Here is a 53,566-nt window from a genome sequence, read left to right on the forward strand (position 1 = left end):
TGAGTGTTGGCAAGTGGTTTTTTGTATATTTTTGGGCCGGATTTGACCAACATGAATTAACTGCCGTAAACTACATTTCAATTATGCCATATACAATTTGCATAGTTCTCACTATAACCTGCTTCTATCGCTGATTTGTAAGCATTTCCTGTGATGATATATTCATCAGCAAATTTCTGTTGTTTTATACTCAATTTCTTACCGATGGCATACCACCACCTTTTTCAAGAAATAAAAGACACCTCATTGAGATGTCTTTTTATTACTATTGCACTTAGATATATAATACACACTTCCTACTAACTCTTTCCCACGAACATGATTAGTAAGATCAATACTATCTTTGTGAATAATTAAAACCGCATTTTTTCTTAGACTACAATCAAAATTCTCTTCTTCAAAAGTACCTTGAGAAATCACTGCTTTATAAACCTCTTTTCCTGAAAAGAAAAATAACGGACAGACGCTGATAGCGTCTGTTTTCACATAAATGTTAATTACGTATAAAATGATTAATATGGATATAAAAAGATTAACCACAGATGAGTGATCTAATGAAATTAATGGCAACAATAAAGTTAATAAGAAAAAAGAATAATCATTTGCACTGAATTTAGCTATATCTCTAATATAATAATTTTCTCCTTCTTCTCCAGGTTTTATTATATCATCATACTTGCTCAAGTATAAATATATTGTTATTTTATACAATGCGTAGCTAAATAAAATTATCCCCATAATAAAACAAAGTTCTAAAGTCATCCTATTAACTATTTTATAACTGTTGGACAAATTAATTAAATGCGTTTTTAGACCTAAATAAATATTATTGCTAATGAGAAATCGGAAAACCATTAATATAATGAGTGGTGTATAAGTTACAGACCACAATACTATTTGTTCAGTTTTCCCCCACATTTATTCACCACCCTTAATTACTTCTAAATTTTTTAGTTAAAAATGACTCAACTATTTTATCTGAGAAAAAATGCAACAAAGGCGTAACTGATTGTTCTTCATTAAACCTAACTTTATAATTATCAAGATCTAAATAATCATATAAAGGCCAAATAGCCTTGTATTTATCAAGATATTCTGATTTACTATTCTTATCTTTAGGAACATGTTTTTTTATTTCTTTTAAATCTTCACATCTTTCTTCAAATTTTTCTTCCAAAACCTCTAAGGTATCTTTTTTAATCGAAGCTAGACTCCTTGACAAAATATACTGACTGGATTTTTCAGTGAATTTTCCAACATTAGAGCATTCATCAAAAAAACCCATTTGAGTTATCCTATTTAAATTTTCATCCCTTTTTTCAGATATATGATCTGTATAATCAAAAGTATACTCCAAAGTTCTCGGACTAACCACTAGTAACTCATCATTGATTATTATTAATTCAATTTTCCCTCCAAATTCTAATATATCCTTATCATGAATGACTAATTGATCTCCATTTCGAAGTGATGGTATTCTACCAGAATGTTTTTTCCTTAGACTGTGTTCTTTTATTCCTCGATAGTAAATTAAATATACACTATTATTCTTTATATTTGCTTTAATTACTTGGAATTTAACTTTATTAGCATTATTATCAATTCCAGGTGATTTTGAATTCAAAGAAGAGATGAGTTTTGTTTTCTTATCTAGCAACTGCTTATCTGTTTTACAATCTAACTTCGCTATATAGTCCCTTTTTATTATTTCATGACTATAAGATTCAACATGAAATTTCTTTTGTCCATCTTCATCTTCTTTTTTTAATTTTTTTAGTTCTAATTGAATGTTTTGTTTTATCCAATCTCTCAGTTTACGGTCTAAAGATGTAGGTTGTGAGATAAACTTTTTATCTAAAGTCTTTGCTTTACTAATCAGATAAATATCTATATCTAGTTCTTCTAAATTCTCTAAGTCACAAATTTGATTAATAATACTTTTTTCACTATTGATGTCCATTAAAAGTCTCTCCCTTTTTTAATCATATAAAATCTATTTCGACACCAAAGTATAATATTCCTGCTAAATTGGCAGGATTTATAGTAATTTTGTCGAATAATGTATAATAAGGAGATGATAATTACACCTGAAATATTGAAATTAAAATTGATTGATTACGTCTTTTGACATGAACCCTTGCGCAATTTATCGCACCCCCTGTATGATCTAACATAACGATTCGTTCGGTCAGCTTTATTCATAATTAATAGCGGAATTATTTGTTCTCCGTTATCCATCCTTAAACACAAGGGCAGGATAAACGTCCTGCCCTTTCCATAAGTAAAAATTTGATGATACTTTAGAAAGTACAAATAAAAAAATAGAGCCGCTCATTGCAGCTCCGGGTTATCGCATAAAAAAATGTGCGTACATCTAAATATTATTTAATCCTTCTTAATCCACTTTGTTTTAAGTCCTTTTTTTCTATATGATTGATTCCGTAATTAAAATTAGTGAGTATTTCTTTTTCAGAAAGTCCAGTTTTAAAGGTTATTTCATCTAAACTAACTTTCATATTATTTTGTATGAATTCTAAAGCTTGATTGATTAGTACAGGTTCTTCAAAAATAATTTCATCATCAAACGGTTCTGATTTTCGCCATTTTTTCCTACTTATTTGTTGCCTTAAATACAGTGCGTAATCTTCGGTAAAAACCCCTAAATACTCCGCCCTAAAAACCATAGCTTGAATAGATACTTTCCAGTGTTTCTTAAGCATCAATAAATAATCTAGGCCAAGCCCGTTTATATCTTGAACAAAAGATTCTTCTGGCATTAGTAAAAATGAAGCAAATAAATTAGCCTCTTTTTCTATTTGTTTACTGTTAACAGTGCTATTTATATGTTTTTTATCAAGACCTGAATGGAGCAAAATATGACCTAGTTCATGCGCTAAAGTAAATCGCATTCTCACTGAAGAAAACCCTTGCTTATTCAAAACTATATAAGGACGATCCTCATAAAACGTTGAACATCCATCAATGGTGGTTTTACCTAAATCAGAAAAAACCACTATAATCCCTAATTTTTCACACAGTCGAGTAATATTGTCTATTGGACCCATTCCTAACTGTAGAGACCGTCTAACATCAAACGAAACTTGTTCAATTTTTTCATCAGACAACGGTTCATAGACTGTCTCATCTTTTCTTTTTAGAACAAGATCACGATTAAACTTTGGCAATTTCACATAAGATTCCAAATTTTGTTCAAATGATAGTATAAGCGCCATTTTCTCTATCATTTGATCTTTATATTTTTTTGCAACACCAGCTTTTTTTCTAAAAATAAACGTATTTTCGTAAAAACTCTCAGGAGCAGGACTTGTGTAAAAGAAACTAATTTCAAAATTTAAAACATTGGAAATTTCTTTTAATACATCCAAACTTGGAGTCATCTTATCATTTTCATACTTAGATATAGATTGATGGGTTACATTAATTTTTTTCGAAAGATCACTAATAGTTAAATTTCGAATCGTTCTGGCTTGCTTAAGTTTCTTTCCATAAAATCTATTTAACATTTCCCTCTTCATTTTGTTCATCCCCCTCAGCATACCGCTGAAAAGCATCTAGAAAATCACCGTCAATTTTTTCAATTTTTGACTTCGGTAGATGTCCTTCTATTGCTGTATATTCTTCTAATATAGGAATACTAGCATCAAATTTATAAGAATTATTTGGTATCCCTAGTGTAACAAATTCCGGCGTACTTGTTTGATATCCGTGATTTAGTTGAAAGTACCGTTTTTCATGATAACTTATTTCATCTAATTCTTCAAATTCAATATAACTTTGGATGGGTTTAAACAATACATCTCTACAAATCGCTTTACGAGCACACATGTTTTTTCTCGAAACTTGATTCACATGAATAATCGTATCGTCATTGTATAACTCTAAATACGGATGTGACCCTCGCACATTGTTTGCAAACCTATACTTAAAAGGTAACTCGTTATTTTTCATAGCTTGAATTAAGAAAAATTCTATCGATACATTTTTAATTTCCGGTAACAATCGTTTTTTTCCACGTATTGTTTTTAATTGTAAAGTGTTCTCTTGGAGCAAAGAAGACCACTTATAAGCGTCTGTAACCAATTGTCCTAACTTTTTTCTTGTACTAAAATCTATGTAGCCATTAATAAGTGTTCTAGGTTCATCTTTAATTACGTACATCCAATCACCTCTCATAGCGTTTGCAACCATTTTACAATAAGTACCCGTTTTTTGCAACAGAAAATATATTCGTTTTTTATTAATTATTCTATAAGATACTTATCGATCAAGATATTCTTAATCCTCAAAACCGGAAGCTCTATCTATAATTAAAATAACAATAAAAAATATTTCAAAAACGGATTTTTGTGTGCGCTTGACTGGGGCTACGCTCTACGGTACCAAGGCCTAAAAAACTTACCCCGGGGGTATCTGCTTATGAATCGCATTGTGACAACGATGACAAAGGCTTTCCAAGTTAGATAATTCCAACCGCTTGTTCCAATCAAGCTAAGCCGATAATAACTTATAAACCAAGTCGAATTAAATTCTATCTTTTTGATAAAGTTCTCTTAAAGCCTGCAAACAATTATGTTAAGATCAATCAAATCGGAAATTATAGAAATTCACTTTAGAATGCTCACATATATAGAAATACCAATATAATTCCTATGTTCTATCATTAAACATTATAGTCATTTGATTGATGGTTTCTCCAATGACTATCCTTAGGTCATTGCTATTATAATTTTGTTTCAGACCCTTTAATGCTAATCGGGAAAGTGTGCTATCAATAACCTTTAACAGGTCCTCGTTAGAAAGTATTTCTTCTAAGCGTTCTATTTCATATTCTCGCTTCAGTTCAGCTTTAACTAATGCTTTATAGAATTTCACTTCATTATTCTTTCTTAGCTCCCTATAATCATTCACTGGCTTGTTATATTGCTCGGCTAGTTCCTTATCCGGTACCGCTTTACCATCAAACGTACGGTACTTATCTGCAAGTAGTTGCCTTTCTTCTGGCTCTAACTGTTTTAGTCCTGCATATAGCAATTTCATTTTCTTCTTGTCAATCTCTGTTAAGTAGCTTAAATTCTCATCATAATAACCCCAGTGTCTTAAGAAATGCTTAGCCCTTTGAAAGTTCATTACTCTACCTCCAACATATTAAATATTTCTAAAAAGTCGTTCTCAAGGTTTATATTGTTATTCTCTAACTTATCTGTTGTCTTGTCCGGTTCAATACCTTGCATAAAGTTAACCGCTTCATCAATCTCTAATATTTCTTGGTAAACAGTCGTTTCAATCTCGGTGAGCGGTTTATCTGATATCACCATGTTAATGATCGCCATCCGTTCGCTATCACTTAAACTTTCCATGAATGATTGAATGTACTTCTTCTTGGTCTTTAACATTGTTATCTTTTTCTCAAATGATTCTATATCGCCTATGTGGTTAACAATAGATTTTTCCACGTTAAAACCTTTATATACTAGATCACCGGCAAACTCACAAGTTACCCCTACAAATGATTGGTTATAAAACTCTTTATCAATCCATTTAATTCTTTGTTCTGCCTGTTGGATTTTTCTACTGATATTTAGATATGATTTTATTCGCCCACGTTTACACTGGTTTAAGTAACTATCTTCCACAAGCACTGACACCCTTTCATATCTAAATCTATTACATATCTAGTTTAATCATAAAATGGAGATAGATTGCTGTTGTATATACTGCGTTACGATCTGTAGTGTTGATACTGATTTAAACGTATTTTTCAAATTAATATGTTACATAATATAACTTATAATTTATATATGGTAACAATTAAGGGAGGCTATTTGTTAATACCTCCCTTAACATTGATTCTTCTATGCGTAACTGGGATTTTTATAACGTCTATTTAGCCGAGATGACAGCTGACCGTTTTTCTATAGCATTTTTAATTGATCATTCAATTCCTTAATTGAGCGTTCAACTTCTGCTTTTTCTCTTGCCGCTTTCCTTTTCAAATACTCTTGATTGCTTTTCCGGCTGTACATCATAGATAAACTTTTATTACTTTTTCTTCTTACTATTTTTCTGCTTGACTTTTTCTTCATCTCAATATAATCAGTTTTCAACTTGTGTAAAATAGTGTTAATTGGTATCTCTTCAATAACAGTGGTTTTATAAAAATTTCGAAAAGATCGTTTCATTATTGAATCGCCATCTCACCATAAATTAATTGTGTTGTATTTGGTATAACCTTAATATCAAAGTGTTCAATACCTCTTAATAAAGATAACCTGCTTCTAATACCGAAAGGATACTTTACAAATAAAACTTCCGTTTTCTCTAAGTCAAATAATTTAACACTTCGCTTAAGTGAACCATAAATCAATGGGATTGTACCATCAGTAGAGGTTAGCTCATCATTTCCGTATACTTCCACTGGATATTTACCTAAGTATGGTTTAGGATTAACTTCTCCCTCTACTTTGTAATAATCAACCTCAGCTGTTAAATACTTAAAGCCATCTTGATTGGTGATTACTACCATTTCTTTTTCTAGCATCGGCTTAAAATCATCATTTAAGGAATCTTTTAAAGCCGTTACATCTGCCAAAATTTTCGTTGTTAAAGCGGTCTTGATTTCACTAAAAGTAAGCTTATTTTCTGTTTTGGTTGCTTTTTCACTGTGATTGTTGTTAAATATCTCAAACAGATTTACTTCCGTATCTTCTAGCAATGCTTGGTGGATGGGTATAAATGACCATCTAGATTTAACGTTATACTCTACACCGTTAAATTTAAAATTCCCCTCTTGTATATTCGTTTGTCCGCTTTCAAAATCATGCAGTTCATCGTTTGAATTCTCTTCTGCTTCTGTTGCATAAGTTCCTTTTACTTTTTCAACCGGTACCACATCAACATAACTTCGAATCGATTTATTTTGTTTTTTTATACTATTCAAATCATGGACCAATTCTTTCGGAATTAAAGCAGCACCATCTTCTCCAACAAGATTATAAACAAGAGTTGAATCATAAATTTTGTCTAATTCCCCTTTTATAACATGGTTAAGTGCATATACTACTGATGATTTACTTTTTTCTTCTAATTGTGCTGGATTTTTAGCCGCACGCATTTTTATTACATCTACAGACATTTGTCAGTCTCCTCTTTTTTTTGTATTTTTAAAAAATCACATGGCTATGAGGTGATCATAGAATAATTCATAATCTAATTTCGCTTATGATACTGTTCAACTTCTTCACGCGTATACGCAGCATGTTTAACTGTATACGTATGAATTGTGGCACCACCTGAAGCACGATACGGTTGATATGTGACATCGAGTATGTCAGTACCTTCTCTATCACAAATGTGCAAATAATCATTTACATCATTCGTTAACTGTTCAGCATCTGTTGATCGAAAAAGTTTAACCCTGAAACTATTTACGTTCATTCTCTCACCCCCTTTAAAGTGACTAATATACTTTCATGCTGATGACGGTGAATCACATGGCTAAGTACTTTTAATCCCACACTTCTTTCAGTTTCTTTTTATCTCACGGTACCCAAAGTACTCAATTGTTTTTTTATTGGGTACCGACCAACCCCTTGTGGCTGTAAGTGTTAGCTGACGGTACCCAAAGTACCCATTTTTTTATAACAATATATATATGAGTCACGTATTACTTTTAAGCCCCATTCATATTTTAAATACATACGTATACTATTTATTTGGGTACTTTGGGTACTTTGGGTACTATCACCTTAAAACCCTTGTCAATACTGGTTTTGTAACGGTACCCAATTCTATTACTCATCCAATATTTTGGGTACCGTAAGCCTATTTTGGGTACCCCTGTGATATTTCCTCGTGAAAATCAAAGCCTAATTCATTTACAACTTCCATGTTTAGTGGGATTGCTCTAAACTTTTCTCCTTTATGTTTGAATTGAACTCCATCTGTTTCTTTTCCATTTCTCATACTCGCAACAGTAATACCTCTTCTAAGCCACTCGCCTCGAATCTGACTTGTTTCAGTTTTTAAAAACTCCTTTAAATATTGGGGCATTAGATAAAGCTGTTTAGTATCATTCACATAAATAGCTTTCATTCGATTGTTATGTACCAATCGCAAGCCCCTAATAGCGTTTCGATCACTATCCAAATCCATAAGAATATCTTCTAAAAATTGCATTGCCTTGTCTGTGTTTTTATTTTCTTCTGCCATTTCATCAAATAAGGTGGAGATAGCTTTCAGGTCAATATCTAATCCTAACTTCTCCTTCAAAACACTGCCGGTGAAGTGGATAGATGCGTAATAATTGGCTATCCTGGCCAGTACATCATTATCTTTGGCCTTCTTGACGTAATAGCTTTTGAACTTGTGATACTCTGGAATGAAGTCATCCTTGCACTGATTCCAAACGTTTAGAAAATCTATTCCAATGGCTCCGTGGTATTCTTCAATGGCCCTTTCTAACTTATCTACATTGTCAAAGTCTCTTTTTAAAGGTTGGCCACTTAAGGGGATAATTCTTGCAGCAGCCCCACCATGATTTCTAACATATTCATTGAGCGATACCTCACCAGTACTTAGCATAATGTTTTGCCATGTATACTCTCTTTGACTGCCTTTTAAGCTTCCACGACCTTTTGAACGTCCCGTACTAAATTGATAGATTGCGCTTTTTAGAATTTTCTCATCTGCCGCGTTTTTTGTGTCGTCAATTATAAAAGGAAAGCTATTCAAAAAGGCGGATTTCCGTTCAATACCAACATTGGTTGAGTGCCAATAGTTTAGAAAATCTCTGCTATTCCCCCACACAGTGCAGATGATTCTTAATACGGTCGTTTTCCCTTGTGAAGTGCCACTATATAGTTCAACTATAAAAGGCGGAACCTTTAGATCACTTATGATTACACTAGCGAAACTGGCCAATAACATAAAAACTGCTTTTGGACTATCTTTAATACGTTCAAAGACCTCGCGTTTCCACTCTTCAGATGTCCCTTTTACTTGAAAGGCTTCTAGTAGTTGTTTCTCCCCATGATCTATTGAAATTATTTCAACGTTATCATTCATAAGTGGGTGAATAACCTTTCCTTTTATTTTGCCTATTCTCTCCACCGCATGGAATTTTTCAACAGAATTGTAAGCTTGATAAGTGTCTAGATACTGAATCAAGTGTTTAACATTATTGTCATTAACCGAAAAACCTTTATTACTTAACTCTAGTAACTCTCTTCTTGATGAAATTGTGGAAGCTGGCACGACTTCTCTAACGGTTCCATACGGTTCCTCCCATTCGATTTCATAAAAGAGTTGATTATATTCAACGTTATGAAATTCTTTCGTTAGGAATGGTGTTTTTCGTGAAACAAAAACAGGCACCTCCATATCCATCCCATCAACTTTTTTTGTTTTAATCTCGTAAAGCATGCCGTTTTTTCCTACACTATAAGGCTTAGGAATGGTTATACCTTTTGTCTGTAATTGAGAATCGTTGGAACTACTTGTCTTTTGATAAGTGGTTGTAAGACTATTAACTGCCTTTTGAATTGTCCAGGTCTTATAGTCCTCACGATCCCATTTTTCTCGATATAATCCGCTACTTGAGAAGATACGGTCAATTTGTTCCATGTCTTGTGTGTAAAAAGCAATGATATTACACAAGGCTATGTCCGCTTCTGACTGACTTCCATATGCACTATACTCACCCGAATATAGTGCCTTAAAGTGGTCACCATTTTTAGCTTTACTTGCTATATTGATTACGTCTTGATCTGATAATTTGGGGCTACTTAATTTTGAATTATCACTTGAGTCCATTTTTGGACCAGGTTTAACGTTTTCACTTGTGGTACCGAAATAACTGTCATAAATGTAATCAAGTATATCTTGGCGATCAATTATTTCTAGTGGTGTACCTTCTACATGGTTGCCGGTCATAATGATAAATCGCTTATTATCATATATTTCTATGCCTTTTTTTGAGTTTTTTGACCGTGTTCCAGGCTTTTTACCTTTCACCCATATATGAAGTCCATTACCTGATTGACTGTACTCTGTATACGAATCTATCGTATCTACAAGTGCTTTAACTTCTGATGTAATAACCCCATCTTGAATACAGTTATCTAGATCAATGCAAGTAAAGGGGTCATTATCTGTTAAAACAAAACCAATCCCATTCGTTTTACCAAGCTCGAAATTATTTAAAGCTTTATCGTAACTTGTCCATGTTTTTAAATTTGTAGCATTAGCTTTTTTCCCGTTGATTTGATAAGGTACTTTTGTTTGTTTGCTTTTTACTTCCTCAAGTTTCCACACTACCCACTGTTTAAAGGCGGTAAGCTCTTGAGGGATAGCGCTGTTTTCTGGTATAATATGATCACCTACTTTATTTTTAAGCTTTTATTTGCTAGAATAGTATTGTTGAGGTACTATTCAAGACAGGCCAATATAACAGGTATTAAAAGTGTAGCAACGATGGGAACATAGAACAGAAGCATGTCCAAATGAAATTCTTCTGTGTCAAAAAAGTAACCATTGATTCGCTTCATTTGACAACCTGTAAATGGCCTGTTTTCTTTTGCTCTTCAATAGCTACAGGCTTACCGTGACAAACATACATAGTTTGTCCCCGACTGTTTTTAAAGGTATTAGGTGTTTCTATACCATGAGCAGCCATAAACTCCTCAGACAGCCCCAATTGTCCTTGCGCTTGTTTTAAATTGCTAATTATCTTCAATAATTTAATATTAAAACGATGAACGTCCCAGTTATGATACTCGAACATAAATGACAAAGGATTTATTTGATTAGCGATAGGTTCATCGAGGTCTAGCTTTTTCACTTCTTCCATAGTGCTAAAATAGTCTTTCACCTCATATTTGTGTCCATCATAAACTTTCTCCGGTGGAAAAATGTTCATAAATTCAATAGGTGTAAGGTAACCAACTGTATGCTTTACCGCCTCTGCTATATGAAACAAATCGAGATCACCTTGATAGGATGTTGACTTTGGAGCATGACAAAACATTTTAACCCCGTTGAATAGTGTCTTGTGAAAAAGGCTCTTATTTTCTTCATTAGCAATCGCTTCTCTTGTTGCATTGAAAAATGCTCTCTTATAAATCGGAAATAAGTTTTTCGTTGTTCTCATTGCGTAATAATCTCCCTTTTTTTCTGATAGATTAATAGATTTTATAAATAAACGTATGCCCACGCTTTTTATTATTTTTTAAAACTTTTCATAAACAATTTCTTTAATAACCGGTATGACTTCATCGTAGAAGTACAATCTCTTTCTTGACTTACGTCTTTCAATAGCTTTCATTCGTATGTCTGAAAGGAATTCATCTTCTAGAAAGCGTTTGGATATACACATCTTCTTCGCTAATGTGTCTACATCAATGAGAATGAGTGATTCACGTATCATTTCATCCAAGCGATCGTAAACGTGCTGCTTAATTTCTTCTTCATTCACGGACACTTCTATGTTTGCTAATGGCATCAATCTCACCTCTTTCCGTTTCACCATCATTATTATTATTGCTAAGCTTATCCTCTGTGGTGTCCACAGTTTTCACTTCTTCAACTTCTTCAATTTCTTCAACTACCGGTTGAACGTCACGAATGATTTCCATTTCTTCATTGCTAGACATTTCTTGATAGCCTTGACCAATTTCGTATGTTACCGGCTTGTTATTCAAGTAGTAGATGGTTCTATACTTAACCCCTTGCTTGCGAAACTGATTTTCTAATTTTGAAACCTGGTGAATATTAAAAATGAAATACGTTTCTTCTTTTGTGAATATGATCCACTTTTCATCTGCCTTTTTTTCATTCATCTTTGTTCACCTCTTATTAATTTTCATACATTTTATTGACTTCCTTTATCTGATAATCAAATAACTCTAGCACATCACATTCAAGTGCTTCGGCTATTTTATTAGCTGTTTTAGGTGTTATAGATCTATTTCTTTTTTCATTTAAAAATAATGATATGGTAGCTTTGTTTACTTTCGCTCGTACACCTAATTCTTTTTGATTTAATCCTTTTCTTGCCATAGCAACTAAAATATTTATGCGCTTAGGTTGATATTTTATAACCATATTTTTCATCACCTCACTTTTGTTTATGAACTTATTTTAGTTCATAAACTAATCATATAAAAATAACCTTTGTTTGTCAACAATAAAAATTTAGTTTATAAACTTTTAAGATTGTGTTATATTATGAATAAATATAAACACGAGGTGAGAGCATGGAATATAACGATTTTGCATTACTTATTAAGAAATATCGTTCTTTCAGAAAGAAAACTGTTTATGAAGTTGCTGACTTTGTAGACGTATCGCCAACGTATATAAGCCAAATTGAAAACGGTAAAAAACTTCCTTCTAAGAAAGTGTTATTTCCATTGGTTAGATTTCTTGGTTTAAAGAATGATAAAGGTTATTGGAAAAAAGTTGAGAACGAGGAGTTTGATGGACTTGATTTATTGGAAGTATACGCAGAATACAAAAAAATAAATTCGAAAGAGTTGTTTCATGAATATTTTAATTATGTTAGTGATGAAATAAAAACAAACTTCAATGAATTGCAAGATCTCGAAAGAAGAAAAAATAATAAATTTTCAGTTAATAAAAAAAATGGAGATATTGAACCAACAAAAAAACCCTACTTTGATTTAGAATGGTTATTAACACAAGATCAATATCATGTTTTTTACGGAAGAAACTATAACATTCAAAAAATCAATAAAGACAACGTCTCTTTATCGGAATTTTCTCTTTATAATATCCTAAACGATATAGACATTAAAATTATCAAAGGGTTAATTGATGCGTATATATCTAACAAATATATGGAGTTGACTGAAGAAAATCATATAAAATATTTTAGTAAAGAGTAATTACTTTTAAGTAATCCTTATACTAGGCTGATATAAAGTACTTGTTTTAATTTAAGGACTAACTTTCCTTTTCAAACGTATGCCCACGCTGTGAAAGGAAAATTAACATGAAGTTACACAAGACACGAAAAGATTCAGAACTTTACTATTACTATACTAAGTCGAATGAGAAACGATGGCTTTATCGCCACAATTACAAAGATACGAATGGTAAGTGGAAAGAAAAGAAGAAACAAGGCTTTAAGTCTGAAAAAGAAGCCTACCGATCTCTCTTAGAAATTAAAGCTAAGACGGTGAATGGTCAATCTAGGGAAGTAAAGAATTCTAATCTAACGGTAAGTCAATGGTTTGATATGTGGTATGAATCACACAAGAGTGATTGGAAAGTAACGTCCGCTAATCAACGTGAGATGGTCATAAGATTGACAATCAAACCCCTATTAGGCCATTACAAGCTACAAGAACTAGATAGAACCACATACAAGCGTGTATTCATCAATGAATTACGTAAAAGATACAGTCCTAGCACCGCAAAGATGCACCATATTATTTTCAAGATTGGTATTAATTCAGCGGTTGAAGATGAGATTCTTCACAGAAACCGCTTCAATAAAATTCCGATGGAAGATAAGAATTTGAAAGCCGATAGGTTAAAGGGTAATTTTTATAATGCCGAAGAACTTAATCTATTGCTTGATGATGCTAAGAAGAATGAGAATGAAACAGTGTACACAACACTGTATGTTCTCGGCTATACGGGGTTAAGACGTGGGGAATTGTTGGGGTTACATTGGAATGACATTGATTTTGAGAACCGCACATTGACCGTTAAACGTACTAGGGATAAAGACGGTGTGAGAAGTCCTAAAACGAATAACAGTTATAGAACAATTCCTATCGACGATCAACTCACAGACCATCTAAGAAATTATAAAACCTGGTGCAAGAAATTAAAGTTATCATTCGGGCAGAAACTAAAAGAAAATGATTATGTGATACTGTCCTATCAAACGTGTAAACCCTTTGCGGAAAACTCACTCTTTTACGGTCTTAGACGTTGTTATGAACGCACCGGCTTACATCATGTTACGATTCACGGACTAAGACACACACACGCTACTATTCTCATGAATAAAGGTGTGAATGTGAAGTATGTGGCCGAACGATTAGGCAATACCCCGGCTATGATTTTAGACATTTATGGTCACACGTATAAAACGCTTGAACGTGACGTCGCTAATACGTTTAGCGACACGATGAACGGAGTTTCCGGCGGTTTTTCCGGCGGGTTGAAAAAGTCGACCCTCTAGAAACCGCTATATCAAGACTTTATTCGATTGTTGAGTGGTACTCACGTTAATAAGTTTGTAAATAATTCAACAACAAACCCCTTAGAAGCACTGTTATATCAGTGTTTTCTAAGGGGTTTTTATTCTTCAAAAAAGATCAGGGTGCAACTAATTCGACCTTAATTCGATCTGGATCTTCAAAGTAAACAGCATAATGTGTGCCTCCACCTGCATATGGATGTCGATCTTGATATAGAATTGGTACCTCTCGCTCTTCTAAGATGCGTGTTACTTCATCAACATGGTCACGAGACCTTGCCTGGAATGCTAAGTGATTAAGACCAACGCCACATCGGTGATAGGGTTTATCTTTAAACCGGTCTTCTACTTGCACAAACACAAGATACGTCTCTCCTAACTTAAAGCTACGGCCGTTTTCCCATGATTGAAAACGTATATAACCTAATCCTTCCAAAAACCACTCCCAAAAGTTCATTGATACGTTTAAGTCTGACACATATAATTCAATGTGATGAATCATGCCTGTTGACAATTGACACCCTCCCTTACACATATATATTCTCTATCCTATCAGAAATTAAACAACAGTAAATAAGAAAGATCATTTCTTGTTGGATAATCGTACTTATTAACTTTTTGATTTCAGTATTAAATTACGGTATCTTTTTGTTGCTAAGAAAGTTGATTATGCGAAGCAATGATTTTAGTAAAATACAAAACTTAAGCATGTTTATCATTGTTATAACGTAGAATCGACTCGGTATTTTCTCAAACAATCATTGGTACATATTTACGGGATTTATCACGTTACACATAACTAAACAGTTTTTCACTGTTCATAATCAAAAGAAATAAATAGACCAATGATTGTTATTTACTCCACCTGCCAATTTGTCATATAATATGAACGCAGAGGTGATTGGTTTTTCACTCAAATACTTTTAACACACGGGAGACATGTATATGTATCAACAGTTAAGTCATGAACGCCATTTATTACGCATATCCGTCTACGGTGCATTGTTTTTTGCGATTACAGGGATTATTTTAGGTATCGTTTCTGGCGCACAAATGATCGTCTTCGACGGGCTATACTCATTGATTAGTCTTATTTTATCCATGATTTCGCTATTTGCTTCCCACTACATGCGTAAAACCGATGTCAAAAACTTTCCTTTTGGAAAAGACAAAATCGAACCGCTTGTCGTGATTGTGAAGTATCTAGTCATTTTAGTCCTTGTTGTTACTTCATTTGCAGAGGCCATCATGACGATCATCACAGGAGGCAGAGAAGTTGATATCAATCTAGCTTTACTCTATTCCTTTTTTGGCACCCTTTTATGTATTGGTATTACGGTATATATTAAACATCACGCCAAAAAAGTCAGGTCCGGCCTGTTACATGCTGAAGCAAACCAATGGTTAATGGATTCCCTTGTAAGTGTCGGGGTACTTGCCGGCTTTTTACTTTCCGTCCTTTTACAACGCCTACCTACATTTAGTAATATCATCCCTTATATTGATCCATTTATGGTCGTCATTGTTTCTGCCTATTTCATTCGTGTACCCATCAGTGAGATTGGATCAAGTCTAAGAGAACTTCTTAACATGCCGCCTAAAGGCAAGGTGCCCGACCAAATCAAACAGTACGTAAAAACGATACGCATTCAACACGAATTTATCGAAGCCTTCACCCGCGTGAGTAAAGTCGGGCAAACCTTATGGGTCGAAGTTGATTTTGTCGCTAAAGCAGGCAGTAACATTATTGAAACGATTTCTGAACAAGATGAGATACGGAAACAAGTTCATAGCTACCTCTCACAATACCCTTATGAAATATGGCTCACAGTCTCCTTCACCGAAGACCGTAAATGGGCAATTTAAACAAAGAACCAGCCGGTACAACAAATACGTTTACCCGCTGGTTCTTCTTTATAGTCGCTACAAACTTTTTATACTAGCTTGTACTACTTTTTAATATTTAATAAGAAATACTTCTTCTTACCACGACGAATAATGGTAAATGCACCGTCAATTAAATCATCTGACTGCAATGTGTAATTAAGCTCTTGATTACGTTCGCCGTTAATATAAATTGCGCCGTTTTGCACATCTTCTCGTGCCTGACGTTTTGATGACGCAATCTTCGCTTCGACAAGTAAATCAACGAGCGTTTGATCTTTTAAGGTAATGTCACTTGATGGAACATCTTTAAATCCTTGTTTAATTTCCTCACCATTTAATTGTTTAATCTCACCACTAAAGAGTGCTTCAGTAATATGTTTTGCTTGTGCGAGTGCTTCTTTTCCGTGCACCAAATCAGTAATTTCTTCTGCCAGCTTGATGTGCGCTTCTCGCTTTTCTGGTGCATCTCTTAGAGATTGTTCAAGTGCATTAATTTCTTCCATTGATAAGAAGGTAAAGTATTTTAAGAATTTCACCACATCACGGTCATCAGTATTAATCCAGAACTGGTAGAATTCATACGGACTCGTTTTGTCCTTATCAAGCCAAACCGCTCCACCAGCCGTCTTACCAAATTTCGTTCCATCTGCTTTTGTGATAAGCGGTACCGTTAAACCAAAGACTTTTGCTTCCTCATCTTCTTTTCGGGTCCGACGAATCAGTTCCATACCAGCGGTAATATTCCCCCACTGATCACTCCCTCCGATTTGTAGGGTACAGTTTTCTTTATCGAATAAATTCATAAAGTCATATGATTGTAAAATCATGTAGGTGAATTCCGTAAAACTAATTCCGTTCTCAAGACGTGATTGAACGGAATCTTTCGCTAACATGTAGTTAATACCAAAGTGTTTACCTGTGTCACGCAAAAACTCGATTAGCGTTAAAGAGCCTAACCATTCTTTGTTGTTACGGACAACCGCACCATTGTCTGACCCGTCAAATTTTAAAATTGTTGCAAGTTGTTGTTTGATTTGTTCACTAAAGTGGTCTACTGTTTGTTCATCATTCAGTTGACGCTCATCGGTACGACCACTCGGGTCACCAATCATACCCGTTCCCCCACCAATTAAAGCAATTGGACGGTGTCCTGCCTTTTGGAAACGTTTAAGCATAAGCGCTGGCACTAGGTGACCAATATGTAATGAATCCGCCGTCGGATCAAAGCCACAGTAGAGCGTAACGATGTTATCTGTTAAATGTTGTTTAAGCCCTGCTTCATCCGTAAATTGTTGAATGAGTCCACGTTGTTCTAAATCTTGAATAATGTTCATCTTTTTTCTCCTCTATTCTATATATTAATGGGATGCTATCTCTCATTAGAAAGATAGGTAAAAAATTTTAAAAAATAAAAAAACAGTGCGTTCAAAAAGGGACGAATTTCTTCGCGATACCACCCTCATTGCATTCACTGCCACTTCGTTCGTTAACGATATCACTACCGTCTTTTTGTGTCTCACAAAAAGAAGCTCAAGCACGTAATTCATCATGTCACTGTTTACTGACTTCCACCAACCGTCAGCTCTCTATAAAAGGAAGTGTATGACTACTGCAAACTCTCATCGCCGTTAAAATATGATATTGTCTTTATTTTAAACATAGAAGTGGCTTGGAAGCAAGCTTTTTTTAATTAAAATCTGATTTTTTCGTCCCTCAAGCACCATTTGTGTTATAATTAATTTTGGAATTTTAGGAGGTATAAACAATGAATCAACCTAATAAAGATACACTAAAACAACTATGGGAAAAACTTAGTCAAAAACTCCCTAAAATATTTCGCATTAGTTATGATGTAACGTGGAATATACTGCTCTTCTTCATTATTTTATTTGTCGTCGGTGGCTTTTTTGTCGGCGGTCTAGGCGCTGGTTATTTTGCCGCCTTAGTCAAAGATGAACCGCTGCGAAGTGAAAAAGATATGACCGCCGCCATCTATAACTATGAAGCGACGTCAGAAATATACTTTGCCAACGACATCTTTATGGGTGAAGTCGGTTCTGATATTTACCGCGAAGAAACGACGATCGATCATGTATCACAAAATATTATTAATGGCGTTATTGCTACAGAAGATGAGTACTTCAATGAACACAATGGGATTGTTCCTAAGGCGATTATGCGTGCTGTATTCCAAGAACTAACTGGTGCAGCAACACAAACTGGCGGAAGTACTCTTACGCAACAAATTATTAAAAATCAAATCCTTACCAACGAAGTGTCTTTTGACCGAAAAGCAAAGGAAATCTTACTTGCCTTACGTGTTGAAAACTTCATGGAAAAAGATGATATTTTAGAAGCCTATCTCAATATAGTGCCTTTTGGACGTGATGCAAATGGTCGCAACATCTCAGGCGTTCAAACCGCATCAGAAGGTATTTTTGGTGTTGACGCTGATGAAGTTAATCTCGCGCAAGCCGCTTTCATTGCCGGTCTTCCTCAGAGCCCAATCATGTATAGTCCTTTTACCAATGGTGGTCAGTTAAAAAGTGATGAAGGTTTAGCACCAGGACTTGAACGGATGCAAACCGTGCTTGAACGGATGGTGCGTAATGAATATATTACCCAAGCACAATATGAGGAAGCACTTGAATTTGATTTAGTGGAAAGCTTTACCGAAGGAGCTCCCTCTACGTTTGAACGGTATCCTTACTTGACACAACAAATCACGAACGATGCGGCTGATATTATTAAAGAAAGACTTGCTATTGAAGATGGTTACACACTTGAAGAGCTGAATTCTAATGAGTCATTAATTGAACAGTATGAAATCTTAGCTAATCGTGAAATTTCACAAGGTGGCTACAAAATTCATACAACCATTGTCAAAGACATTCATGACGTCTTCCAAGAAGTCAAAAATAATTTCAGTAATTACGGACCAAACAAAATTGCAACAATCAAAAAAGAAGACGGAACTACAAAGACCATTATGACTGAAGACCCAGAAACAGGTGAGCTGATTCCTTATGATGCGCCTGTTCAGGTCGGTAGTTTCTTAAGAGATAACGAAACCGGAGCGATTTTAGCTTTTGTTGGGGGACGTGATTTTGATCTTCAAAACCGTAACTTTGCGATGAATGCTCCGCGCCAAATGGGGTCAACGGCTAAGCCGTTACTTGTCTATGCGCCATCATTCGAAGAAGGTATTTTACAACCGGGCTCGATTATTGCTGATGCGGAATTCCGTTACTCAGATGCTAGTGGTCCATGGACGCCATCAAACTACAGCTCTTCTCGTTATTACGGACTCACGACAGTGAGAAATGCGTTAAAACGTTCATACAACGTAACGGCCGCAAGAGCGTATATTGATTTACTCGCTGTTGCGAACCCGGTACCTGACTACTTACTAAAGATGGGCTTCACCAATTTCCCTGAGAGTAATTATCGCTTTCCTTCAATGGCACTTGGTAGTCATAATGCGACTGTTGAGGAAAACACCAATGGTTATTCAACGTTTGGTAATGATGGACAGTATACCGATAGCTTTATGATTAGTAAGATTGAAAACGTTGATGGCGAAGAAATATATGCGCATGAATCAACAACAGAGCGCGTGTTTAGTACTGAAACCAATTATTTAGTGATTGACATGATGCGCGACGTGCTCTCAAGCGGAACAGGAAATACAGCCCGCCGAAACCTTACTAACCCGGGGGTCGATTGGGCCGGTAAGACGGGTACATCTAATGACTTTAAAGACACCTGGTTTATTGCGACAAACCCGAACGTCACACTCGGTAGTTGGATGGGCTATGAATATGAACAACAACTGAACACTGGCTACAGTGGTCGAAATCAAGTGTTCTGGGCGCAATTAGTTAATGCGGCTACTGAAGTAGCGCCAGAAATTATGGCGCCATCTGAAAACTTTACACGACCAAATAATGTTGTATCCCGTTCATTTAGTTTAGTTTCAGGTATGTCACCGTCTAGTCTTACAAGTGAGTTAGGACTCGTCGGTTCAGACATATTTAACTCAAAATATGTACCAAAAAAACAAGATTATAGTATTATTTCTGCAAATGTTGTTAACGTAGGTGATAACGCCGTCCTTGTTGATGACCAGACACCAAATGAGTTCACATCTAACTCGGGATATATGTTTAATCCGGATTGGCTAAAGGATAAAGGTTATGATGAACTGATAGATATAACCGACCTTTACCCTTCTCGAGAGGGTGGCTGGGGACGTTTGTTACTTCCGGATTTAAGTGATGAAGATATTCAAGATAACGGAGAACGCCCCCTTACGCCAACTGGCGTATCAAAATCAGGCAATGTGCTCACATGGCAACAATCACGCAGTGAAAATGTGATCGGTTATCGCATCTACCGTGCGAATGATCCTGAGAGTAACTTCAGCTTACTTGACTCAACGACAAACAATCAATACAATGTTGGAAATTCTCCAGCTGTTTACCAAATTCGTGCCGTTGATTATTTTGGACGAGAATCACAGCCATCGAATCCATTTGTAGATGGTGACTTCACAGAAGAAGAACCCGAAGCGCCAGAACAACCGGAAGCACCGGATGATGAAGATACTGGTGACACTGACGACACACCTACACCACCAGATGAGAATCAAGAGGATGATGATCAAACAGATGACGATACGGTGGATGATGGTCAAAGTGACGACGAAACGCCAGAAGAACCAACCGATGAGAATCCAAATACACCAACACCTTAATAATATCGAACCTAAAAAGCGACTCATTACTGAGTCGCTTTTGTCTTATCTATTAAAAACAAGCATGCTGCAGGTGAGCTGTAGCATGCTTGTTAGACGTTACTATTCTGAGGTTAGCTCTTGGCCAAGTTCAAGAATGACAATCTCTACTCGACGGTTTTTCCGCCAGTTCTCAACGGAATCGTTTGGTGCAATCGGACGTGTATCACCATATCCTACTGAGATAAAACGTTCTTGGTCTAAATCATGTTGTTCTAAAATCAATCGAATCACTGAACTTGCTCTTGCACCTGATAATTCCCAATTCGAGGGATATACAGATGTTGAAATAGGACGATTATCCGTATGGCCTTCTACTCTGACTTCATTTGGAATATTTTCGAGTAATAATGCGACTTTTTCTAAGAATGGTTCTCCTTCAGCTTTAACATCTGCTTCTGCTGTTTCAAATAACACACGTTCTTGTAAGACTAGCACAACGCCTTGATCGGTTCGGTTCGCACTAATCACATTCTCTAGGTCATTTTGTTCAAGGTAACCTTCTACTTCTTCGAGTAATTCATCTAACTCTTCTTCATTTCCTTCTGTTGATTCGTCTATATCTTCAACGTCTTCATCAAACAAATTATTTTTAAAGTCTGTTGCCCCTTCATCATTTTGATTTGGATTTGAATTTTCAGTTGGGTTATCCATATCTAGATTGGAAGGAAAACCAGTAAAAATCATTCGATTGCGAAATGACTCCGCTACTGCATTAAAGCGAGCGGCATCAATTTGAGACATAGAAAACAACAAAATAAAGAACACTAGAATCAAGGTCATCATGTCACTAAACGTTGTCATCCAAGCCGGTGCGCCTTTTTTAACCTTTTTATTAGGACGCTTCATTTCGGACATCCTCCGTCTCGGTGTCTCCCTGTTCTTCACGACGTTTTCTCATATCATCTGATAAGAAAGCACTTAATTTCTCTTTCAAGATTCTTGGATTCTGTCCGGATTGCACACCGATGACACCTTCTACAACGATTTGTTTCATAAAGACTTCTTGTTCTGTTTTACTTTCTAGTTTACCTGCCATTGGAATAAAAACCAAGTTGGCCATAACTGCTCCATAAAAGGTAGTAAGTAAGGCAACAGCCATCTGTGGCCCTAACGTTGCTGGGTCATTCAAATCATTTAACATCAGAACTAAACCAATCAATGTACCAATCATTCCCCATGCTGGCGCATACTCTCCTGCTTTTTCAAGAATTAAGCGGCCTTTAGTGTGACGATCTTCCATTGCTGTAATTTCAGCATTCATAATGTCATGAATCACTTCTGGTTCAATTCCATCAATAGCTAAAAGAATGCCCTTTTTGATAAATGGGTCTTCTACATTTTCAAGTTCTGTCTCTAATGCGAGCAAACCTTCACGTCTTGCTCGTTCAGATAAACGTTCAAAAAGTGAGATAAGACCTTCTAAATCCGTTTCATTTTGACTAAACGATTCTTTTACGACACGTCCCATTGACTTTATTTGATCAATATTAAAATTAATCAATAATGCCGCCATAAGACCACCTATTACGATAATGATTGATGCGACCTGTATGAATGCAACAAAGCCACCGACACCTGCACTTGAAATAATACCGAATGAAATCATGATGAGACCTAAAGTAATCCCAATCGGCGTTAAGATATCTGTCTTTTTCATAAACTCTCCCCTTAGCTTCGAGAAATAAAATAAATTTTGTGTGCAAAGCGCACACAAAATTTATATCGGCATATTTGTTATTTTGTTGAGTTTCTTTCTATAATTTGGTGCGGAAGTACGACAGTGTTATCTGATACTTCTTCCTTATTCATGTACTTCGTTAAAAGACGCATAGCGACAGCACCGATGTCATACATTGGCTGAACAACAGTAGAAAGCGTCGGACGAACCATTTGAGCTAGCCTCGTGTTGTCAAAGCCAACCACTTCAATGTCATTAGGTACCGATAGACCGCGATCTTGAATACCATGAATCACACCCAAGGCAATTTCATCTGAGGTGACAAAAATAGCTGATAGTCTCTCATTAAGTTCAAGTAATGTTTCAACAGCCTGAATACCTGACTGGTAGCTTAAATCGCCACGAATTAAATAATCATCTTGAACGTCTATTTCAGCATCTTTAAGCGCACGCTTATAGCCTTCAAATTTCAATGCGTTTGCAGTTGTTTCTTCTAATCCTGTCACAAAAGCTACACTGTCATTGTCATTGTCTAGCAACAATTGAACCGCTTCAAATGCTGCTTGTTCATAATCAATATTTACAGATGGTGTTTTTTCACTTGGGTCAACTGTTGCCGCAAGAACGATAGGAACAGGTGATGTTTTAAACTGATTAATATGTTCTTCTGTAATTTTACCACCCATATAAACGATTCCATCCACTTGCTTTTCAAGCATCGAGTTAATCAGTTTTATCTCTTTATCAATGTTTTGATCAGAGTTGCTTAGAATAATATTGTACTTATACATATTCGCAATATCATCAATCCCACGCGCAAGTTCTGAGAAGAAAATACTTGAAATATCAGGAATAATCACCCCAACCGTCGTTGTCTTCTTACTTGCCAAACCACGTGCTACTGCATTTGGGCGATAACCCAATCGTTCAATTGTTTCTAATACTTTCTTTCTTGTCGCTGGTTTCACATTTGGATTTCCATTAACAACACGTGAGACCGTTGCCATCGATACATTTGCTTCACGTGCAACATCGTATATTGTAATTGTCATTTTATTACATCCTCCTCTATCATTTTCACTGTCTAATTCATATGTATATAGTATAGACTAGCTTACATAAATTTATCAAGAAAATCTCTTGTCTAGTATATCAAATTTATCTAGCCTTCGCCTTAAATTCACTGGTTTTTTTGAAAGAAAATGAAAACAGACATAAAAAAGCCTAATGGACAGGTCAACCTGTACCATTAGGCTTATATGAATATTATTTTCTTACAGCTTCCATGAATGCATCAAATTGTTCGAAATTCATTTGTTGTTGTTGATCGGATAAGGCAACAGCTGGGTCTGGGTGTACTTCTGCCATGATGGCATCTGCCCCAATCGCAATCGCTGCTTTGGCTGCCGGAATAAGTAAATCACGACGTCCAGTTGAGTGCGTCACATCTACCATGACTGGTAAATGCGTTTCTTGTTTAAGGATTGGCACGGCAGTGATATCGAGTGTGTTACGTGTCGATGTTTCATACGTTCTGATACCACGTTCACAAAGAATAATGTTCCCGTTGCCTTTTGAGTGAATGTATTCAGCCGCATTAATAAAATCAGAGACGGTGGCTGACATACCACGTTTCAAGATAATAGGTTTGTCAACTTCACCGGCGGCTTTAAGTAACTCAAAGTTTTGCATATTTCGTGCACCGATTTGAATCATATCCAAATATTCAGCTGCTTGTTCCATATCTTGTGGACGAACAATCTCACTTACAACAGCGAGATCAAACTCATCACCAATTCGACGCAAGATTTCTAGCCCTTCAAAACCTAGTCCTTGGAAATCATATGGACTTGTTCTCGGTTTAAACGCACCCCCGCGAATCATATTCAGGCCATGCTTTTTAATTTGTTCAGCGACTTTTTTAACTTGTTCATAAGATTCCACTGCACACGGACCACAAACAAAGTGAGGTTGGCCATCACCTATCTTTTCACCTTTAATATCAATAATCGTGTCTTCATTTTTACGCTTACGCGAAACAAGCATTTCTTTGTGGTAATCTTTCTCTTGTAGTTCTAAGCCAGCTTTAAAGATTTCTTTAAATAAATGAATGATGGTCGCATCTTGGAACGGACCTTCATTTTGATTTTTTAATTTCTCTAACATTTGGTGTTCACGCACGGGATCATATTTTTTGTCTGCACCTTGATTAGGCTTAAATTTAGCTACTTCCTTAACCAAGTCACCACGCTTATTAATCAAGTTAAGCAAGTCCACGTTTAGCTCATCTAACTGCTTTCTTAGTAAATCTAACTGTTCATTTGACATGTTGATTCCCCCTGTAATTGGTTTGTCTTTTTCATATTCTTTAAACATGTAGTGACATGTTTCTAAAACGAAAGAATGGATAATTAGCATTCATTATAGCTAAAATTAACCGAATTGTCACTACATTGTTTAAATATTTAGTATTTTCTTTAAACTTTTCTGAGAAAAAAGACGATACGAGACAGAGAAAATCTGTTAAACTATAGATTAGAAAGCGTTTAAGATCGTTTAATAAGGAGTTTTTAACTATGAAGGATATTATTTTCGCATTGGATATTGGTACGCGGTCCGTTAACGGCTTGCTGCTAAACGTCTCAGAAGACACCTATACATTAATTGATTACGAAAGCATTGAACATACAGAACGATCTATGTTAGACGGGCAAATTCACGATGTCGTAGCCGTATCGAAAATCATTCACAAGGTCAAAGAACGCTTAGAAGAACGGCACGAGATCACCCTTAACAAAGTGTGCGTCGCCGCGGCTGGGCGCGCACTAAAAACTAGACGAACCATCGTATCAACAGATATTGGAAAACAACCCCTTATGGACCAAGAGGCAATCTCATTCCTTGAACTGAGTGCTGTTCAAAAAGCACAGTACGAATTAGCAGAAGAAGAAAAAGACCAAGACCAACTTACCCACTATTACTGTGTCGGTTATTCTGTCTTACAGTATAAATTAGATGATGACATTATAGGCTCACTTATAGATCAACAAGGAACGGTGGCTGAAGTTGAAATTATTGCAACATTTCTTCCTAAAGTCGTCGTTGAATCACTTATTTCAGCACTAAATCGTGCGGATTTAGACATGGAAGCTCTAACTCTCGAACCAATTGCTGCCATTAACGTTTTAATACCAGAGTCTATGAGGCGTTTAAATGTAGCTCTTGCTGATATTGGCGCTGGGACAAGTGATATTGCCTTAACAGATGCCGGCACGATTACCGCATACGGAATGGTGTCTAAAGCCGGGGATGAAATTACAGAAGCGATTAGTGATCACTATTTACTTGATTTTAATGAAGCCGAACGTGTCAAACGAGAAATTACTGAACATGGTGAAGCCACCTTACAAGATATTTTGGGCTTTGAAACCGTTGTATCAAAAAAAGAATTGGCAATGGACATTAAAGAAGCCATTGATGATTTAGCAATAGCTATAGCTACTGAAATTATGACTTTAAACAAACGTGCACCTAAGGCAGTCATGTTAGTCGGTGGTGGGAGTTTAACGCCAATGTTGACACATGTATTAGCTGAAAAACTGCAATTGCCAACGAATCGAGTAGCAACGCGTGGCACAGATGCGATTAAGAATTTACAAGCAGTCATCGATGTTCCACAAGGTCCAGAATTTATTACACCGATTGGTATTGCGATTGCCGCTAAACAAAATCCGGTGCACTATATAAGCGTGACCGTCAACGACCGTGCCGTTCGCTTATTTGATATGAAGCAACTGACAGTTGGCGATTGTTTACTTGCTGCTGGCATTGAAGTGAAAAAAATGTACGGAAGACCTGGTATGGCTTATATGATTTCAGTTAATAATCAGACCATTACATTACCTGGGACGCACGGGACGCCCCCAAAGCTGCAGCTAAACGGAGAAAATATCCATGTAGATGCTTTAATTCAACATAATGACAGGATGCTCGTTCAAAAAGGGGATGACGGCCAAGAGCCTAACGTGACACTATTCGAGGTTGTTGGTGATATTCAGCCTTTTAATATTTATTTTAATGATCAACCTTATAAAGTCTTGCCAATTATCAAAGTAAATGATACCTCAACCTCGCTCGATCATATACTTAAAGATGGGGATAGGGTAGAACTCATCGATCAAATTAATTTAGAGATGTGGCTTAATCAATCTGAGTTTCATTACTTGGCTCATGAGCCTGAAATATTTGCGATTTATCTTGATGATAAATTCATACCTTTTGAAGCTGTTTCAGAACGTTTACTCATTAACAATAAACCAGCTACGCTTAAGACAAAATTAAAAGCACAAGATAAAATCAGTTATAGTCCGCTTCAAAAAGTAGCAAAAGAAAGACTGGTTGATTTACTCAACTTAGATCTTACCACTTGCATCACTGTGACTTTTAACGGAGAGACAGTCATCATTGAAAAAGCTAAACGTGCCCTATATCATCACGACCGTCAAATACAAGATGACGACATTATCGAACCACTATCTAAGTTGACCTTAAAACCATTACCTGACACGACATTTGTTTTCCAAGATGTGTTCAGATATGTTCACTTTGATTTAATGAAACAACGCGGGCACATTAGTATTTTAAAAAATAATATCCCTACCACTTTTTTAGAACCGATTCAAGACGGGGACTCACTTGAGATTAAGTACGAGTCAAAATCCTAACACAAATAATTACTGCAAAGTTACTCAAATAATGTCTAACTTATCAATAAGAAAGAACCCTTATGACACCGTTGAAGTGTCATAAGGGTTCTTATGTTTTATACTTATTTTTCCTTTATATCTTCTGCGCCTTCTTTTACAGCTTCTGTTACCTTTTCAGCTGCATCTTTAGCTGCATCAGCTTTTCTTTCAGCTGTTTCTTTAGCTTCGTCTGCTTTTTCTTTTACTTCTTCAGCTTTCTCTTCAATTGCATCTTCTACATCTGCTTGAGCGCAGTCAGCATCAGCTTTCATTGCTGCTTTTTTCTTTTTCAACTCTTCTGTTGTTTCATTAATTTTTGCTTGGACAGTCTGTTTCGTTTCATTAAATTTCGACTGGAAATCTTGTGATTTTTCATTAACTGTTTGTTGAAGATCAGCTGTTTTATCTTTTGCATAAGATTTAAATTCATCAGATTTTTCTAATGCTTTATCTTTGTACACAAGTGCTTTTTCCTTTACATCTGTTGCACCTTTATTAATATCTTCTCTTACTTCTTTACCTGATTTAGGTGCGAATAATAAGGCCACTGATGCCCCTACAATACTACCAACTAGTGAGCCAATCAGAAAGTCTTTTGCATTAATATTGTCGTTTGTTTTATTTTCTTGGTTTGTCATGAATAATTCCTCCTTAAAATTTTACTAAGTAGTTATATATAGTTTATCACTTAGTGCGCTTTTTATCTTTCTTTTTCTTAAAAACTTCCATAGCGACATTGCCCCATTTAATGGCTTGTGCCGTTTCTTCTTTGTTTTCAACAGCTATTTTTGAAATAGTCTCAGACACTTCGTTAACAGAAGCACTAAACGTGGTAAATGTTGAACTTAGACCACTTATACTATCGACAAGTCCATTCAATTTATCTGCTTTCTGATTAATATCCTCCGCTAATGCATTGGTTCGATTAAGCAATAGTGTTGTTTCTGTTGTAATACCTTCCATTTGTTTCTCTAAGCCTTCTAAAGTATTTGCTACACTCGTCATCGTACGCTCGGACTCTTTTAGTAAGCGCACAAGATAAATGACAAGCACTGCGAAAGCAATCGCCGCAATTAATGCCGAGATATAGAGAAGATTATCCATACCAATCACTCCTTTATCATTTATTTATTTTTATAAAAATGTTCTAGTGGTGTTTACCCCATTTTAAAATTTTGTAAACTTAAAAATTAAAAAACTGACCACTCATTACTATATTCGTTAGATTGATCAGTTTTTCCTTCTTAGTTGTTCAAATATTTTTCATAAGCTGTTTGGAACGATTGAATATCACCGGCACCCATAAACACAATGATATCTGCCTCTTCTTTGGTTAATGTCTTGATATTGTCTAATGTGACATAATGACAATTATCAATCAGATTTCCTAGGTTTTCAATCGATAACTTTCCAACTAACTCTCTTGCTGATCCAAAAATGTCTGTTAAATAGACGTGATCAGCCAACATTAAACTATCCGCAAAATCTTGTAAGAACATTTTTGTTCGCGAATACGTGTGTGGTTGAAAGACCGCTGTTACTTTTTTATTTGGATATTTTCTTCTAATTGAATCGAGCGTGGCTTCAATTTCTTTCGGATGATGGGCATAATCATCAATCAGCACTTGATTCCCTACGCGTTTTTCAGAAAAACGCCGCTTAACACCACCATAAGTTTCTAGGTGCTTCATTTGATTGCTTTCAAAACCTTCATAGTGACAAAGCGCAATTACAGCTAATGCGTTTAGAACATTATGTTTTCCGAAAAGTGGAATGGTAAATGTATCGTAAAAATCATGCCTTACATACACTTCAAACATTGTACCTGCTTCGGTTTCGCGCATATCTTTCGCTTGAAAATCGTTATCCTCATTAAAACCATAATAGACAACAGGTACTTTTGCTTGAATTTTATGCAAGTACTCATCATCGCCACAAGCAATAATCCCTTTTTTCACTTGTTCCGCCATCGACTGAAAAGCAGAAAAAACATCATCAATGCTCGAAAAATAATCTGGATGATCAAAATCAATATTCGTCATAATTGCATAGTCTGGTTCATAACTCAAGAAATGACGGCGATATTCGCATGCTTCAAAAGCAAAATAACGGCTGTCGACATGACCAACACCGGTACCGTCCCCAATTAAATAAGATATCGGTTCAATATTTTTCAACACGTGACTGAGTAAGCCCGTTGTTGAAGTTTTCCCGTGTGCGCCCGTCACTGCGATACTCGTATATTGATTAAGCCACTTACCTAAAAACTCATGATATTTATAAATCGTTAAGCCTAAAGCTTGTGCTCGTTCTACCTCTGCATGATCATCTCCAAAAGCATTTCCTTGAATGATAGTCAAACCTGGGTGAATGTTATCTTTAGAAAAAGGGACTACTTTAATCCCTTTATCGAACAATGCTTGATCTGTAAAAAATGTTTTTTTAACATCTGATCCTTGAACGGTTTCACCCTCATCATGAAGGATATGTGCCAGTGCGCTCATACCTGTTCCTTTGATACCAATAAAATGATAAATTGTCATAAATCTTACCCCCGTAAGTGTCTAACGCTGTTCTCATTCTGTCCAAACGTTACTATTTTTTAACGCTTAAACAGCACAATTATGCATTATAGCATAGAATATATAAAAACTAAATCAATAGGAAGGACTACTTATGAAAGTGAACCTTTTCAAGACGTGGGTTCGGACGATATCGACGACCAAATTTAGATTCTGGCTCCCCATTTAAAATGACACTATCCCCTGTAAATCCAATTTTATTATCAAGCAAACTACGTCCAACACCATAAATATCAACCGGCACGTTTTGCTTTTCAAATTGCTTGATTTTTTCTTCGGTAAAGCCACCTGTCGCAATAATCTTTACATGCTCAAATCCTTCATCATCTAACGCAAGGCGTAAGGCAAAAATAAGCTCTGGATTGACCCCACGTGGATCAAACGGTCCCATGATGTGTTCGTTGCGTAAGAAATATTTATCTACAACGTTATTCGATGTATCGAGTCGCACCCCTTTCAGTTCATTTTTGAACGCATGCGCGACTTTTAATGAATCAGTGATGACATCATTATTGTAATCAACAAGCACCATCAGTTCATCATCTGGGTACACTTCTTTATAGGCTTTTGAAGCTGCCACGGCATCACCTTCAAATAATTGAATCAAGGCGTGTGGCATCGTACCCATACCGGTTTTTCCCCACCATTCGTTCATCGCATGTGTCGCTTGAGCTGTTGATCCACCAATAAATGCCGCATAGCCATCACCAGCTTGTTGTGTATAATGATCATCTCTATCTCCCATAAACATGACCGGTTTTTGTGTACCGGATGTCCGGCCGGCTTTTACGACGTTATATACATTCGTCGCCACAGACGTACGACGTGCTAAAATACCGTCAATGATACCTTCTAAATAACCAAATGATTGATAAGGACCTTTGATAGTTAAAACCGTTTCAAATGGGCTGACTTTATCGCCATCTTTTAATGAATGAATCTCTAAGTTTTCAGGATCATCACTAAACGTATGTAAAAGCGCAATTACTTCGTCTGTTCCGCAAAGTACCGCATGATTCTTTTGAAAAAACTGCATAATCACTTCATTATTCGGACGTTTTTTCTGGGCAATTTCTTTCGTTTTCAAGAAATATACAGCTGAAAACCAACCATCTTTGATACGTTCATCGAACTTAAATGTTTTATTGGTCAAACGATCAATCTCACCATTTAATTTTAAACTGATTTCTTTTTTCATTAGTTTTAACCCCTTATTTTCATTTATTTATTTATTTTTTATAGCTTTGACTGACGTAAATGATATAATTCTTCCCTAGAAACAAGGATTGTACGTGGCTTAGATCCATTTTGTCCAGAGACAATACCTTGGTGTTCTAAAGTATCAATAATCCTCGCTGCTCTATTATAGCCTATTTTAAAGCGACGTTGAAGTAAAGAGGTACTAATTGTCTCATTTTCTGAGACAAAATCTAACGCTTCATCATATAATTCATCCGTCATTTCTTCTTGTTCAATAGACTGTAGTAATTCCTCTTGTTCAAATAAATAGTTTGGCTCACTTTGTTGTTTTAAATATCTCGTCACGCGTTCAATCTCATCATCGGAAACAAATGCCCCCTGAATTCTAACCGGATGTCTTGCACCGTTTTCAACAAACAACATGTCACCTTTACCTAATAACCGCTCAGCTCCTGCTGTATCAATCATCGTACGTGAATCAACTTGAGAGGCCACACTAAAAGCGATACGTGAAGGGATATTAGACTTAATCAGCCCTGTCACAACATCAACAGACGGTCGTTGAGTCGCAAGTAACAAATGAATGCCAGCAGCACGTGCTTTTTGAGCAATGCGACAGATCGCATCTTCAACATCTTGTGGAGCCGCCATCATTAGATCGGCTAACTCATCGATGACAATGACAATCATCGGTAACGTATTCTGATTACTTTGACGCATTTTCTCATTATAGCGAGATAAATCTCGGGCGCCGTTTTCTACAAATTGTTGATAGCGTCGTTCCATCTCTTCAACTGCCCATTTAAGTGCTTGCGTGGCAGCTTTTACGTCTGTGATAACCGGACTAACTAAGTGCGGTAGCGCATTATACGGTTGAAGTTCAACCATTTTCGGATCAATTAATAGCAACCGTACGTCTTCTGGTGACGCCTTATAAAGTAAAGATAACAGAATGGTATTTATGCAGACACTTTTCCCCGAACCCGTAGCACCGGCAATTAATCCGTGCGGCATTTTTTTAAGATCTGTCACAATCGCTTCTCCTGATATATCAAGGCCGAGTCCAACCGTTAGCGGTGATGATGCCTGTTGGAACGTCGCGGAAGCGAGAATTTCACTTAACATGACTGGACGAGTTGCATCATTTGGTACTTCAATTCCAATGGCATGCTTACCTGGAATAGGAGCCTCGATTCGAATATCTTTAGCCGCTAGACTCAATTTCAAATCATCGCTTAGATTTTTAACTTTACTTACCTTTACGCCTGTCTCCGGTTTAATCTCAAATCGAGTGACACTTGGCCCTTGCATTACATTAACCACTTCTGCCTTCACATTAAACTGACTAAGCGCCTCAATTAAACGTGTCGACTGTTCATGAATAAACGTATCATCCTCATTTACTGAGCCAACCGGATCATTGAGTAAATGCAGAGGCAGTGCGTCAGTTAAAGATTTGTCAGGGCGTGTAGTCGGTGATGAACTAGATTCAACTGAACGCGACAGGTTTTCTTTAACGTCTTCACTAGAAGCAACGGGTTTACTTTGCATTTGATTTTTTGTTTGCGTTTCACTTTTTGATTGTTGCTCTTTTAACCGGTCATAGTACCTCTTCTTATCACTCGGACGCATCCTTACGTTGAAAGGTGTTTGACTCTTGTTAAGTTCGCGCTTAGCCGGTTCGTGTACTGGCGACCGCTTTAACAATGTTTCCTGGTTCTCACTGTCAATTTCTTCTTGAGTTATTAATGGCGACTGTGTCACGCTTGAGTTTGGCTCTTTATTTAGTGCTGGTTCATCATTAACTTCCTGACTTGTGTTTGATTCATTAGCTCGTGCAGTGTTATGTGACGATGTTTGTTTTTCTCCTGTGAACTCATCGTCATCCGCTATCGTTAGCTTTTTCTTTTTTTCAACAAACGATTGTGTCACATCTTCAGCTTCAGCTTCGGCGTTTGGATTAGGCGGTTCAACCAGTGACTGTCTTTTTTGCCCGATTCGATCATAAGCATAATCCGACATTTCTCCTCGTATTCGTCTCACTTCGTTTAAAATATTTGATACATATGCTGTTGTCACAGTATCAGCTGATTGACGTGTGATTCGATTGGTTTCTGGTGTGACCTCTTTATTTTGGAGCCGTTTTTTAAAACCATAGACCGGCGAAGGGATTTCAGTCACTTTAAATGGTTTGTGCGTGTTTGATGTTTCCTTAGGTTGCTCTTGGACTTCTTTTTTATCTAGCGTCGCTTCTTTTTGATGAGGTTCTCTATTTTTTCCTACTTCATCAATTGAAACAGGAAATTTAAACTCACGTTCTTTCGGATAATAGTAAGTCATTTTCGTATCAATTTTGCGATAGGGTTGTCTTTTTATATTTTTTTGCGCTTCATCTTTATGTATAACGTCATTCTCTTCATCAGCACCTTGGTCTTGGTCAGGATGGAAGAGATGACTAAAGTGTTGTTTGAATTTATCCCACATATGATTCACTCTCTCTATAAAGTCATTAGTTTTATTTTAACAAAGTTTTCGTTAAAATAGTTTATTTCTACATTATTTTTTCATCCTGAAAAAAATGCGCAAAAGAACAAGGTCTTTTGCGCATCTCATCATTAAAATGTAAATTCATCGCCGGTTGTTACGTCATCACCTAAAATATAGATGCCTTTTTCCTCTGGTGCATTTGGTAAGCCCAATTCACGTTGTGAACAAATCATTCCAAAAGAATCTTCGCCACGTAAGTTTGCTTCTTTAATTTCCATACCACCCGGCATAATCGCACCGACTTTTGCGACAACAACATGTTGGTCCTTATCGACATTTGGCGCACCGCAGACGATTTGAACAATTTCGGTTCCTAAATCAACTTGGCAGACATTGAGTTTATCTGCGTTCTCATGTTTACGAATATCTTTGACAAAGCCAACCACAAACTTAGGTGAAAGATCAACTTTAAGTGGCTTGTCTAGACCGTTATTTTTTAAAACGTTGTTAAACTTGTCTAAGAACGCCTCATCCATTCTAAACTGACCGTCTTCTACTGAAAAATACTTAGACGCGTTAAAAATATTATACCCAAGAAGTGTTTCATCTGTCGTATCAAAAATTTCTACCACGTCTCCAAAACGACGGAAGCTTGTTTCGTAACGATTTCCTGTTTTAATTGGAAGTATTAGCACATCACCAATACCTGTCTGATTGTAATACACGTTCATGTTTGACTCATTCCTTTTCTAATTAATCTGTTGGTTTTTTCTTTGCCATAATGAAAATTGGCGTAAGCGTATCATCTTCATATAAAAATGACAAAGCAGTAATTGGCACTTGCCCTTCTGAGAAGAATTGCATAGCCATCTGTTGTAGTATATCATATCCTTTCGGATTGTGAATATCTGCGACAATAAAAGCATCTTGATGAGGCACACAAAAAGATAATTCGCCTGTTGCATGTACTTTTTGATCAGACAAAAATTCATCATGAAGAATTCGACTCGCCGTATAGCCGTCTTGATTTTTAACAAAGTAAAAGTCATTTTCCGCGACGGTTTGTTTATTTAAATCGATGGGCAAAGCTTTAAGATTCATCATCGCATAGTCATGTAATTGTGCCTTCGTCCAGCCACTTTCTTGGAGCATTGTTTCATCTATTAGTTGATAACTCGTCTCTAAGTCAAGCGCATAAAAAACCGTTGTCTCAGCTGTATGCGGCGTTGAGATGAGTTGTTTATCCGAGCCATGAGTGGTAGTAAAACTTTCCGCGCGAATCACAGGAAAGACACGATTTTCATTGTCTATTAACTGATGATTAGTTTTTAATTTATTTAGAGATTGTGTTACTTTTTCTATAAGCGGAGCGAGTGCTTTATCTCCATCTTTTTCGTATTTTTCAATAACTTTTGTTAGGTGAATGGTGACGCCTTGATTCGTCTCTTGGTCAACAACACGATATTGATCCGTTTCCCGGTCAAACTGTGTTTGATACGTCGTTTCTCCGAAGGCTTGATCAAGCTTTCTTTTTATTTCAAAACTTTTTTGTGACATTCTATTCATCCTTTCAGCGCGTGGCCACTTTTATTGTATCATGACTCAAAAGACAAACAAAAAGAAAGTACTTAGTACTTTCCCTGTTGTCTTTCTTATTTAATGACCTGACCACTTAGATCCGGTCAAGAAATGCCTCAATCTGTTCACGCGTCTTTCGGTCCTTACTGACAAAACGTTCAACTTCTTCTCCATTTTTATATGCTAGAAAACTTGGAATACCAAAAATATTATGTGCGATACAAATATCAATAAACTCATCCCGGTCGACATGGGTGAAGTTTATGTCTTCATATTTGCTCTCTAATTCAGGAATGAATGGTTCAATCACACGGCAATCTGGGCACCAATTTGCTGTAAATAAAAAGACTTGTTTTCCTTGTTGTTTTAATTCGTGAAACTGTGCTTCTGTTTGTAGTTTTTCCACAGATAATCCCTCCGACTTACTCGTAATTAATTTTCATATCACCAAACTGAATCCAACCTTTCTTCCGCATCCATTCGGATAACAAGAATGAAATCACCATTGGTCCGATGATATGAACAAAGAGTACCATAAAGAGGACCGACATTTCAAATCCCATGGTTTGAAAACTCATAATTTGACCGACAAGCCCACTTGTACCCATACCAGCACCTGATGCATTATTGGTCATATTAAAGACAACTGTTCCAAAAGGAGCCATCAAGATGCCCGCGACTGTTGGCGGTATTAAAATGAGTGGTTTTTTTAATATGTTCGCAATTTGCAACATCGACGTCCCGATACCTTGCGCAATAAAACCACCAAACCCATTCTCTCGATAACTACTGACCGCAAAGCCAACCATTTGAGCAGAACAGCCAATAACACTTGCACCCGCTGCTAACCCGTCTAGCGATAACATTAACGCAATCGCGACACTAGAAATTGGAGCGGTTAGTGCCCAGCCCATCACAACCGCCACGATAATTCCCATAATAAATGGTTGCTGTGCCGTTGACCAGTTAATAATCTCACCCAAACCTGTCATCATCCGGTCAACAGGTGGACCGATAAAACTCCCCACAATAAATCCTACTAGAATCGTGACAAAAGGGGTTAAAATAATATCAATTTTTGTTTCTTTATAAATAAGTTTTCCAAACTCACTGGCAAATAGAGCACTAATATAAGCACCAACTGGTCCTGCTAATTGATAGCCAAACGCACCTGCAAATAAAGTTGAAAATAATACGAGCGGAGGTGCTTGTAAGCTGTAACTAATGGCAATCCCAATCGCCCCACCTACAACCTTCCCGTCCATCGCAAACGTCCCCATCTCCATTAGACTATCACTAACAACCGATGCACCTGCAAATGTTGCTAACTGTTGACCTATTGTATTTAAAATAAGTCCAATGATCAGAGAACTAAATAAACCTAAGGCCATAAAACTAAGTGCTTTAATAAAATATTGATGAAATGAGATCTCAATCTGTTTTCTTTGTAAAAAATTTTGCATCTAACTACCTCCCCAAATCTTACTTTATTTTATAATCTTTACAGACTATCTTACCTTAAGTTTATACAGTTGACAAGACACTTGTTAGGTGTGATAAGTGATTATTTTACGACTATCTAAAAAAGGTTAATACTGTTGCAATCATAAAATTAGATCAAAAGGGGTAGGGATAAGAACGTTAGTCAGGTAAAAAGCTAAAACAAAAACGACAGCTGTTAGTCTGTCGTTTTTGTTTCAGTTGATGTATTTGTTTCATTTAAATCAAGCGACGTTAAGATTGTAATTAGTTGGCTAGCTTCTGATTGGACTTGATCTAATGTTGTTTGTGTCGTTATTTTTGTACCACCAATGCCAACATGTAACTCATAATCCGTCTCTAATGGTCGCAAGTAAATATAACCAAAGTAGTCTTCACCCTCAAATGATTGTAAATACGTTGTGTCCTCTAACATCTCCAGTGATTCATAATATGTTTGACTTTGTTTATCTTCAAATGGATTATGAAATAACAAATACAACTGATCCGTTTGTCGAATCACAACATTTGTTTCATCATTGCTATCAATTTTATAACCTTCCGGTAAATAGAGTGAAAAATGTGTCAATGTTTGATTTGGTTCCTGTGTTTGTTGGTCAAATTGAGCTTTTGCTTCTTGTTCCAGTTCAGTGATGACTTCTGTTTCTGACGGGCCACAAGCAGCTAGTATTAACGAAAGCCCAATCAAAACAATATATAACATGCGTTTCATAAAATATATCTCCTCGTATAATAAATATTGTAGTTAAGCACTTAATATTCGTCATATAAAGACTAACCATAGTCTACTATACCGTGAATTTTATCGAGGTCAAGTGAACGAGCAGTATTTACACACATTTGTTATCGATTTGTCATATTTACAGAATCACCCGTCAATATTCTTATTTGATTAATTGCGCTAAATATTGCCCTTTCAATTGAAGCAGCACATGTTCAAACATAGTATCACGTGTGATAAGACCATGAGTAAAAATTCCAATCGCTCCTTGATGATGGCGAATGTGTTTATCTTTTGTAAAGTCTGCCATCACATCGCCTAATTCTATGCCAGGTTTTAATTCTTTGGCAATGGCTTTAGGAAGCGGGATGCGTGCACCACCAGCCACATAAGTATGGTGCGACTCATCTGTTAAAGCACCCCAGTTCGTTAAAAATAATTGATCACCTATTTCCATTACGCCCCCCTCTAAACCAATTCCAATGCCGTTTTCAAGCGTGTTACGGGCATACATTGATCGATTGATGGCTCCGGCTAATGTTTCTTGGTCTGAAAAAGGTTGTGCACTTACATCAGAAGGTGCATCGATTGTGTAAATCATGCTATCCTTAAAAACATCATTGACGGCCTGCTGTTTTGCTTTGTTTTTTGATCCTAAGACAATGTCCATGTAATTACTCCCCACTATGAATAATTTTTATCAAGCAAAAAGAGTAGGGCTACCTACTCTTTAAAGGTTAATATGTGGTTAACGTATCAATAGTTGTTTGATCCGTATTTTTCACTAAAGTCGTAATCAATTCTTTGGCTGCCGCATAATCGTCCACATGAATAATAGAACCATGAGTATGAATATAACGTGAGCAAATACCTACAACCGCTGATGGAACACCTTTATTCGCTAAATGTACCCGTCCTGCATCCGTTCCACCTTGTGAAATAAAGTACTGGTAAGGAATATCATTTGATTCAGCTGTATCCAATACAAAGTCCCGTAATCCGTGATGGGTAATCATGCTCTTATCAAAGATACGTAAGAGTGCCCCTTTACCTAATTGACCAAATTCCTTATCGTCACCCGACATGTCGTTCGCAGGTGATGCGTCTAGGGCATAGAAAATATCGGGGTCAATCATGTTAGCGGCAACTTGTGCTCCGCGTAAACCAACTTCTTCTTGAACAGTTGCACCAGAGTATAAAGTATTGGGCAATGTTTCATTTTTTAACTCTTTTAATAAGTCAATTGCGAGTCCACAGCCATAACGGTTATCCCATGCTTTGGCTAAGATTTTCTTCTCATTCGCCATTGGCGTAAAAGGCATTACCGGCAAAATTGATTGACCTGGTTTAATTCCAATGTTTTTCGCATCAGCTTCATCATCAGCCCCAATATCAATCAACATATTTTTCATTTCCATTGGCTTTTGACGTTGTTCCGGTGTTAAGTTATGCGGAGGAATAGAACCAATCACACCGATGATCGGTCCTTGTTCTGTCAGTATTTGTACGCGCTGGGCGAGCATCACTTGGTCCCACCAACCGCCTAATGGTTGAAATCGAATCATCCCGTTTTTCGTGATTTGTGTGACCATAAAACCTACTTCATCCATATGGCCTGCAACCATCACTTTTGGTCCATTCCCGTTCCTTACACCGAATACACCGCCTAATTTATCATAAATAAGTTCATCACTGTGTTGGCTTAATTGTTCTTTCATATAGGCACGTACACGTGATTCGTCACCAGGTGCCCCTGGCAGTTCTGTTAATGTTTTAAACATATCTAATGTCTCTTTATTCACTTGTCTAGACCTCCCATTTTATATTTTCATTTCTATTGTACCGAATTTTAGCTGAACATGCTAGGTTTAGAAGAGAAACAGCGTATTAGATCTAAAGTGATTGAGTCTGTCGACTTAACTTTCAGGCATAGTCCATCAAAAAATGAGTAAGTGTAAAATAGTTCTCGGGGGGGTTCCTAAAAATAAAGAGAGCGTCGTAATATCAATGTATACACCCATACACATTAGAAAAGAGGCGCTTTTTCATGAGACAAATTATGTTAGATATCATTGAATGTTAAGGGGAATAACCGACTTAATTCAGTTTGAGGCATCATTGAAATTATACAAGTGCGAAACGATGTCAAAGGTACCATGTGGCATTCGTAAAACGAATGGCTAGGTATTGAGAAGTATCAACGTCATATTGATCTCGTGGAGCTTAAAGTCGCTGAGATAGTGATAGAAGTAAACTATAGAGAAATAGTATGTTTGTTAAAAGAGTGGGCAGCGGTGAAGATGCATTATTCAACAGTGGCGGATATTGTGAGGCGTGTTGGTAAGGAACAAGCAGATACGGGTCAACATATGATCGACGCCACTGATTATTTACCTGAAAATGAAAAGAGTAATGTGTTGTCTGTGGAGGCAAATGGTGTCTTTGTTTGTAGCACAAAACGACGAAAAGTCATTGACGTCTCACAAGCAATTATTCGTACGTTTGGCGCTAAGAAAAGACATGAAGACACATATCAAAAAGCAATTGAATCGCATAATCAGGATCAATTTATCTTGTGAATGAATACGTATGAAAGTAACTAGGATGACCCGAAAAAGTTCAAGTGACTCAGTGATTTTAAGACCTACTGACTGAATTATTGGCATCGGTATTTTGACTGGCGTGATAAAGTAGCTCACGTCCCTGATGGCGCGCGCACCCTTGGTGCGATGGAATCAAATCAACGCCGTGTTTCTTACCGCATTAAGAAGTGAGGAATGCATTGGAGTCAAGCAGGCGCATTAGGTATGGCGAAGCTTCTTCAAGCCCGCGCGAATAAGACGTTAAGAAGCAAGTATTTAAACCATTCAGCGCTCAGTTAGTATAAGTGCAAAGACATCAAGAAAAATATCCGTATGTCCCTCCTATCACTTATCGCAGAAAACACGTCCATCTGTCGGCACTACACAAGGTGACATACCGATTAACGGTGCAAATTCAAGCGCGATTGGGCAACTGGTTAAGAGCCTTTTTCTTAACTAAGTCCACCGTTGTCCTTATGTAAGGTTTTCGGGTAGTGAAAATGTTACATAAAGAAAATAGCCAGCAAACGCAAAAATGCTGAAATCGGAAAAAAACGCGCACTCAAATCTTTATTTTATAATCTTACCGAGAAGAACTTGACACAAACAATTTATTAAAGGTAAATACTTGAATCTGCAATTTACTGTGGTAAAATTATGTAGACTGCACTTGTTTATTTTTTGGGTCACTTATAAGCATGGTGTATCTACACTGTATTTTAAATACTGGATACACCACACTAAACTAGATAATTTCGATAAGCTCGGTTAAACTTTTGAGACTAATAGAAATTAATGATAATAGAGAAGAGACGCTGAATAATTATTTGTTTCTAATTCCATTGTTATATCAACTCATTTCTTTTAACGACTATTCTTTCACATAACCTATAAAAACAAGGCAGTGTGTCTTATATACCTTTTTTTAAGTTACTAAAGATGCTCCTCATACCGAACAGTATTCATTATCCAGCTGTAGATGATGGTCGATTCCTGTCTAGCCCCTGTGTGAAAAATTATGAAGTTACAACTACCTATTATAGCGTTCTGTTTTCATTTAATAAAATATCAACTATAAAATTTTAATTCTGTTAGTAAAGTGCAATTTTACACAAGAAAGGAAGGGAATTTAATAATGAAAAAAGCCTTATTATTAATTTTTATGTCTTTGACTTTAAATGCATGTGGTCAACCTGAAATTATTTATTTTGAAGGTAACGGAGATCATTGGGAAATCACTCATACAGTAGAATTACTTAGTGAGCAAATGGAACAATCAAAAACATTTGTGAAATATATTGGTGAGGAACCAACACCAGAGATGATTGATTACACAATCGAAACAAGTACTTCTAAGTCAAAGGGACAAACGACACTTAAATCTGACGGAACCGTTGTAGTAGGAGGAAGTGGACGCATGTGTGATTCATGTACACTTCACATCGATAGGAATCAGGTTGTAAATGCAACAATAAGTTGGGATGGTAATGTTGAAGTTATAGAATTAAATCCTTAGATAGAGTCTAGGATTTAGTGATTTTTCCGATAATTTTAACATTTGATTATGTAACGCTAGAAAGGGTGGTATGTCAACATGAAATTGCACAACTTTTTTAAGAAGCGAAACTCGGACTATCGCTTCTTAGTATTTTAAATTCTTACATTAACACTGCTATCTTATTGTCACTTGACTGTCGCTCTACTCGCATGCAATCGAGCCTGGCATACAGATGATAAAAACATCTGGCCTTGCCTTAGATGCTAGCACGCTCGCCTCTCCAAATAAAGTGCGCGTCTCTTTATGATGCGGCGTGAACCGCTCTGTTTTTCTTATATTCAGCGGGTGTTTGATAGTCTAGTGAACCGGGTATTCTGACGTTGTTATACCACTTGACATAGTCGAATAAACCAAGGTCTAACGCTTCTTGCGAAGCAAGTTGCTCATCTAAAATAAATTTTGTTTTTAGTGTTTTAAATACAGCTTCTGCGATTGCTTTATCTTGATTATCACGTTTTGTCGCGACGTAGTAATACGGCACTCAAGGGACTTGTAACAGAGTACACGTCACTGATATCGAATACTTGTGACGGTTGCTTCTTATCACATTTATTTTCGTCCCATGATCAGCGTGCTCTTTTTCCATGATTGGCCTCTCCCTCGAGTGATTAGTCCCACAAGTTTAACCGACCTTAACGAAACTGTCTAGTTTAGTGTAACCTATCCACCCCTTATCCCCAAAATTAAGTAAGAACACCATTTCAACTGACATATACAGATAACATTCTCAAAGCAAAGACACCTCAACCTGTTATTCAAAAGAGCGTTACCTCTCCTAGAGCTGTAGCTTGGTGGCCTCATCAAAAATATAAAAAGTATATGCCGTTTAATCGATAATAGTCAAAATGGTAACGTGCAGTCATTCATTTGAGCCGAAAAACCAATGCTAATTAGGCTAATAAGGTGTAATCCCCTATAGCGTCATACAGACAGCAAAGCTAATGCCCTTGATGCCTTTAAATACCTGACCTATCTATTTGAGAAAAATGTCTAATACGGATAACTCTCTAGATGAATCAGTTATTAAAACTTTTTATCCACGGAATCCCATGGACTTTTAGATTTCATAACAACATATATTAAAAGTTAACCCCAATATTGGTTTGATGCCTTACCTAGTAATATCAAGATCTATCTCCATTTTTTAGGGTTCGAAAGTTGAGCGATGAATGTACTATTAGATGATGCCTTACGATTATCTATTAATTTAGCGGAACGTAGCATATGCCCTCTCGTTATGCGAATGAAAGCTTCGTACTTTTCAACGAGCACCGACTGTGCTCTATCAAGTGTCATCACCTATAGCATCATACAGGCAGCCAAAGCGAATGGTCTTGATGCATTCGAATACCTTACTTAACTATTTGAACAAATGCTAATACAGAAAACTTTACGTATGAATCAGTTTTAGAAACTTTTCTCCTTGGAATTCTGACAGTCAGGTAAAATGTCAATAGCCTTTACTACACTTAACATTGTAGCAAAGGCTATTCTTCGTGCCGACCTACCTTATGGTGTATTTGGCAATAGGGAATTGGTTCTTACGCGATTTTTGGGATAATACATGCACCTAACAAGTATAAATTCATTTATTTTTTGAAGTTATGGTTGATAGAGAATTCTTAGACGTAAGAGAGGGAAACTTGCTCTTCCATACAACATGCGTTTAATAGTTTTCAAACGATTAACCTGACCTTCTAGGAAGCCATTGTTTTCATCAAGTTCTATGGCATTTAAAGTAGGTGGGAAATCAGATAACAGTCTTGAAATGAAGTGTGTAGTTAATAGATCCTGTCGATCTTTCTCATATAAAATGAGTTCACGAAACTCAGGCATATCTCTGTCCTTTAGTGCTTGTCGAAAACTTGTGATAAACGCATAGAACGGTCTCAGCTTAGGATATTTCGTTAGTATCTCATTCATTATTTTTCTTTTCTTCTCATCTTCTAAATCATTTTGCCATAATATTTTTCTAACGTTTTTTCTATCGTAATAGCTATCAGCCTGTAATTTTTGTCCAGCCTTTTTCTTTTAAGTTATGATACATAGCACGAATGGTGAGACCGTCGGTCTCCCACTGTATAACCTCTTGTTGAAATGCATCTAAAGGTTTTGGACGTTTTGTGCGCTTAAGAGATGGTGGTTCTGTCATCTCAATGTATTTCTTAACCGTTCGTGGGTCTATATTCAGAATATCGCCAATTTTCCGAAGAGAATAACCTTCTTTTTTCAATTCTTTCATATGACAAGCTTGTTCCCATTTTTTATTGGCATTTTCTATTCGAGCTTTTTCACTTTTGGTTAATGGTATCTCCTGTGGTGTTGGTACGTTTTCCTGCTTATCTTTCTCTATACGATTAGGTAATAGTTTTCTCAGTACGTTATCATGTAATGTCCATAAATTTTGTATGAGGTGAAAGCGATCGTGGATTTGTGTAATAGATGAAATGCCATCTAACACTTCTTTAAAACGCGTGTAACGATCACGTGTCACTTTTATAATCATTGTGTGTTCTTTAAACCAATTTTCTAAGGTTTCTTTCTCTCGATCTGGTAACACATCAACGGGTTGGTGTGTGAGACCATCACAAATCAGCACACCATAACGGTGCCCTTTCCTCCAAGCAAAGTCATCGATCCCGACAAAAGGGACGAACCGAAGGTTCGATGTTTGATTGATAAATAATCCGAAGTAACGTATCATGACTTGTTGGCATCCCAAGTTTTTTACTCAATTGGGCACCTTTTATACAATTATTGACGAAAGCTATATCACGTAAAGTGTCTTCTAATCGAACCGTTCGCTGTTTAGTCGGAAGTAACCAATCATAACGTTCCGTGAATACTTTGCTTTCACAAGACGTGTTGGTACAAAACCATTTTTTACTTCTCAGATAAATACATACCGCCTTATTTTGAATGGGTAAATCATCAATCACTCTTGTGTAATGACTATGTGCGCGACAACTTTTCTGATGGCAATGCGGGCATGTGGCGCTTTTTGATTCTATAAATGCCACAACATAAATACTATCAGTTTCTTCTGATATCGATACAATGTGAATATGAGGATCAAGTTTCGTGATAGAATGAAGCATAACAATCACCCCTTTTACTATACCCTGTTTTAAATACCCCTTATCCCCAAAATTGCGTAAGAACCACATTTCAGTTGACAAATACAAATTTATCTTGTGAATGAATTCGTATGAAAGTAACTAGGATGACCCGAAAAAGTTCAAGCGACTCAGTGATTTTAAGACCTACTGACTGAATTGTTGGCGTCGGTATTTTGACTGGCGTGATAAAGTAGCTCACGTCCCTGATGGCGCGCGCACCCTTGGTGCGATGGAATCAAATCAACGCCGTGTTTCTTACCGCATTAAGAAGCGAGAGATGCATTGGAGTCAAGCAGGCGCATTAGGTATGGCGAAGCTTCTTCAAGCCCGCGCGAATAAGACGTTAAGAAGCAAGTATTTAAACCATTCAGCGCTCAGTTAGTATAAGTGCAAAGACATCAAGAAAAATATCCGTATGTCCCTCCTATAACTTATCGCAGAAAACACGTCCATCTGTCGGCACTACACAAGGTGACATACCGATTAACGGTGCAAATTCAAGCGCGATTGGACAACTGGTTAAGAGCCTCTTTCTTAACTAAGTCCACCGTTGTCCTTATGTAAGGTTTTCGGGTAGTGAAAATGTTACATAAAGAGAATAGCCAGCAAACGCAAAAATGCTGAACTCTGGAAAAAACGCGCACTCAAATCTTTATTTTATAATCTTACTGAGAAGAACTTGACACAAACAAAAATGAATTCCATTTTTCAAACAGCTAAAAATAGGTTATACTGTCAATGAGACTAAAAAGTTGAGGTGATTGTTCATGAAGCAATGTAAAAAAACACTCTTTACCCTTGGGGTTGGTACACTTTTAGGTTACACAGTAAAAAGCCAGCTAGATAAGATGCCAATCAAGCCCGAGTATGCGCTTAAGCGTGCCAAAGAACGTTTTAAAGAAGCAGGACCTGTCAGTGGTTCATGGATTTATATGAAAACTGAAACATTAGCACTACACGGTTTAAACTATACCGTTTACCGCGGAGGCATTACCCGCACTGAAAATGGCGTACATACACAGTATGAGTTCTATGTAGATGCTTATACCGGTGTCATTATTGACACAAAAGTTACCAACTAGACACAAAAGCCTACGGTTTAATACCGTAGGCTTTTTACATACAAACAGTACATGCCTATGACAGGCACTGTTTATGTGGTTATCATCTTTTAAAAGAAGCTTCTACGCGGTAGATCGGATGGCCACGTTTAGAAAATTTCTCTTCATACTCTGTCATGACATTAAGCGGATCATCATCTTCATGTAAATTTAGACTAACATCATCAATCAACATGTTAAAATGAGAAAAACTCATTAGACTGTATTCAAATAAACCACGATTATCTGTTTTAAATACCAGTTTACTGTCTGGTTTTAATACTTGTTGATATTGCGTTAAAAATGTATGGTAAGTCAATCGACGTTTTTCATGGCGATTTTTTGGCCATGGATCAGAAAAGTTTAAATAGATTTGATCGATTTCATGATCGGCAAATAAGTCACGTAAATCACTTGCATCAATATTTATCAACTTTACGTTTTCCGGTTGTTCTTCAACTGCCTTTTCTACTGCACTAACGATAATACTTTTAGCAAGTTCAATCGCAATAAAGTTAATATCAGGGTGTTGTTTCGCCATTCCCATAACAAAGCGGCCTTTACCTGCACCGATTTCTACATGAATTGGTCGATCATTACCAAACACATCTTGCCACTTACTTTTTTTATCTAATGGGTTTAAGATGATATATTCAGGATGGTCCTGTAAATAATCATCTGCCCACGGTTTATGTCGTGCTCGCATGAGTGAGTCTCACCTTTCTCTTACTAAACGCATGACGCGTGTTAATATATCATTAATTTCTTGTTCTTTTATCATTGCATCTTCAACTGTTTGTAATTGGTGAAAATCGATGATGGCTTCATATAACATATACCAGTGCATCCGAATAACCAAGTGGTGATCTTCTGTCGCACCATAATGATGGAGCCATGTATCCCATTCAGATTCAGGAATATAGCGTTGGAAGAGCATACCTAAATCAATGGCTGGATCCCCAATTTCAGCGTTATCCCAATCGATTAAATACAATTCACCTTTATCAGTGAATAACCAATTATTATGGTTTAAATCACAGTGACAGACAACGGGTTTTACGCCAATAACTTGATTTAAGTGGGACTCCATAAATTTAATGGCCCGCTCAATCATCAGGTGTTTGGTTTGATCCGTTGATTGAGACAGCATCATCTGTTTCAATTCACGGAATAATTCCATTGGATTCATTGCTTTTTTACCCATACGGGTTAACATATCAAGTAATTCCGTTGAGTGATGAATACGCCCTAATAACTCGGCCACTTTTGGATGCTGTAATACTTCAGGATTTAATTCACTGCCGTCCAACCATTCTTGGGCCGTAATCACATCACCATTTTCTAAACGCTTTGTCCAAACCAGTTTAGGAACAATACCTTGCGCAGATAACACGGCTAAAAATGGTGAAGAATTTCTTTTTAAAAATAATCGTTTATTTTCTGATTGAGCAAAATAAGCTTCTCCTGTTGCTCCACCTGCAGATTCAATTGTCCATTCATTGCCTAACACATACTGCACAATGCATACTCCTTTCACTTCATTTGACAAAAATAGCGTCAAAAAGCCATTTTATTTAAGAAAACACTATACCTAGATTAACCTATTTAAGGGGTGAAAATCAAGCGTTATTTATTCCCAGTTAAATTGATCTGAGTCTTCTCTTTGCCATTCTGGGCGATTAAAACTTACCGTGTCACTAAATGATAATAAAGCATCAATCACTTTTAGTTGTTTATGTTTTAAAGTTGTTTTTAATTGGCGTTGTTTTAATACCCAGTCTTCGTGGATATTTTTTCCAATGTAGATTGTTTGAAATGGCTCCAAGTGATAGTCAATCACGTTGCTTCGTGAAAGTACTATTTTAGTCACCGGCATATCAACTTCTTTATAATTTAAAATACTTTTAACGATTTTCTCTGTGCGCTTTAATGATAGCAGCGGACTAATAAAGTTACTTCTAACGGACTTTTCTTCTTTTTGCCACTGACGATCATCACCTGCGATAATTTTCATGTCTGAAGAAAACTCTACGAGTTTAATAATATAAATATCAAATGGCGTGATAATGATAATATCTGCCTCCACTTCTGCTTTCTTCAAATGGAAGATGGGATGATACATCACTAAATACGTATCAGGAAATCGCTGTAATAAATACTTTAACACTAAATCATCTTCATACATACGATCAATAAAAGACATCTGGGTAATCGTAGATGAGGCCCATTTTAATTGAAATTGATAAAGCTGATTTAAATAATAGACCTTTAGTTGTTCTTCTGTTTTTGGTAGGGCCTGGATTGGTTCATCGTCCACAACATTTTCATCTGTGTCTTTCTTTCGTTTACGCCATTGATTGAAAAAGCTCGTCTCTTCTTTTGGTTCTTCAATTTGTTCAGGAACGACTGGATTTTCAAATGTATGACGTAGTTGTTGCCATTGTTCTTGCTTTAAACGCATATATTGACTAGGGTAATGAAATGGATCTTGTTCATATCGGGAGATATAATTTTCTAATTTGATCAATTGAGCCATGGTCACACTCCTCTCACTAAAACGGCCTCATGGACTTTTTCTTTCAAATACAACCGAATACTTTGGTAATTTATCAGGCTCTATTTTATATAAAACTAAAATTACCGGCTGCGTATCAAAAGGTAAATATTTTTCCATTAAGATTGTGTTTATTTGAGCCAACCTATTTTCTTTATTCCAAAGCGTTTGACACTTTTTTGCTAAGGTGATGTGTGGATAAAACGGGCGATTTGTTGTTTGAAACCCTCTTAAAGCTAGTTTTTCTTGAATAGACTCATACAATACCCGTAATCTTTTTGTTATGTGTGGTTCTAAAAATACTACCCGATAACCATCCTGCCGACCGAACCCATTCACTTTTGAAAAGGTTAGCGTAACAGATGGCAAATCCATCTGTTTCATCATATCAATGACAACGTCTATTTGGTCCAGCGCCCCAAAGAAGTGCAAGGTCAAGTGGTAGTCCGCATCATTCACCCACACCTTATAACTTATTCCTGAAATTGACTCTTTTAGCACATCATTTACATACTTGATTTTTTCAGTTGCTTTCTTATCAAATCGAAGTGCTAGGAAATAATGCGTCATTTACTCATCCTTTCTTGTATTAAGAAATCATTAATTTTCATTGAAAGTGTAGAATTTTTATTAAAAACGGTGTAAAATATAATTTAAAGAGATTAAGAACACCACAAGATTCATTAATTTGATATAAGGAGTGGTTTTTTGAGTCAATCTACAAACCGGATGCTAACTCGCGTAAAAGCCGTGTATCTTTTCATTAAAGTTCACGGACCCGTTTCAACGACAGAGATTGCCAATGAGTTTGAGATTACTGACCGAACAGCTCAACGTGATTTACACGTTTTAAGCTACAACGGTCTGGTCCAAAGTCCATATAAAGGACAATGGAATGTGACGAAAAAGAAAGTGAAAATCTCTTAATCGCCACAACAAGATATTGCGTAACACGCTGTCTAATTTGGCAGCTTATTTTTTTACCTTATTTTAGCTCTTGTAAATATGTTAGCTCTTCTTCTGTTAACTCCCGATATTCTCCTAATTCAAGCGATGGATCTAAAGTTAATTCCCCCATCTTCAGCCGCTTTAAATACACAACTTGTTTACCCACAGCTTCAAACATACGCTTCACTTGATGAAACTTCCCTTCTGAAATCACCAGTTCAATTTCTGATGATTCACCACTTTCAAGAATAGTCAATTCAGCCGACTTAGTATGATACCCATCATCTAATGTCACACCTTGTTTAAAGGCAACAATATCCTTTTCAGTCACCTGTCCTTTTACGTTCGCATAGTAGCGCTTACCCACATCTTTTTTTGGTGACAGTAATTTATGTGCGAGCTTACCATCATTCGTCAATAACAGCAATCCTTCAGTATCCTTGTCTAGACGACCAACTGGAAATGGAGCTCTTACTTGATCTGTTAATTCTAGCAAATCAATCACCGTCTCATCACGCATATCTTCTGTTGCGCTAACCACACCAGGGGGTTTATTTAGCATGAAGTAGACAAATTCTTGATAATGTAGTCTTTCCCCTAACACATCGACGACATCATGTGTTGGATTGACATGTTCCTTCGGTTGTTTAATCTCAACCCCATTGACTATCACTTGTCCTTTTTTGAGTAATTGTTTGACTTCTTTTCTCGAACCATAGCCTGAGTTGGCTAATAATTTATCTATTCGCATGTGTAACTCCTTTGTTGTTTAAAAGTAAAATTCTGTAGCATTTGTTCATTCATTATATCAGAAAAAGCGACTTAATCTTTTAACACGCTCACCCATGACCCGCTCTAATAATGTCGAACGGTAACTAAACCATAAATAAATATAAGCCCCCATGGTAACCGCCGGTACTAAAATAATAATACTACTTAAACGGCCATCGGTGTAGTCAATCCATTGTGACAAGGTTGCTTGTACAAATAGCACCGCGATTGACATAAAGCCTGAAAAAATTAACATAAGACTCGAGCGTTTCACTAAAGCTTTTAATGGAAAGGCAATTGCTCGTTGAATTCTGAGTAGGTTACTTAAGACTGTACCTAATGAAGCAATCCACGTAGCTATAACGGCTCCTATCGGTCCGAAAGCAAGCATCAGTGGGATATTTAAAACAGCCTTTAACACTAGGCCAATTCCTAGGCTATAGAGTGCAAATCGTTGTTGATTAATACTCTGTAAAATCGATGATGTCACGGTAAACAGAGCGAAAAATAATGCCACTGGTGCATACCAACCAAGAATCTCACCATTAAATGTGATAAAGTCATTTATACCATAAAAAGCACCCCAAATTTGATTCGATAATAAGCTCATGCCCACCACGGCCGGTAAAATAAGCAACATAATTACTTGGAGCGACTGATTAATTTGTTGATATAACCTCGAGCGATTATCTTCAATAAATGACTTAGTTAAAGTTGGTAAGCTCGATAGAGACATACCTGTTGCTAATGTGATTGGAATCATAATTAATTTATGTCCATATAGATTAATATTTGAGAAAGCATTATCTACTTCCAATTGCGTTAGACCTGCATCAAGTAATGTCCGTGAGAAGGTAATTGCATCAATTTGTTGATATAAAGGAATAGCTAACCCGACAAAAACAAATGGTCCAGCATACTGAAATAGTTCAATGAAGAGCGCCTTCGTTGATAAATCCGCCGGTCGGATGCGCTGGTGTTCAACATAACGGTTCAAATGATGCTTTCTTTTGTTCCAATATATGATTAACACAAACAGACTAGCAATTGCTCCAATAAAGGCCGAGAAGGTCGCAAAGCCGACCGCTGTCACTGTTGTTCCATCAAAGATATTTAACACAACATACACACTTGTAAGTAAGAAAGCAATACGCACAACTTGTTCGATCACTTGTGAGATAGCTGTGGGGCCCATTGACTGAAACCCTTGGAAGAAACCACGAGTAATACTCATCGATGGAATAATAAGTAGCGCAAAACTAACCATTTTAATAACCATCGCAACGTCATCGATGGTAATACCCTCAGCGTTATCTGGAATATAAATCTTTGCTAATATATTAGCACCAAAAAAGAGTAGTAAAAAGGCGATTATTCCCGTTACAAACATGAGTTTTAAGGCCATATTATACATACGTCTACTTGTTTTATAATCACCAAGCGAGTTGTATTTTGCTACAAATTTTGACACAGCTAAGGGAATGCCTACCGTTGATAAGCTAATAAAGATCGTATAAGGGCCATACGCCAGACCATATAATTTACCCCCTGTTGCACCAACTAAGCTTTCAAACGGGATTGTATACAGCATTCCTAATAGCTTTGAAACAAACGAGGCTCCCGTCAATAATAACGTACCCCGCAACATCGTATTCTTTGACATATCTTCACCTATTCTATATATATTCATCTGTTATTTGATATACATACATATTTTATCACAAATTAGATAATAACTATATGAAAAAACAAGAGAATCATTCATCCATCAGTGCCGTGACTAGTTTTTTTACAGTGAGTTTGATAAAATAAGACTATTGGTCATAAACAGATTTTTGACGTGACGTCTAACCGACGCACGTTTTTCATTGCGTACAAATAATCGTTTGCTATTGGATCAATCGATGTAACGATAACGGAGGTTTTAATATGAAGACAGATGTAGTGGTTATTGGTGGTGGACCGAGTGGACTCATGGCAGCGATTGCTGCAAGTGAACAAGGTGTCAGCACCATTTTAATTGAAAAAGGTAAAAAGCTTGGTAAAAAGCTTGCGATTTCTGGAGGCGGACGTTGTAACGTAACCAGCCGTTTACCTAAGGATGAGATCATTAAACATATTCCTGGTAACGGACGGTTTTTATATAGTGCTTTTTCCGTTTTTGATAACGAAGATATTATTCAGTTTTTCACTGATTTAGGGGTAGAGCTTAAAGAAGAAGACCATGGCCGGATGTTTCCCGTCAGCAATCAGTCAAAAGATGTCGTTAACGCCCTCATTAATCAGCTTGCCAAACAAGGGGTCAAAGTAATGACAGAAACAAAAGTGCAAGCTATTGATTACGGTGAGGATACCCATACTATTATTTTAGCAGACGGACAAAAAATTATAACGAAATCTGTCGTCGTTGCTGTTGGTGGTAAAGCTGTGCCACACACAGGTTCTACAGGAGATGGTTATCCGTGGGCAAAAAAGGCTGGACATACTGTCACTGACCTTTATCCTACTGAAGTGCCACTTTTATCTAGTCAAGCGTTTATTAAAAATAAAGCGTTACAAGGACTTGCACTACGTGACATTGCTCTAACTGTAAAAGATGCTAACGATAAGCATGTCGTAACCCATCAAATGGACATGCTATTTACGCATTTTGGTTTTTCCGGACCGGCAGTGCTTCGCTGTTCACAGTATGTGGTGAAATTACTAAACCAAGGCCAAAAACACGTCTCTTTATTTATTGACGCACTTCCACATCAAACAGAAGAACACCTTTTCAATACGCTGACAGAGAAGATTGCTGAATCACCTAGAAAAGCAATTAAAACTATTTTAAAAGGCTTAATTCCAGAGCGTTACCTACACTTTATTTTAGAAAGGAAGGCCATTGATTTAGATTTAAAAGGGGCTAATATTTCCAACGAACAACTGCGTCTCTTTATTCATGACATAAAACAATTTGAATTAAAAGCAACAGGTTCCTTACCTTTAGAAAAGGCATTTGTAACTGGTGGCGGTGTCTCTATAAAAGAGGTCAACCCAACCACACTTGAATCAAAACTTATGCCTCGATTATTTTTCTCTGGTGAAATTTTAGATATCCATGGCTATACCGGTGGCTATAACATTACTGCTGCACTCGTGACAGGACACAATGCCGGTCAAAATGCTGCTTGGCTTAGCTTTTAAAAAAACTCTTTACGATCAACCCTCGCGGTAATCGTAAAGAGTTTTTTTATAGAGAACATAAAAAACCCTCATTTAAGGACTTCCTTAAATGAGGGTTTTAGTTGCTTAGCGACGTCCTACTCTCGCGGGGCTTAAGCCCAACTACCATCGGCGCTGAAGAGCTTAACTGCTGTGTTCGGCATGGGAACAGGTGTGACCTCTTCGCTAATGTCACTAAACCATAGGATTATACCCTGAAAACTAGATAAGAAGTAAACAATCATCAAACAAAAATTTAGTTAAGTCCTCGATCGATTAGTATTCGTCAGCTGCACATGTCAC

At 36.6% G+C, this 53,566-nt stretch carries 54 protein-coding genes, 1 rRNA gene, 2 pseudogenes and 1 other annotated feature; of the genes and pseudogenes, 12 read left to right on the top strand and 45 right to left on the bottom strand.

The features are described 5' to 3' along the window. Nucleotides 1–95: 95 nt before the first annotated feature. The 16 genes and pseudogenes from BM098_RS07545 to BM098_RS07615 form a co-directional block, all read right to left on the bottom strand. Nucleotides 96–206, bottom strand: a pseudogene (locus BM098_RS07545) (terminase small subunit); the annotation flags it as partial. Between the two features lie 37 nt (nt 207–243). Beyond that, the gene (locus BM098_RS07550; protein WP_089832010.1) at nt 244–918 is read right to left on the bottom strand and encodes a hypothetical protein; all 675 of its coding nucleotides are present in this window, start codon (nt 916–918) and stop codon (nt 244–246) included. A 13-nt stretch (nt 919–931) separates the two neighbouring features. After that, the gene (locus BM098_RS07555; protein ID WP_089832013.1) at nt 932–1,960 is read right to left on the bottom strand and encodes a Kiwa anti-phage protein KwaB-like domain-containing protein; all 1,029 of its coding nucleotides are present in this window, start codon (nt 1,958–1,960) and stop codon (nt 932–934) included. Nucleotides 1,961–2,381: 421 nt separating this feature from the next. After that, nucleotides 2,382–3,545 carry a helix-turn-helix domain-containing protein gene (locus BM098_RS07560; protein WP_234987449.1) on the bottom strand — a complete coding sequence of 388 codons (1,164 nt, stop codon included), beginning with the start codon at nt 3,543–3,545 and terminating at the stop codon, nt 2,382–2,384. Continuing rightward, entirely contained in the window at nt 3,514–4,179 is a 666-nt protein-coding gene (locus BM098_RS07565) for a hypothetical protein (RefSeq protein ID WP_089832017.1), read from the bottom strand. The genes BM098_RS07560 and BM098_RS07565 overlap by 32 nt, the downstream gene beginning before the upstream one ends. Before the next feature lie 237 nt (nt 4,180–4,416). Beyond that, nucleotides 4,417–4,494: pseudogene (locus BM098_RS13980) on the bottom strand (HNH endonuclease); the annotation flags it as partial. Between the two features lie 174 nt (nt 4,495–4,668). After that, entirely contained in the window at nt 4,669–5,148 is a 480-nt protein-coding gene (locus BM098_RS07570) for a hypothetical protein (protein WP_089832019.1), read from the bottom strand. Beyond that, nucleotides 5,148–5,654 carry a hypothetical protein gene (locus tag BM098_RS07575; protein ID WP_089832021.1) on the bottom strand — a complete coding sequence of 169 codons (507 nt, stop codon included), beginning with the start codon at nt 5,652–5,654 and terminating at the stop codon, nt 5,148–5,150. Before BM098_RS07575 ends, BM098_RS07570 begins: the two co-directional genes overlap by 1 nt. Nucleotides 5,655–5,933: 279 nt before the next feature. Further along, nucleotides 5,934–6,200 (bottom strand): hypothetical protein, encoded by a 267-nt coding sequence (locus tag BM098_RS07580; protein WP_089832023.1) that lies wholly within the window; start codon nt 6,198–6,200, stop codon nt 5,934–5,936. Beyond that, nucleotides 6,200–7,153 (bottom strand): phage major capsid protein, encoded by a 954-nt coding sequence (locus BM098_RS07585; RefSeq protein WP_089832026.1) that lies wholly within the window; start codon nt 7,151–7,153, stop codon nt 6,200–6,202. The genes BM098_RS07580 and BM098_RS07585 overlap by 1 nt, the downstream gene beginning before the upstream one ends. A 74-nt stretch (nt 7,154–7,227) precedes the next feature. After that, on the bottom strand, nt 7,228–7,455 hold the full coding sequence (locus BM098_RS07590; RefSeq protein WP_089832028.1) for a hypothetical protein: 228 nt from the start codon (nt 7,453–7,455) through the stop codon (nt 7,228–7,230). A 387-nt stretch (nt 7,456–7,842) separates the two neighbouring features. After that, nucleotides 7,843–10,332, bottom strand: coding sequence for a phage NrS-1 polymerase family protein (locus BM098_RS13710; protein WP_234987450.1), 2,490 nt, complete (start codon nt 10,330–10,332; stop codon nt 7,843–7,845). A 229-nt stretch (nt 10,333–10,561) separates the two neighbouring features. Continuing rightward, nucleotides 10,562–11,167, bottom strand: coding sequence for a hypothetical protein (locus BM098_RS07600; protein WP_089832030.1), 606 nt, complete (start codon nt 11,165–11,167; stop codon nt 10,562–10,564). Between the two features lie 78 nt (nt 11,168–11,245). After that, complete coding sequence (locus BM098_RS07605) at nt 11,246–11,518, bottom strand: hypothetical protein (RefSeq protein ID WP_089832032.1); 273 nt, start codon at nt 11,516–11,518, stop codon at nt 11,246–11,248. After that, nucleotides 11,484–11,855: a hypothetical protein gene (locus BM098_RS07610; protein WP_089832034.1), complete on the bottom strand. Its 372-nt coding sequence runs from the start codon at nt 11,853–11,855 to the stop codon at nt 11,484–11,486. The genes BM098_RS07605 and BM098_RS07610 overlap by 35 nt, the downstream gene beginning before the upstream one ends. 16 nt (nt 11,856–11,871) lie before the next feature. Next, nucleotides 11,872–12,120 (bottom strand): helix-turn-helix domain-containing protein, encoded by a 249-nt coding sequence (locus BM098_RS07615; RefSeq protein ID WP_159430143.1) that lies wholly within the window; start codon nt 12,118–12,120, stop codon nt 11,872–11,874. Nucleotides 12,121–12,272: 152 nt separating this feature from the next. On the opposite strand from BM098_RS07615, the gene BM098_RS07620 reads away from it, so the two are divergent. Both BM098_RS07620 and BM098_RS07625 read left to right on the top strand, forming a co-directional pair. Then, complete coding sequence (locus BM098_RS07620) at nt 12,273–12,923, top strand: helix-turn-helix domain-containing protein (RefSeq protein WP_089832039.1); 651 nt, start codon at nt 12,273–12,275, stop codon at nt 12,921–12,923. Between the two features lie 107 nt (nt 12,924–13,030). Further along, nucleotides 13,031–14,233 (top strand): tyrosine-type recombinase/integrase, encoded by a 1,203-nt coding sequence (locus BM098_RS07625; protein WP_089832040.1) that lies wholly within the window; start codon nt 13,031–13,033, stop codon nt 14,231–14,233. A gap of 136 nt (nt 14,234–14,369) precedes the next feature. Here BM098_RS07625 and BM098_RS07630 read toward each other — a convergent pair whose 3' ends face one another. Next, nucleotides 14,370–14,765: a VOC family protein gene (locus BM098_RS07630; protein ID WP_089832041.1), complete on the bottom strand. Its 396-nt coding sequence runs from the start codon at nt 14,763–14,765 to the stop codon at nt 14,370–14,372. A gap of 431 nt (nt 14,766–15,196) precedes the next feature. Here BM098_RS07630 and BM098_RS07635 point away from each other — a divergent pair, with 431 nt between their 5' ends. After that, a complete protein-coding gene (locus BM098_RS07635; protein ID WP_089832043.1) occupies nt 15,197–16,117 on the top strand; it encodes a cation diffusion facilitator family transporter in 921 nt (306 codons plus the stop codon). A gap of 83 nt (nt 16,118–16,200) precedes the next feature. On the opposite strand, the gene tyrS is transcribed toward BM098_RS07635, so the two are convergent. Beyond that, nucleotides 16,201–17,472, bottom strand: a complete 1,272-nt coding sequence (tyrS, locus tag BM098_RS07640) for a tyrosine--tRNA ligase (protein WP_089832045.1) — start codon at nt 17,470–17,472, stop codon at nt 16,201–16,203. A gap of 94 nt (nt 17,473–17,566) precedes the next feature. Beyond that, nucleotides 17,567–17,770: a binding site (T-box leader), on the bottom strand. A gap of 133 nt (nt 17,771–17,903) precedes the next feature. On the opposite strand from tyrS, the gene BM098_RS07645 reads away from it, so the two are divergent. Next, on the top strand, nt 17,904–20,894 hold the full coding sequence (locus tag BM098_RS07645) for a transglycosylase domain-containing protein (protein WP_089832047.1): 2,991 nt from the start codon (nt 17,904–17,906) through the stop codon (nt 20,892–20,894). A gap of 102 nt (nt 20,895–20,996) precedes the next feature. Here the strand turns inward: BM098_RS07645 and motS are convergent, their stop codons facing one another. From motS to BM098_RS07665, 4 genes are all read right to left on the bottom strand, one after another. Beyond that, a complete protein-coding gene (motS, locus tag BM098_RS07650; protein WP_089832049.1) occupies nt 20,997–21,782 on the bottom strand; it encodes a flagellar motor protein MotS in 786 nt (261 codons plus the stop codon). Further along, nucleotides 21,769–22,593: a flagellar motor protein MotP gene (gene motP, locus BM098_RS07655; RefSeq protein ID WP_089832051.1), complete on the bottom strand. Its 825-nt coding sequence runs from the start codon at nt 22,591–22,593 to the stop codon at nt 21,769–21,771. The genes motS and motP overlap by 14 nt, the downstream gene beginning before the upstream one ends. Nucleotides 22,594–22,670: 77 nt before the next feature. Next, entirely contained in the window at nt 22,671–23,666 is a 996-nt protein-coding gene (ccpA, locus tag BM098_RS07660; protein ID WP_089832053.1) for a catabolite control protein A, read from the bottom strand. A gap of 214 nt (nt 23,667–23,880) precedes the next feature. Continuing rightward, nucleotides 23,881–24,942: a bifunctional 3-deoxy-7-phosphoheptulonate synthase/chorismate mutase gene (locus BM098_RS07665; RefSeq protein ID WP_089832055.1), complete on the bottom strand. Its 1,062-nt coding sequence runs from the start codon at nt 24,940–24,942 to the stop codon at nt 23,881–23,883. Between the two features lie 248 nt (nt 24,943–25,190). On the opposite strand from BM098_RS07665, the gene pilM reads away from it, so the two are divergent. Beyond that, nucleotides 25,191–27,338 carry a cell division protein FtsA gene (pilM, locus tag BM098_RS07670; RefSeq protein ID WP_089832057.1) on the top strand — a complete coding sequence of 716 codons (2,148 nt, stop codon included), beginning with the start codon at nt 25,191–25,193 and terminating at the stop codon, nt 27,336–27,338. A gap of 104 nt (nt 27,339–27,442) precedes the next feature. Here the strand turns inward: pilM and BM098_RS07675 are convergent, their stop codons facing one another. The 12 genes from BM098_RS07675 to BM098_RS07730 form a co-directional block, all read right to left on the bottom strand. Continuing rightward, complete coding sequence (locus BM098_RS07675) at nt 27,443–27,997, bottom strand: YtxH domain-containing protein (protein ID WP_089832058.1); 555 nt, start codon at nt 27,995–27,997, stop codon at nt 27,443–27,445. Between the two features lie 46 nt (nt 27,998–28,043). After that, nucleotides 28,044–28,463, bottom strand: a complete 420-nt coding sequence (locus tag BM098_RS07680; RefSeq protein ID WP_089832060.1) for a DUF948 domain-containing protein — start codon at nt 28,461–28,463, stop codon at nt 28,044–28,046. A 140-nt stretch (nt 28,464–28,603) separates the two neighbouring features. Then, nucleotides 28,604–29,902 (bottom strand): UDP-N-acetylmuramate--L-alanine ligase, encoded by a 1,299-nt coding sequence (gene murC, locus BM098_RS07685; protein WP_089832061.1) that lies wholly within the window; start codon nt 29,900–29,902, stop codon nt 28,604–28,606. Between the two features lie 127 nt (nt 29,903–30,029). Next, complete coding sequence (locus BM098_RS07690; RefSeq protein ID WP_089832064.1) at nt 30,030–31,139, bottom strand: nicotinate phosphoribosyltransferase; 1,110 nt, start codon at nt 31,137–31,139, stop codon at nt 30,030–30,032. Between the two features lie 38 nt (nt 31,140–31,177). Beyond that, nucleotides 31,178–33,625: a DNA translocase FtsK gene (locus tag BM098_RS07695; protein WP_089832066.1), complete on the bottom strand. Its 2,448-nt coding sequence runs from the start codon at nt 33,623–33,625 to the stop codon at nt 31,178–31,180. Between the two features lie 131 nt (nt 33,626–33,756). After that, nucleotides 33,757–34,359, bottom strand: a complete 603-nt coding sequence (ytpR, locus tag BM098_RS07700) for a YtpR family tRNA-binding protein (protein ID WP_089832068.1) — start codon at nt 34,357–34,359, stop codon at nt 33,757–33,759. A gap of 22 nt (nt 34,360–34,381) precedes the next feature. Further along, complete coding sequence (locus BM098_RS07705; RefSeq protein WP_089832070.1) at nt 34,382–35,185, bottom strand: DUF1444 family protein; 804 nt, start codon at nt 35,183–35,185, stop codon at nt 34,382–34,384. A 115-nt stretch (nt 35,186–35,300) separates the two neighbouring features. Then, nucleotides 35,301–35,612 (bottom strand): thioredoxin family protein, encoded by a 312-nt coding sequence (locus BM098_RS07710; protein WP_089832072.1) that lies wholly within the window; start codon nt 35,610–35,612, stop codon nt 35,301–35,303. Between the two features lie 16 nt (nt 35,613–35,628). Continuing rightward, on the bottom strand, nt 35,629–36,669 hold the full coding sequence (locus tag BM098_RS07715) for a PTS sugar transporter subunit IIC (protein WP_089832074.1): 1,041 nt from the start codon (nt 36,667–36,669) through the stop codon (nt 35,629–35,631). Nucleotides 36,670–36,884: 215 nt separating this feature from the next. Next, nucleotides 36,885–37,418 carry a hypothetical protein gene (locus BM098_RS07720; protein ID WP_089832076.1) on the bottom strand — a complete coding sequence of 178 codons (534 nt, stop codon included), beginning with the start codon at nt 37,416–37,418 and terminating at the stop codon, nt 36,885–36,887. A gap of 172 nt (nt 37,419–37,590) precedes the next feature. After that, complete coding sequence (locus tag BM098_RS07725) at nt 37,591–38,097, bottom strand: DUF84 family protein (RefSeq protein WP_089832078.1); 507 nt, start codon at nt 38,095–38,097, stop codon at nt 37,591–37,593. 67 nt (nt 38,098–38,164) lie between these two features. Beyond that, on the bottom strand, nt 38,165–39,229 hold the full coding sequence (locus tag BM098_RS07730) for a M42 family metallopeptidase (protein ID WP_089832080.1): 1,065 nt from the start codon (nt 39,227–39,229) through the stop codon (nt 38,165–38,167). Between the two features lie 471 nt (nt 39,230–39,700). On the opposite strand from BM098_RS07730, the gene BM098_RS07735 reads away from it, so the two are divergent. Together BM098_RS07735 and BM098_RS07740 are read left to right on the top strand one after the other, a co-directional pair. Further along, a complete protein-coding gene (locus BM098_RS07735) occupies nt 39,701–40,006 on the top strand; it encodes a hypothetical protein (RefSeq protein ID WP_089832082.1) in 306 nt (101 codons plus the stop codon). A gap of 1,138 nt (nt 40,007–41,144) precedes the next feature. Then, on the top strand, nt 41,145–41,525 hold the full coding sequence (locus BM098_RS07740; RefSeq protein ID WP_089832084.1) for a hypothetical protein: 381 nt from the start codon (nt 41,145–41,147) through the stop codon (nt 41,523–41,525). Nucleotides 41,526–41,808: 283 nt separating this feature from the next. On the opposite strand, the gene BM098_RS07745 is transcribed toward BM098_RS07740, so the two are convergent. Continuing rightward, nucleotides 41,809–42,048 (bottom strand): IS3 family transposase, encoded by a 240-nt coding sequence (locus BM098_RS07745; RefSeq protein ID WP_089832086.1) that lies wholly within the window; start codon nt 42,046–42,048, stop codon nt 41,809–41,811. Between the two features lie 684 nt (nt 42,049–42,732). Here BM098_RS07745 and BM098_RS13335 point away from each other — a divergent pair. Next, nucleotides 42,733–42,927 (top strand): transposase domain-containing protein, encoded by a 195-nt coding sequence (locus tag BM098_RS13335; protein ID WP_143423388.1) that lies wholly within the window; start codon nt 42,733–42,735, stop codon nt 42,925–42,927. A gap of 242 nt (nt 42,928–43,169) precedes the next feature. On the opposite strand, the gene BM098_RS07750 is transcribed toward BM098_RS13335, so the two are convergent. From BM098_RS07750 to BM098_RS07760, 3 genes are all read right to left on the bottom strand, one after another. Further along, nucleotides 43,170–43,490 (bottom strand): transposase, encoded by a 321-nt coding sequence (locus tag BM098_RS07750; protein ID WP_407645459.1) that lies wholly within the window; start codon nt 43,488–43,490, stop codon nt 43,170–43,172. A gap of 76 nt (nt 43,491–43,566) precedes the next feature. After that, on the bottom strand, nt 43,567–44,271 hold the full coding sequence (locus tag BM098_RS07755) for a transposase (protein WP_089832090.1): 705 nt from the start codon (nt 44,269–44,271) through the stop codon (nt 43,567–43,569). Further along, nucleotides 44,198–44,665 (bottom strand): transposase family protein, encoded by a 468-nt coding sequence (locus tag BM098_RS07760; protein WP_159430144.1) that lies wholly within the window; start codon nt 44,663–44,665, stop codon nt 44,198–44,200. The genes BM098_RS07755 and BM098_RS07760 overlap by 74 nt, the downstream gene beginning before the upstream one ends. A 250-nt stretch (nt 44,666–44,915) precedes the next feature. On the opposite strand from BM098_RS07760, the gene BM098_RS13445 reads away from it, so the two are divergent. Then, nucleotides 44,916–45,068: a hypothetical protein gene (locus BM098_RS13445; RefSeq protein WP_159430145.1), complete on the top strand. Its 153-nt coding sequence runs from the start codon at nt 44,916–44,918 to the stop codon at nt 45,066–45,068. A gap of 385 nt (nt 45,069–45,453) precedes the next feature. Beyond that, complete coding sequence (locus tag BM098_RS07765; protein WP_089832094.1) at nt 45,454–45,768, top strand: PepSY domain-containing protein; 315 nt, start codon at nt 45,454–45,456, stop codon at nt 45,766–45,768. Nucleotides 45,769–45,850: 82 nt separating this feature from the next. On the opposite strand, the gene trmB is transcribed toward BM098_RS07765, so the two are convergent. From trmB to thpR, 4 genes are all read right to left on the bottom strand, one after another. After that, nucleotides 45,851–46,492, bottom strand: a complete 642-nt coding sequence (gene trmB / locus BM098_RS07770) for a tRNA (guanosine(46)-N7)-methyltransferase TrmB (RefSeq protein ID WP_089832096.1) — start codon at nt 46,490–46,492, stop codon at nt 45,851–45,853. A gap of 9 nt (nt 46,493–46,501) precedes the next feature. Beyond that, the gene (locus BM098_RS07775; RefSeq protein ID WP_089832098.1) at nt 46,502–47,305 is read right to left on the bottom strand and encodes a phosphotransferase family protein; all 804 of its coding nucleotides are present in this window, start codon (nt 47,303–47,305) and stop codon (nt 46,502–46,504) included. A 111-nt stretch (nt 47,306–47,416) separates the two neighbouring features. Then, nucleotides 47,417–48,322: a nuclease-related domain-containing protein gene (locus tag BM098_RS07780; RefSeq protein ID WP_089832100.1), complete on the bottom strand. Its 906-nt coding sequence runs from the start codon at nt 48,320–48,322 to the stop codon at nt 47,417–47,419. Nucleotides 48,323–48,349: 27 nt separating this feature from the next. Continuing rightward, nucleotides 48,350–48,910, bottom strand: coding sequence for an RNA 2',3'-cyclic phosphodiesterase (thpR, locus tag BM098_RS07785; RefSeq protein ID WP_089832102.1), 561 nt, complete (start codon nt 48,908–48,910; stop codon nt 48,350–48,352). 138 nt (nt 48,911–49,048) lie between these two features. Between thpR and BM098_RS07790 the strand changes: the two genes are divergently transcribed. Further along, complete coding sequence (locus tag BM098_RS07790) at nt 49,049–49,267, top strand: HTH domain-containing protein (protein ID WP_089832104.1); 219 nt, start codon at nt 49,049–49,051, stop codon at nt 49,265–49,267. Nucleotides 49,268–49,325: 58 nt separating this feature from the next. On the opposite strand, the gene BM098_RS07795 is transcribed toward BM098_RS07790, so the two are convergent. Together BM098_RS07795 and BM098_RS07800 are read right to left on the bottom strand one after the other, a co-directional pair. Next, complete coding sequence (locus tag BM098_RS07795) at nt 49,326–50,039, bottom strand: pseudouridine synthase (RefSeq protein WP_089832106.1); 714 nt, start codon at nt 50,037–50,039, stop codon at nt 49,326–49,328. A gap of 57 nt (nt 50,040–50,096) precedes the next feature. Further along, the gene (locus tag BM098_RS07800; RefSeq protein WP_327058546.1) at nt 50,097–51,749 is read right to left on the bottom strand and encodes a putative polysaccharide biosynthesis protein; all 1,653 of its coding nucleotides are present in this window, start codon (nt 51,747–51,749) and stop codon (nt 50,097–50,099) included. A 239-nt stretch (nt 51,750–51,988) separates the two neighbouring features. Between BM098_RS07800 and BM098_RS07805 the strand changes: the two genes are divergently transcribed. Next, complete coding sequence (locus BM098_RS07805; RefSeq protein ID WP_089832111.1) at nt 51,989–53,245, top strand: BaiN/RdsA family NAD(P)/FAD-dependent oxidoreductase; 1,257 nt, start codon at nt 51,989–51,991, stop codon at nt 53,243–53,245. 103 nt (nt 53,246–53,348) lie between these two features. Here BM098_RS07805 and rrf read toward each other — a convergent pair. Next, nucleotides 53,349–53,463, bottom strand: a 5S ribosomal RNA gene (gene rrf, locus BM098_RS07810). Between the last annotated feature and the right edge of the window lie 103 nt (nt 53,464–53,566).

The sequence above is a fragment of the Halolactibacillus halophilus genome, from assembly GCF_900115605.1.
GTDB lineage: Bacteria > Bacillota > Bacilli > Bacillales > Amphibacillaceae > Halolactibacillus > Halolactibacillus halophilus.

What these genes read in the sequence shown, in the direction of transcription:
- BM098_RS07550 (WP_089832010.1), bottom strand. Translation starts at nt 918, where the DNA reads ATGTGGGGGAAAACTGAACAAATAGTATTGTGGTCTGTAACTTATACA.
- BM098_RS07555 (WP_089832013.1), bottom strand. Translation starts at nt 1,960, where the DNA reads ATGGACATCAATAGTGAAAAAAGTATTATTAATCAAATTTGTGACTTA.
- BM098_RS07560 (WP_234987449.1), bottom strand. Translation starts at nt 3,545, where the DNA reads ATGAACAAAATGAAGAGGGAAATGTTAAATAGATTTTATGGAAAGAAA.
- BM098_RS07565 (WP_089832017.1), bottom strand. Translation starts at nt 4,179, where the DNA reads ATGTACGTAATTAAAGATGAACCTAGAACACTTATTAATGGCTACATA.
- BM098_RS07570 (WP_089832019.1), bottom strand. Translation starts at nt 5,148, where the DNA reads ATGAACTTTCAAAGGGCTAAGCATTTCTTAAGACACTGGGGTTATTAT.
- BM098_RS07580 (WP_089832023.1), bottom strand. Translation starts at nt 6,200, where the DNA reads ATGAAACGATCTTTTCGAAATTTTTATAAAACCACTGTTATTGAAGAG.
- BM098_RS07585 (WP_089832026.1), bottom strand. Translation starts at nt 7,153, where the DNA reads ATGTCTGTAGATGTAATAAAAATGCGTGCGGCTAAAAATCCAGCACAA.
- BM098_RS07590 (WP_089832028.1), bottom strand. Translation starts at nt 7,455, where the DNA reads ATGAACGTAAATAGTTTCAGGGTTAAACTTTTTCGATCAACAGATGCT.
- BM098_RS07600 (WP_089832030.1), bottom strand. Translation starts at nt 11,167, where the DNA reads ATGAGAACAACGAAAAACTTATTTCCGATTTATAAGAGAGCATTTTTC.
- BM098_RS07605 (WP_089832032.1), bottom strand. Translation starts at nt 11,518, where the DNA reads ATGCCATTAGCAAACATAGAAGTGTCCGTGAATGAAGAAGAAATTAAG.
- BM098_RS07610 (WP_089832034.1), bottom strand. Translation starts at nt 11,855, where the DNA reads ATGAATGAAAAAAAGGCAGATGAAAAGTGGATCATATTCACAAAAGAA.
- BM098_RS07615 (WP_159430143.1), bottom strand. Translation starts at nt 12,120, where the DNA reads ATGGTTATAAAATATCAACCTAAGCGCATAAATATTTTAGTTGCTATG.
- BM098_RS07620 (WP_089832039.1), top strand. Translation starts at nt 12,273, where the DNA reads ATGGAATATAACGATTTTGCATTACTTATTAAGAAATATCGTTCTTTC.
- BM098_RS07625 (WP_089832040.1), top strand. Translation starts at nt 13,031, where the DNA reads ATGAAGTTACACAAGACACGAAAAGATTCAGAACTTTACTATTACTAT.
- BM098_RS07635 (WP_089832043.1), top strand. Translation starts at nt 15,197, where the DNA reads ATGTATCAACAGTTAAGTCATGAACGCCATTTATTACGCATATCCGTC.
- tyrS (WP_089832045.1), bottom strand. Translation starts at nt 17,472, where the DNA reads ATGAACATTATTCAAGATTTAGAACAACGTGGACTCATTCAACAATTT.
- BM098_RS07645 (WP_089832047.1), top strand. Translation starts at nt 17,904, where the DNA reads ATGAATCAACCTAATAAAGATACACTAAAACAACTATGGGAAAAACTT.
- motS (WP_089832049.1), bottom strand. Translation starts at nt 21,782, where the DNA reads ATGAAGCGTCCTAATAAAAAGGTTAAAAAAGGCGCACCGGCTTGGATG.
- motP (WP_089832051.1), bottom strand. Translation starts at nt 22,593, where the DNA reads ATGAAAAAGACAGATATCTTAACGCCGATTGGGATTACTTTAGGTCTC.
- ccpA (WP_089832053.1), bottom strand. Translation starts at nt 23,666, where the DNA reads ATGACAATTACAATATACGATGTTGCACGTGAAGCAAATGTATCGATG.
- BM098_RS07665 (WP_089832055.1), bottom strand. Translation starts at nt 24,942, where the DNA reads ATGTCAAATGAACAGTTAGATTTACTAAGAAAGCAGTTAGATGAGCTA.
- pilM (WP_089832057.1), top strand. Translation starts at nt 25,191, where the DNA reads ATGAAGGATATTATTTTCGCATTGGATATTGGTACGCGGTCCGTTAAC.
- BM098_RS07675 (WP_089832058.1), bottom strand. Translation starts at nt 27,997, where the DNA reads ATGACAAACCAAGAAAATAAAACAAACGACAATATTAATGCAAAAGAC.
- BM098_RS07680 (WP_089832060.1), bottom strand. Translation starts at nt 28,463, where the DNA reads ATGGATAATCTTCTCTATATCTCGGCATTAATTGCGGCGATTGCTTTC.
- murC (WP_089832061.1), bottom strand. Translation starts at nt 29,902, where the DNA reads ATGACAATTTATCATTTTATTGGTATCAAAGGAACAGGTATGAGCGCA.
- BM098_RS07690 (WP_089832064.1), bottom strand. Translation starts at nt 31,139, where the DNA reads ATGAAAAAAGAAATCAGTTTAAAATTAAATGGTGAGATTGATCGTTTG.
- BM098_RS07695 (WP_089832066.1), bottom strand. Translation starts at nt 33,625, where the DNA reads ATGTGGGATAAATTCAAACAACACTTTAGTCATCTCTTCCATCCTGAC.
- ytpR (WP_089832068.1), bottom strand. Translation starts at nt 34,359, where the DNA reads ATGAACGTGTATTACAATCAGACAGGTATTGGTGATGTGCTAATACTT.
- BM098_RS07705 (WP_089832070.1), bottom strand. Translation starts at nt 35,185, where the DNA reads ATGTCACAAAAAAGTTTTGAAATAAAAAGAAAGCTTGATCAAGCCTTC.
- BM098_RS07715 (WP_089832074.1), bottom strand. Translation starts at nt 36,669, where the DNA reads ATGCAAAATTTTTTACAAAGAAAACAGATTGAGATCTCATTTCATCAA.
- BM098_RS07720 (WP_089832076.1), bottom strand. Translation starts at nt 37,418, where the DNA reads ATGAAACGCATGTTATATATTGTTTTGATTGGGCTTTCGTTAATACTA.
- BM098_RS07725 (WP_089832078.1), bottom strand. Translation starts at nt 38,097, where the DNA reads ATGGACATTGTCTTAGGATCAAAAAACAAAGCAAAACAGCAGGCCGTC.
- BM098_RS07740 (WP_089832084.1), top strand. Translation starts at nt 41,145, where the DNA reads ATGAAAAAAGCCTTATTATTAATTTTTATGTCTTTGACTTTAAATGCA.
- BM098_RS13335 (WP_143423388.1), top strand. Translation starts at nt 42,733, where the DNA reads ATGAATGTACTATTAGATGATGCCTTACGATTATCTATTAATTTAGCG.
- BM098_RS07750 (WP_407645459.1), bottom strand. Translation starts at nt 43,490, where the DNA reads ATGAATGAGATACTAACGAAATATCCTAAGCTGAGACCGTTCTATGCG.
- BM098_RS07755 (WP_089832090.1), bottom strand. Translation starts at nt 44,271, where the DNA reads ATGATACGTTACTTCGGATTATTTATCAATCAAACATCGAACCTTCGG.
- BM098_RS07760 (WP_159430144.1), bottom strand. Translation starts at nt 44,665, where the DNA reads ATGCTTCATTCTATCACGAAACTTGATCCTCATATTCACATTGTATCG.
- BM098_RS13445 (WP_159430145.1), top strand. Translation starts at nt 44,916, where the DNA reads ATGGAATCAAATCAACGCCGTGTTTCTTACCGCATTAAGAAGCGAGAG.
- BM098_RS07765 (WP_089832094.1), top strand. Translation starts at nt 45,454, where the DNA reads ATGAAGCAATGTAAAAAAACACTCTTTACCCTTGGGGTTGGTACACTT.
- trmB (WP_089832096.1), bottom strand. Translation starts at nt 46,492, where the DNA reads ATGCGAGCACGACATAAACCGTGGGCAGATGATTATTTACAGGACCAT.
- BM098_RS07780 (WP_089832100.1), bottom strand. Translation starts at nt 48,322, where the DNA reads ATGGCTCAATTGATCAAATTAGAAAATTATATCTCCCGATATGAACAA.
- thpR (WP_089832102.1), bottom strand. Translation starts at nt 48,910, where the DNA reads ATGACGCATTATTTCCTAGCACTTCGATTTGATAAGAAAGCAACTGAA.
- BM098_RS07795 (WP_089832106.1), bottom strand. Translation starts at nt 50,039, where the DNA reads ATGCGAATAGATAAATTATTAGCCAACTCAGGCTATGGTTCGAGAAAA.
- BM098_RS07800 (WP_327058546.1), bottom strand. Translation starts at nt 51,749, where the DNA reads ATGAATATATATAGAATAGGTGAAGATATGTCAAAGAATACGATGTTG.
- BM098_RS07805 (WP_089832111.1), top strand. Translation starts at nt 51,989, where the DNA reads ATGAAGACAGATGTAGTGGTTATTGGTGGTGGACCGAGTGGACTCATG.